56 protein-coding genes and 3 pseudogenes (1 of these 59 cut by a window edge) are annotated in these 55,589 nt (G+C 62.4%); 51 read left to right on the top strand and 8 right to left on the bottom strand.

The genetic code is table 11. The features are described 5' to 3' along the window. The 7 genes and pseudogenes from kdsB to KI241_RS19265 all read left to right on the top strand — a co-directional run. On the top strand, positions 1–470 hold the 3' portion of the coding sequence (gene kdsB / locus KI241_RS19295) for a 3-deoxy-manno-octulosonate cytidylyltransferase (RefSeq protein WP_212802888.1). The gene continues 295 nt to the left of window position 1, outside the view; only the last 470 of its 765 coding nucleotides appear in the window; its start codon lies off the left edge, out of view; the stop codon is at positions 468–470. Continuing rightward, positions 470–934 carry a low molecular weight protein-tyrosine-phosphatase gene (locus KI241_RS19290; protein ID WP_042728813.1) on the top strand — a complete coding sequence of 155 codons (465 nt, stop codon included), beginning with the start codon at positions 470–472 and terminating at the stop codon, positions 932–934. Before kdsB ends, KI241_RS19290 begins: the two co-directional genes overlap by 1 nt. Continuing rightward, positions 931–1,950 carry a UDP-N-acetylmuramate dehydrogenase gene (gene murB, locus KI241_RS19285; protein ID WP_047736431.1) on the top strand — a complete coding sequence of 340 codons (1,020 nt, stop codon included), beginning with the start codon at positions 931–933 and terminating at the stop codon, positions 1,948–1,950. Before KI241_RS19290 ends, murB begins: the two co-directional genes overlap by 4 nt. A 265-nt stretch (positions 1,951–2,215) precedes the next feature. Continuing rightward, positions 2,216–2,686, top strand: a complete 471-nt coding sequence (locus KI241_RS19280) for a (2Fe-2S)-binding protein (RefSeq protein WP_042728815.1) — start codon at positions 2,216–2,218, stop codon at positions 2,684–2,686. Then, positions 2,683–4,998 (top strand): xanthine dehydrogenase family protein molybdopterin-binding subunit, encoded by a 2,316-nt coding sequence (locus KI241_RS19275; protein WP_212802887.1) that lies wholly within the window; start codon positions 2,683–2,685, stop codon positions 4,996–4,998. Before KI241_RS19280 ends, KI241_RS19275 begins: the two co-directional genes overlap by 4 nt. Continuing rightward, on the top strand, positions 4,998–5,969 hold the full coding sequence (locus tag KI241_RS19270; RefSeq protein ID WP_053146128.1) for an XdhC family protein: 972 nt from the start codon (positions 4,998–5,000) through the stop codon (positions 5,967–5,969). The genes KI241_RS19275 and KI241_RS19270 overlap by 1 nt, the downstream gene beginning before the upstream one ends. A gap of 20 nt (positions 5,970–5,989) precedes the next feature. Then, positions 5,990–6,579, top strand: a pseudogene (locus KI241_RS19265) (nucleotidyltransferase family protein). 228 nt (positions 6,580–6,807) lie between these two features. Here KI241_RS19265 and rne read toward each other — a convergent pair. Continuing rightward, on the bottom strand, positions 6,808–10,035 hold the full coding sequence (rne, locus tag KI241_RS19260; protein ID WP_212802886.1) for a ribonuclease E: 3,228 nt from the start codon (positions 10,033–10,035) through the stop codon (positions 6,808–6,810). A gap of 698 nt (positions 10,036–10,733) precedes the next feature. On the opposite strand from rne, the gene rluC reads away from it, so the two are divergent. From rluC to KI241_RS19245, 3 genes are read left to right on the top strand one after another with little or no spacing between them, the layout of a single operon-like run. Further along, positions 10,734–11,690: a 23S rRNA pseudouridine(955/2504/2580) synthase RluC gene (gene rluC / locus KI241_RS19255; RefSeq protein WP_042728826.1), complete on the top strand. Its 957-nt coding sequence runs from the start codon at positions 10,734–10,736 to the stop codon at positions 11,688–11,690. After that, a complete protein-coding gene (locus KI241_RS19250) occupies positions 11,680–12,342 on the top strand; it encodes an HAD-IIIA family hydrolase (RefSeq protein ID WP_123578337.1) in 663 nt (220 codons plus the stop codon). The genes rluC and KI241_RS19250 overlap by 11 nt, the downstream gene beginning before the upstream one ends. A gap of 20 nt (positions 12,343–12,362) precedes the next feature. Continuing rightward, complete coding sequence (locus KI241_RS19245) at positions 12,363–13,352, top strand: S49 family peptidase (protein WP_212802885.1); 990 nt, start codon at positions 12,363–12,365, stop codon at positions 13,350–13,352. A gap of 76 nt (positions 13,353–13,428) precedes the next feature. Here KI241_RS19245 and KI241_RS19240 read toward each other — a convergent pair whose 3' ends face one another. After that, a complete protein-coding gene (locus tag KI241_RS19240; RefSeq protein WP_212802884.1) occupies positions 13,429–14,007 on the bottom strand; it encodes a nucleoside triphosphate pyrophosphatase in 579 nt (192 codons plus the stop codon). A gap of 105 nt (positions 14,008–14,112) precedes the next feature. Here KI241_RS19240 and KI241_RS19235 point away from each other — a divergent pair, with 105 nt between their 5' ends. The 23 genes from KI241_RS19235 (at position 14,113) to araH (ending at position 34,333) form a co-directional block, all read left to right on the top strand. After that, the gene (locus KI241_RS19235; protein ID WP_003204262.1) at positions 14,113–14,640 is read left to right on the top strand and encodes a YceD family protein; all 528 of its coding nucleotides are present in this window, start codon (positions 14,113–14,115) and stop codon (positions 14,638–14,640) included. Positions 14,641–14,653: 13 nt separating this feature from the next. Further along, on the top strand, positions 14,654–14,836 hold the full coding sequence (gene rpmF, locus KI241_RS19230; RefSeq protein ID WP_003179396.1) for a 50S ribosomal protein L32: 183 nt from the start codon (positions 14,654–14,656) through the stop codon (positions 14,834–14,836). Positions 14,837–14,839: 3 nt separating this feature from the next. Next, entirely contained in the window at positions 14,840–15,850 is a 1,011-nt protein-coding gene (plsX, locus tag KI241_RS19225; RefSeq protein WP_080922030.1) for a phosphate acyltransferase PlsX, read from the top strand. 123 nt (positions 15,851–15,973) lie between these two features. Continuing rightward, positions 15,974–16,912: an ACP S-malonyltransferase gene (gene fabD / locus KI241_RS19220; protein WP_042728824.1), complete on the top strand. Its 939-nt coding sequence runs from the start codon at positions 15,974–15,976 to the stop codon at positions 16,910–16,912. A 15-nt stretch (positions 16,913–16,927) separates the two neighbouring features. Next, a complete protein-coding gene (fabG, locus tag KI241_RS19215; RefSeq protein ID WP_042728825.1) occupies positions 16,928–17,671 on the top strand; it encodes a 3-oxoacyl-ACP reductase FabG in 744 nt (247 codons plus the stop codon). Positions 17,672–17,862: 191 nt separating this feature from the next. Then, on the top strand, positions 17,863–18,099 hold the full coding sequence (gene acpP, locus KI241_RS19210) for an acyl carrier protein (RefSeq protein ID WP_003175607.1): 237 nt from the start codon (positions 17,863–17,865) through the stop codon (positions 18,097–18,099). Positions 18,100–18,207: 108 nt separating this feature from the next. Then, complete coding sequence (gene fabF / locus KI241_RS19205; protein ID WP_047736424.1) at positions 18,208–19,452, top strand: beta-ketoacyl-ACP synthase II; 1,245 nt, start codon at positions 18,208–18,210, stop codon at positions 19,450–19,452. After that, positions 19,452–20,267: an aminodeoxychorismate lyase gene (pabC, locus tag KI241_RS19200; protein WP_212802883.1), complete on the top strand. Its 816-nt coding sequence runs from the start codon at positions 19,452–19,454 to the stop codon at positions 20,265–20,267. The genes fabF and pabC overlap by 1 nt, the downstream gene beginning before the upstream one ends. A 3-nt stretch (positions 20,268–20,270) precedes the next feature. Continuing rightward, positions 20,271–21,431: an endolytic transglycosylase MltG gene (gene mltG, locus KI241_RS19195; RefSeq protein ID WP_080922082.1), complete on the top strand. Its 1,161-nt coding sequence runs from the start codon at positions 20,271–20,273 to the stop codon at positions 21,429–21,431. Between the two features lie 19 nt (positions 21,432–21,450). Further along, a complete protein-coding gene (tmk, locus tag KI241_RS19190; RefSeq protein ID WP_042730327.1) occupies positions 21,451–22,083 on the top strand; it encodes a dTMP kinase in 633 nt (210 codons plus the stop codon). Further along, positions 22,076–23,062, top strand: coding sequence for a DNA polymerase III subunit delta' (locus tag KI241_RS19185; RefSeq protein ID WP_042730326.1), 987 nt, complete (start codon positions 22,076–22,078; stop codon positions 23,060–23,062). Before tmk ends, KI241_RS19185 begins: the two co-directional genes overlap by 8 nt. A gap of 42 nt (positions 23,063–23,104) precedes the next feature. After that, positions 23,105–23,461 carry a PilZ domain-containing protein gene (locus tag KI241_RS19180; protein ID WP_042730325.1) on the top strand — a complete coding sequence of 119 codons (357 nt, stop codon included), beginning with the start codon at positions 23,105–23,107 and terminating at the stop codon, positions 23,459–23,461. A gap of 11 nt (positions 23,462–23,472) precedes the next feature. Beyond that, entirely contained in the window at positions 23,473–24,267 is a 795-nt protein-coding gene (locus KI241_RS19175; protein ID WP_123578333.1) for a TatD family hydrolase, read from the top strand. A gap of 385 nt (positions 24,268–24,652) precedes the next feature. Further along, on the top strand, positions 24,653–25,291 hold the full coding sequence (locus tag KI241_RS19170) for a TetR/AcrR family transcriptional regulator (protein WP_042730323.1): 639 nt from the start codon (positions 24,653–24,655) through the stop codon (positions 25,289–25,291). A 136-nt stretch (positions 25,292–25,427) separates the two neighbouring features. Beyond that, a complete protein-coding gene (locus KI241_RS19165) occupies positions 25,428–26,396 on the top strand; it encodes a radical SAM protein (RefSeq protein ID WP_042730322.1) in 969 nt (322 codons plus the stop codon). Positions 26,397–26,533: 137 nt separating this feature from the next. Further along, positions 26,534–27,139, top strand: coding sequence for a DUF4823 domain-containing protein (locus KI241_RS19160; RefSeq protein ID WP_212802882.1), 606 nt, complete (start codon positions 26,534–26,536; stop codon positions 27,137–27,139). A gap of 15 nt (positions 27,140–27,154) precedes the next feature. Further along, a complete protein-coding gene (locus KI241_RS19155) occupies positions 27,155–27,715 on the top strand; it encodes a DUF1285 domain-containing protein (protein WP_042730320.1) in 561 nt (186 codons plus the stop codon). A gap of 175 nt (positions 27,716–27,890) precedes the next feature. Continuing rightward, the gene (locus KI241_RS19150) at positions 27,891–28,637 is read left to right on the top strand and encodes a FadR/GntR family transcriptional regulator (protein ID WP_042730319.1); all 747 of its coding nucleotides are present in this window, start codon (positions 27,891–27,893) and stop codon (positions 28,635–28,637) included. Next, a complete protein-coding gene (locus tag KI241_RS19145; protein WP_042730318.1) occupies positions 28,634–29,509 on the top strand; it encodes an SMP-30/gluconolactonase/LRE family protein in 876 nt (291 codons plus the stop codon). The genes KI241_RS19150 and KI241_RS19145 overlap by 4 nt, the downstream gene beginning before the upstream one ends. A gap of 236 nt (positions 29,510–29,745) precedes the next feature. Further along, a complete protein-coding gene (locus tag KI241_RS19140) occupies positions 29,746–30,564 on the top strand; it encodes an SDR family oxidoreductase (protein ID WP_212802881.1) in 819 nt (272 codons plus the stop codon). A 175-nt stretch (positions 30,565–30,739) separates the two neighbouring features. Beyond that, positions 30,740–31,744: a substrate-binding domain-containing protein gene (locus KI241_RS19135; RefSeq protein ID WP_042730316.1), complete on the top strand. Its 1,005-nt coding sequence runs from the start codon at positions 30,740–30,742 to the stop codon at positions 31,742–31,744. 66 nt (positions 31,745–31,810) lie between these two features. Further along, complete coding sequence (gene araG / locus KI241_RS19130; protein ID WP_042730315.1) at positions 31,811–33,355, top strand: L-arabinose ABC transporter ATP-binding protein AraG; 1,545 nt, start codon at positions 31,811–31,813, stop codon at positions 33,353–33,355. A 9-nt stretch (positions 33,356–33,364) separates the two neighbouring features. Continuing rightward, on the top strand, positions 33,365–34,333 hold the full coding sequence (araH, locus tag KI241_RS19125; protein ID WP_042730314.1) for an L-arabinose ABC transporter permease AraH: 969 nt from the start codon (positions 33,365–33,367) through the stop codon (positions 34,331–34,333). Positions 34,334–34,489: 156 nt separating this feature from the next. Here the strand turns inward: araH and KI241_RS19120 are convergent, their stop codons facing one another. After that, the gene (locus tag KI241_RS19120) at positions 34,490–34,870 is read right to left on the bottom strand and encodes a Rho termination factor N-terminal domain-containing protein (RefSeq protein ID WP_042730313.1); all 381 of its coding nucleotides are present in this window, start codon (positions 34,868–34,870) and stop codon (positions 34,490–34,492) included. Between the two features lie 32 nt (positions 34,871–34,902). Then, a complete protein-coding gene (locus KI241_RS19115; protein ID WP_042730312.1) occupies positions 34,903–35,250 on the bottom strand; it encodes a hypothetical protein in 348 nt (115 codons plus the stop codon). Between the two features lie 188 nt (positions 35,251–35,438). Here KI241_RS19115 and KI241_RS19110 point away from each other — a divergent pair. After that, positions 35,439–35,920, top strand: a pseudogene (locus tag KI241_RS19110) (GNAT family N-acetyltransferase). Between the two features lie 5 nt (positions 35,921–35,925). Here the strand turns inward: KI241_RS19110 and KI241_RS19105 are convergent. Next, complete coding sequence (locus KI241_RS19105; protein WP_123578329.1) at positions 35,926–36,558, bottom strand: glutathione S-transferase family protein; 633 nt, start codon at positions 36,556–36,558, stop codon at positions 35,926–35,928. Between the two features lie 188 nt (positions 36,559–36,746). On the opposite strand from KI241_RS19105, the gene KI241_RS19100 reads away from it, so the two are divergent. The 5 genes from KI241_RS19100 (at position 36,747) to KI241_RS19080 (ending at position 41,929) form a co-directional block, all read left to right on the top strand. Beyond that, positions 36,747–37,730: a 2-dehydro-3-deoxygalactonokinase gene (locus KI241_RS19100; protein WP_123578328.1), complete on the top strand. Its 984-nt coding sequence runs from the start codon at positions 36,747–36,749 to the stop codon at positions 37,728–37,730. Between the two features lie 19 nt (positions 37,731–37,749). Next, positions 37,750–38,370, top strand: coding sequence for a 2-dehydro-3-deoxy-6-phosphogalactonate aldolase (locus KI241_RS19095; RefSeq protein ID WP_123578327.1), 621 nt, complete (start codon positions 37,750–37,752; stop codon positions 38,368–38,370). Positions 38,371–38,419: 49 nt separating this feature from the next. After that, positions 38,420–39,568, top strand: a complete 1,149-nt coding sequence (gene dgoD, locus KI241_RS19090; RefSeq protein WP_042732129.1) for a galactonate dehydratase — start codon at positions 38,420–38,422, stop codon at positions 39,566–39,568. Between the two features lie 187 nt (positions 39,569–39,755). Next, positions 39,756–41,066, top strand: a complete 1,311-nt coding sequence (locus KI241_RS19085; RefSeq protein WP_042732128.1) for an MFS transporter — start codon at positions 39,756–39,758, stop codon at positions 41,064–41,066. A 59-nt stretch (positions 41,067–41,125) separates the two neighbouring features. Then, positions 41,126–41,929 (top strand): IclR family transcriptional regulator, encoded by an 804-nt coding sequence (locus KI241_RS19080; RefSeq protein WP_042732127.1) that lies wholly within the window; start codon positions 41,126–41,128, stop codon positions 41,927–41,929. A gap of 55 nt (positions 41,930–41,984) precedes the next feature. Here KI241_RS19080 and KI241_RS19075 read toward each other — a convergent pair whose 3' ends face one another. Continuing rightward, complete coding sequence (locus KI241_RS19075; protein ID WP_047736413.1) at positions 41,985–43,037, bottom strand: NAD(P)-dependent alcohol dehydrogenase; 1,053 nt, start codon at positions 43,035–43,037, stop codon at positions 41,985–41,987. Between the two features lie 179 nt (positions 43,038–43,216). Between KI241_RS19075 and KI241_RS19070 the strand changes: the two genes are divergently transcribed. Then, positions 43,217–44,107: an AraC family transcriptional regulator gene (locus KI241_RS19070; protein WP_212802880.1), complete on the top strand. Its 891-nt coding sequence runs from the start codon at positions 43,217–43,219 to the stop codon at positions 44,105–44,107. Between the two features lie 185 nt (positions 44,108–44,292). Here KI241_RS19070 and KI241_RS19065 read toward each other — a convergent pair whose 3' ends face one another. After that, positions 44,293–45,957, bottom strand: a complete 1,665-nt coding sequence (locus KI241_RS19065; RefSeq protein ID WP_212802879.1) for an electron transfer flavoprotein-ubiquinone oxidoreductase — start codon at positions 45,955–45,957, stop codon at positions 44,293–44,295. Between the two features lie 543 nt (positions 45,958–46,500). On the opposite strand from KI241_RS19065, the gene KI241_RS19060 reads away from it, so the two are divergent. The 11 genes and pseudogenes from KI241_RS19060 (at position 46,501) to KI241_RS19010 (ending at position 54,533) form a co-directional block, all read left to right on the top strand. Further along, on the top strand, positions 46,501–47,250 hold the full coding sequence (locus tag KI241_RS19060; RefSeq protein ID WP_028620627.1) for an electron transfer flavoprotein subunit beta/FixA family protein: 750 nt from the start codon (positions 46,501–46,503) through the stop codon (positions 47,248–47,250). 2 nt (positions 47,251–47,252) lie between these two features. Further along, positions 47,253–48,182: an FAD-binding protein gene (locus KI241_RS19055; RefSeq protein WP_047736411.1), complete on the top strand. Its 930-nt coding sequence runs from the start codon at positions 47,253–47,255 to the stop codon at positions 48,180–48,182. 178 nt (positions 48,183–48,360) lie between these two features. Further along, positions 48,361–49,185 (top strand): transporter substrate-binding domain-containing protein, encoded by an 825-nt coding sequence (locus KI241_RS19050; protein WP_042732090.1) that lies wholly within the window; start codon positions 48,361–48,363, stop codon positions 49,183–49,185. Between the two features lie 9 nt (positions 49,186–49,194). Continuing rightward, positions 49,195–49,554, top strand: a complete 360-nt coding sequence (locus KI241_RS19045; RefSeq protein WP_042732091.1) for a DUF4398 domain-containing protein — start codon at positions 49,195–49,197, stop codon at positions 49,552–49,554. Beyond that, positions 49,551–50,360 carry an OmpA family protein gene (locus KI241_RS19040; RefSeq protein WP_042732092.1) on the top strand — a complete coding sequence of 270 codons (810 nt, stop codon included), beginning with the start codon at positions 49,551–49,553 and terminating at the stop codon, positions 50,358–50,360. Before KI241_RS19045 ends, KI241_RS19040 begins: the two co-directional genes overlap by 4 nt. A gap of 197 nt (positions 50,361–50,557) precedes the next feature. Continuing rightward, positions 50,558–52,000: a PLP-dependent aminotransferase family protein gene (locus KI241_RS19035; protein ID WP_014339472.1), complete on the top strand. Its 1,443-nt coding sequence runs from the start codon at positions 50,558–50,560 to the stop codon at positions 51,998–52,000. A gap of 86 nt (positions 52,001–52,086) precedes the next feature. Then, a pseudogene (locus tag KI241_RS19030) lies at positions 52,087–52,559 on the top strand (translation initiation factor 2). Positions 52,560–52,704: 145 nt separating this feature from the next. Further along, positions 52,705–52,959, top strand: a complete 255-nt coding sequence (locus KI241_RS19025; protein ID WP_042732239.1) for a YkgJ family cysteine cluster protein — start codon at positions 52,705–52,707, stop codon at positions 52,957–52,959. Positions 52,960–53,007: 48 nt separating this feature from the next. Continuing rightward, a complete protein-coding gene (locus tag KI241_RS19020) occupies positions 53,008–53,616 on the top strand; it encodes an START domain-containing protein (RefSeq protein ID WP_042732240.1) in 609 nt (202 codons plus the stop codon). A 138-nt stretch (positions 53,617–53,754) separates the two neighbouring features. Beyond that, positions 53,755–53,991 carry a hypothetical protein gene (locus KI241_RS19015; protein WP_042732241.1) on the top strand — a complete coding sequence of 79 codons (237 nt, stop codon included), beginning with the start codon at positions 53,755–53,757 and terminating at the stop codon, positions 53,989–53,991. A 200-nt stretch (positions 53,992–54,191) separates the two neighbouring features. Further along, complete coding sequence (locus tag KI241_RS19010; RefSeq protein WP_042732242.1) at positions 54,192–54,533, top strand: ribonuclease E inhibitor RraB; 342 nt, start codon at positions 54,192–54,194, stop codon at positions 54,531–54,533. A gap of 110 nt (positions 54,534–54,643) precedes the next feature. On the opposite strand, the gene KI241_RS19005 is transcribed toward KI241_RS19010, so the two are convergent. Beyond that, entirely contained in the window at positions 54,644–55,450 is an 807-nt protein-coding gene (locus tag KI241_RS19005) for a cytochrome c (RefSeq protein WP_212802878.1), read from the bottom strand. Positions 55,451–55,589: the final 139 nt, after the last annotated feature.

Below are 55,589 nucleotides of genomic sequence, written 5' to 3'. Positions count from 1 at the left end.
TGCAGGGTGACGAGCCTTTGATCCCGCCCAGCGTGATCGATCAGGTCGCCGCCAACCTCGCGGCCCACACCGAGGCGCGCATGGCGACCCTGGCCGAGCCGATTGAGGATGTGCAAGCCCTGTTCAACCCCAACGTGGTCAAGGTGGTCAGCGACCTCAACGGCCTGGCCCTGACCTTCAGCCGCGCGACATTGCCATGGGCCCGCGATGCATTCGCCCAGAGCCGCGATGTGATGCCCGAAGGCGTCCCGTACCGTCGCCACATCGGCATCTATGCCTACCGCGCCGGCTTCCTCCAGGACTTCGTCGCCTGGGGCCCATGCTGGCTGGAAAATACCGAGGCGCTGGAGCAATTGCGTGCCTTGTGGCATGGCGTGCGGATCCATGTCGCCGATGCGCTGATCGCCCCGCCGACCGGTGTCGACACCCCGCAAGACCTCGAACGCGTTCGTCGCCTGCTGGAGGTCTGATGCGGGTCCTGTTCGTCTGTCTCGGCAATATCTGTCGTTCGCCCACCGCCGAAGGCATCCTGCGGCACAAGTTGCGCGAGGCCGGGCTGGCCGGCCAGGTCGAAGTCGCCTCTGCCGGTACCGGCGACTGGCATGTCGGCAAGGCCCCGGACAAACGCAGCCAGGCCGCTGCCTTGCGCCGGGGTTACGACTTGTCGGCCCAGCGGGCCCAGCAGGTGACTCGCGCCGACTTCGCCGCCTATGACCTGATCCTGGCCATGGACAACAGCAACCTGCGCAACCTCAAGGCCCTGCAACCGGCCAACGGCAGGGCCGAGCTGGACCTGTTCCTGCGCCGCTACGAAGCGGAACTGGACGAGGTGCCGGACCCGTACTACGACGGCGAACAGGGCTTCGAGCAGGTGCTGGACTTGATCGAGCAGGCCACCGATCGCCTGGTGATCGAATTGAAGGGACGGTTATGACCTTGCAGATACAGGCCGGCGTCAGCCTCAAACCGTTCAACAGTTTCGGCGTCGATGTGACGGCGCGCCTGTTCGCCGAGGCCCACGACGATGGCGATGTCCGCGAGGCCCTGGCCTATGCCCGTGAGCACGAGGTGCCGCTGCTGGTGATTGGCGGCGGCAGCAACCTGCTGCTGACCGGTGACATTGACGCCCTGGTGCTGCGCATGGCCAGCCAGGGGGTTCGCTTGCTCAGCGATGACGGCGAGCGGGTGGTGGTCGAAGCCGAAGCCGGGGAGCCCTGGCATCCCTTCGTCCAGTACACGCTGGCGCAGGGCTGGTCGGGCCTGGAAAACCTCAGCCTGATCCCCGGCACCGTTGGCGCGGCCCCGATGCAGAACATCGGCGCCTATGGCGTGGAGATCAAGGACGTGTTTGCCGGCCTCACGGCGCTCGACCGCCATACCGGCCAGCAACGCGAGTTCAGCCTCGAAGAGTGTCGTTTCGCCTACCGCGACAGCCTGTTCAAGCAACAGGCCGGGCGCTGGTTGATCCTGCGGGTGCGTTTTGCCCTCAGTCGCGCCGCCCACCTGCACCTGGAATACGGTCCGGTCCGCCAGCGGTTGACCGAGCAAGGCATCGACCAGGCAACGCCCATGGATGTGAGCCGGGCGATTTGCAGTATCCGCAGCGAAAAACTCCCGGACCCGGCGGTGCTGGGGAACGCCGGCAGTTTCTTCAAGAACCCGCTGGTGCCGGCCGAGCACGTTGCGCAACTCAAGGTGCAGTACCCGGACCTGGTGGCTTATCCACAGCCCGAAGGGCAGATGAAAATCGCCGCCGGGTGGCTGATCGAGCGGGCCGGCTGGAAAGGTTTTCGCGAGGGCGACGCCGGAGTGCATGCGTTGCAGGCGCTGGTGCTGGTCAACTATGGCGCCGCCACGGGGCCGCAACTGCTGGACTTGGCCCTGCGTATCCAGAAGGACATCGCCGAGCGGTTCCAGGTCGAGCTGGAAATGGAACCCAACCGGTACTGAACCTGTCATTTGTAATCATCTGAAAACGCCCTGTCCCATCGCGCACATGGATCATTTGTGCAGGATTGTGCAGGGCGTTTTGCGTGATCCTGGGTTAATTTAGCCTCCAACCGATGCGACCATTGCATCTGCAAGGCCCCGTGCAGACGCCTGTGTGCGTGTGCATAAGAGAGCCCAATAGCCTGAGCCAGTCTGCGGTACCCGAACCGTTCCCCACGCGGCAGATTGCTCGACCCCATAACCCGACCACTATGCGGGCGTGCCCATGATTACCCTGAAACTCAATGGAAAAGACCATCAACTGGATGTGACCGAGGACATGCCGCTGCTCTGGGCGATCCGCGATGTCGCTGGCTACAACGGCACCAAGTTCGGCTGCGGCATGGGCCTGTGCGGCGCGTGCACCATCCACATCGACGGCGCCCCGGCGCGCAGTTGCATCACCCCCATCGGCTCGGTGCAGGGGCAGGCCATCAGCACCATCGATGCGCTGCACGCCGACCCGGTCGGGCAGGTCGTCCAGCAGGCCTGGCTCGATACCGCCGTGGCCCAGTGTGGTTACTGCCAGGGTGGGCAGATCATGTCCGCGACGGCCTTGCTCAAGAGCAACCCCAACCCCAGCGATGAGCAGATCGAGGAGGCTATGGTCGGCAACATCTGCCGGTGCGGCACCTACAACCGGATCAAGACCGCCATTCGCCAAGCCTCCACCCACCTGAAGGAGGCCAAGGCATGAGCCGCTTGCCCAAGGATTTTGTGCTGAGCAATCTCAGCCGTCGCGGTTTCCTCAAGGGCGCGAGCGCCACTGGTGTACTTGTGCTGGCCGCCAGTTGGGGCTTGCCGGATGCCTTTGCCGAGGACAAGAAGTTCGGTGCCGAAGGCATGCCCCATGGCGTGATCGACGACCCGAAGGTGTACGTGAGCATTGCCGCCGACGGCAGCGTGACGGTGATCTGCAATCGTTCGGAAATGGGCCAGGGTGTGCGCACCAGCCTCAGCATGGTGGTGGCCGATGAACTGGACGCCGACTGGGCCTTGGTGAAGGTGCAACAGGCGCCGGCCGATGAAGCGCGTTTCGGCAACCAGGACACCGATGGCTCGCGCAGCATGCGGCATTGGTACGAGCCGATGCGTCGCTGCGGAGCCGCCGCGCGAACCATGCTGGAGCAGGCCGCTGCCGCGCAGTGGGGCGTTGCGGTGACTGAATGCCGGGCGCAACTGCATAAAGTGTTGCACCAGCCGTCCGGTCGGGAGTTGGGTTATGGCGCGCTGGCCGCTGCCGCCAGCGCCTTGCCGGTGCCGGCCCGGGACAGCTTGCGCCTCAAGCAGGCGTCGGAGTTTCGCTACATCGGCAAACAAGCGAGCCGGGCTATCGATGGTGCGGACATCGTCAATGGTCGCGCGGTGTTCGGTGCCGATGTGCATTTTGAGGGCATGCTCTACGCCGTCGTGGCCCGTCCGCCGGTCTATGGCGGCAAGGTCAGGACCGTGGACAGCAGCGCGGCGCTGAAAGTACCCGGCGTGGTCAAGGTGGTGGCCATCGAAGGGCGCCCGTTGCCCTCGGAATTCCAGCCCCTGGGCGGCGTGGCGGTGGTGGCGAAGAACACTTGGGCGGCGATCAAGGGCCGTGAAGCGCTGAAAATCGAGTGGGACGATGGGCCGAACGCCGGCTATGACTCCATTGCCTATCGCAAGGAGCTGGAAGCGGCGGCGCTCAAGCCCGGCAAGGTCGTGCGCAGCAGCGGCAACCTCGACGACGCGCTGGCCAAGGCCGACTCGACCCTGGAAGCGGCGTATTACCTGCCGCACCTGTCCCAGTCACCGATGGAGCCGATGGTCGCGGTCGCTCGCTTCAAGGACGGCCAGTGCGAAGCCTGGGCGCCGAGCCAGGCCCCGCAGGTGACGCGCGAGCGCATCGCCGAGCGCCTGGGCATTGGGTTCGACAAGGTCACGGTGAACATCACGTTGCTGGGCGGCGGTTTCGGCCGCAAGTCCAAGCCGGATTTCGTCGTTGAGGCCGCGGTGCTGGCCAAGGAGTTTCCCGGCCAGGCGATCCGGGTGCAATGGACCCGCGAGGACGACATCCATCATTCGTATTTCCACACCGTATCGGCCGAGTACCTCAAGGCCGGCCTGAACCAGGACGGCCTGCCGTCCGGCTGGCTGCACCGCACCGTGGCGCCGAGCATCACCGCGTTGTTCGCGCCGGGAATGACCCACGAAGCACCGTTCGAGATAGGCATGGGCGTGACCAACATGGCCTACGCCGTGCCGAACATGCGCATGGAAAATCCCGAGGCGACGGCCTACGCCCGGGTGGGCTGGTACCGCTCGGTGTCGAACATCCCCCACGGGTTCGCGATCCAGAGTTTCATCGACGAGCTGGCCCACAAGGCGGGCCAGGATCCGCTGAAGTACCAGCTCAAGCTGCTCGGCCCGGACCGCAAGATCGACCCGCGCACCGTGAGTGATGAGTGGAACTACGGCGAATCGCCCGACCGTTATCCCATCGACACGGCGCGGATCCGCACCGTGCTGGAAACCGCGGCGAAGGCCGCCGGTTGGGGCCGCAAACTGCCCAAGGGTCGGGGTCTTGGCCTGGCGGTGCACTACAGCTTTGTCACCTATGTCGCCGCGGTGATCGAGGTAGAGGTCAAGGACGACGGTACGGTGATCGTGCACAAGGCGGATATCGCGGTGGACTGCGGCCCGCAGATCAACCCCGAGCGGATTCGTTCGCAGTTCGAAGGGGCCTGCGTCATGGGCCTGGGGAACGCGATGGTGGGGGAGATCAGCTTCAAGGACGGCAAGGTCCAGCAGGACAACTTCCACATGTACGAGGTGGCGCGCATGTCCCTGGCGCCCAAGGAGGTGGCAGTGCACCTGGTGACACCGCCAGGCGAGGTGCCGCTGGGTGGCGTCGGTGAACCGGGTGTGCCGCCGATTGCGCCGGCGCTGTGCAATGCGCTCTTTGCTGCTACCGGCAAGCGCATTCGCAGCTTGCCCGTGCGTTATCAGTTGCAGGGTTGGCAGCAGGCCAGTGCCTGATGGACAGCGTTGATCTGAATGTCCTGCGCAGCGTGCTCCAATGGCGCCGCGCCGGGCAGCGAGTGGTGTTGTTCACGGTGGTCCAGACCTGGGGCACCGCGCCGAGGCCGCCGGGGGCGATGCTGGCCCTGCGCGAAGATGGCGTGGTGATCGGCTCGGTGTCGGGCGGTTGTGTCGAAGATGACTTGATCGCTCGGCTGCACGACGGTCGCATACCGGCGGACGGTCCGCCGGTGCAGATGATCACGTATGGCGTCACGCGTGAAGAAGCGGCGCGCTTTGGCCTGCCGTGCGGAGGCACCCTGCGCTTGACCGAGGAACGGGTCGGCGACCCTGAATGGGTCGCCGAATTGCTGCGACGTTGCGATGCCCACGAAATTGTCGCCCGCCAGTTGAATATCGCCGACGGCCAGGTGACGTTGACGCCGGCCGATAAGACTGACGCGCTGGTTTTCGACGGCCAGGTGCTGCGGGCCATTTATGGTCCGCGCTGGCGTCTGCTGTTGATCGGTGCCGGACAACTGTCGCGCTACGTGGCGGAAATGGCCCGCTTGCTGGATTTTGAAGTGCTGATCTGCGACCCGCGCAAGGAATTCGTCTACGGTTGGGAAGAGCAGCATGGACGCTTCGTCCCGGGGATGCCCGACGAAGCCGTGTTGAATATCCGGACCGACGAGCGCACGGCCATTGTCGCCCTGACTCATGACCCGCGCCTGGACGACATGGCTTTGCTCACGGCACTGGATTCCAGGGCGTTTTATGTCGGTGCCCTGGGGTCGCGCGTCAACAGTCAGAAGCGCCGGGATAACCTGGCTCAGCTAGGCTTGTCTGAGGAGGCCATCGAGCGGCTGCATGGGCCGATCGGCTTACACATCGGCAGCCACACCCCGGCGGAAATCGCCGTGTCGCTGTTGGCTGAAATCGTGGCGATCAAGAATGGCGTCGAACTGCGTCAGAAAAAATCGCTGTAGGTCGCAGGCAAGGAGGGCGTATGCAGGAGTCCATTGGGGTGATCATTCTCGCCGCCGGGGCGGGCAGTCGGTTCCGCCAGGTGGCGGGCCCGGACAAGGACAAGCTGCTGGCTGACTGTACAGGGCGGGACGGCGGCATGCGCTCGGTGATCGAGCAGGTGCTGGTGAATCTGCCGGCCCATCTGGACACGCGCGTGCTGGTGACCCGCGAAGACCGTCACCAGACCGTGCGCATGGCCCAGGCCTACGGGTGCGATTGCGTGGAACTGGATTCCCCGGCCTCGGTGACAGCATTGCCGCCGGTGTCCAGGCCTGCCCGGACCTTGGCGGGTGGCTGATGGTGCTGGGGGACATGCCGTTCATCCTGCCAGCGAGTATCGAACAGGTGGCGGCCGGGATCCGCGAGGATGGCATCAGCGTGCCGGTTTTTGCAGGAGGGTATGGACACCCGGTAGGGTTCGGCCGGGCGTTCGCTTCAAAGCTGATGGCATTGACCGGAGACCGTGGCGCCAAGGCCTTGTTTGCCGGGGCGCGAGTGGTTGAAGTGCCGGTGGATGATCCGGGCGTGACCTGGGATATCGACGTACCCGAAGCGCTGGTTTTCAAGTAACAGTCGACATACATCAATCCACAAGGGCCTTTGTGCCGAACGCAGATTTTATGCTTCCTAAGATCCAAGGTAGGAGCGAGCTTGCTCGCGAAGGCGGCGTTACAGCCAACCACCCTGCACGCTGACCCATCGGCTGTTCAAATCCGGCAGCGTCTGATTGGGGCGCGACAAGGCATAAAAAAGCCCCGCCGGGCATGACCGGGCGGGGCTTTTTACTGGGCGCTGGAATCAAGCGTGAGGTTTAGGCTCGTGCTCTTTTTCCAGGGCTTCAGTGTGACGCGGGGCGACTTCTTCAGCGCTGTGAGGCGCTTCGTCGATCACTGGAGTCGATTCAGCCGGGGCCGATTCAGCGACGGTTTCAGCGGCCGGGGCTGGTGCCTCGACGGCTTCCACGACCGGCGCAGGCTCGGCGGCAGGCGCTTGAGCAGCGGCAGCGGCAGCTTGTTCGGCTTCCTTCTGCAGACGCTCGGCTTCACGCTTGCGGCGACGCACTTCACGTGGATCGTTCGGTGCACGGCCGTTTTCAGTCAAGGCGCTGGCAGGTGCCGGCTCTTGCACGGGGGCGGGCGCCGGGGCGACCACGGGTGCTTCGACCACTGGCGCTGCCTCGACCACGGCAGGCTCGATCGCCTTCACTGGCTCTGGCGTCGGTTCTGGCTCGACCACCGGCGCCGGTGCGGCTGGCTCGGCGTTCCAGTTGAAGGCGGTTTGCTCTTCGCGCACCGGCTCCGCTGCTTGTTCGACAGCGGGGGCTTCAACGACCGGTTCAGCGGCAACCGCAGGCTGCTCGACGACCGGTGCAGGCTCGGCGGCGACTGGCGTTTCTGGTTGGGATTCAACCGCCGGGGCGACTTCCACTTCCGGTGCAGCGACTGCTTCTACCGGCGTGGTGGCTTCAACCACGGGCGCTTCAGCAACCGAGGCGCTTTCCACGGCAGCGGTGGCGCGTTCGGCCTGCTGGTGAGCCTCGGCTTCGGCGTTGGCACTGATGGCGCTGCTGGCAACGGCCGCGGTCACGGCCAGGCCGGCAGCCAGGTCGGCAGCGCTTGGGGCCGGGGCGTTCTCGGTGGATTCGGACTCTTCCGAACCTTCGATCACGTTGCCGTTGGCGTCGCGCTGACGCTCACGACGGTTGCTGCGACGACGCTGGCCACGGGAACGGCGGCGTGGACGATCGCCTTCGGCGGTGTCCTGGCCATCTTCCTGCAGTTGCTCTTCGGCGTTCAGCACTTCTTCTTCGCTGGCCGCGGCGGCGGCCTGCTCGGCACGTGGCTGACGCTCTTCGCGTGGAGGACGCGGTGCGCGCTCTTCGCGAGGCTGGCGGGCCGGACGCTCTTCAGTCGGGGTAGCGGCAGCCGGGGCGGCATCCAGGGGCTCACGCAGCTCGCGCACGCGTTCTTCACGCTCGCCACGTGGCTTGCGGTCTTCACGAGGTGCGCGCGGCTGGCGCTCTTCACGCGGCGGACGCGGTGCGCGTTCTTCGCGGGCTACGGCGGGTGCGTCCTCACGCAGTTCGCGCGGCTGGCGCTCTTCACGTGGGGCGCGCTCCTCACGCGGTGCACGCTCTTCGCGTGGGGCGCGTTCCTCACGAGGGGCACGTTCTTCACGCGGCTTGCGCTCTTCGTCGCGACGACCGTTGCGGTTGCGGGTCTGCTGGCGACCGTTGCGGCGTTCCTCGTTGCGGGCAGGGCGCTCAGGTGCGGCGGGCTTGGCAACGACGGCCGGTGCGGCGGGCTCTTCCTTGGTGGCGAACAGGCTGACCAGCGACTTCACCAGGCCTTTGAACAGGCTTGGCTCCGGCGCGGCGGCCGGTGCGGCAACCGGGGCAACCACTTCGGTCGGCACCGGAGCGTTGGCGCGAGCCGGTGCAGTCTTGACCGCGGCTTCCTGGCGAACCAGGGTGCGGGTGGCGGCGGCCGGCTGGACGTCTTCCACTTCGGCAGCGGCAGCGGCGATTTCGTAGCTGGACTGGTTGGTGTGGGCTTCCGGGCTGTCATCGCGCAGGCGCTGCACTTCGAAGTGCGGCGTCTCGAGGTGATCGTTCGGCAGGATGACGATACGGGCGCGGGTGCGCAGTTCGATCTTGGTGATCGAGTTGCGTTTTTCGTTGAGCAGGAACGCGGCCACCGGGATCGGCACCTGGGCACGCACTTCGGCGGTGCGGTCCTTCAGGGCTTCTTCTTCGATCAGGCGCAGGATTGCCAGGGACAGCGACTCGACGTCACGGATGATGCCGGTGCCATTGCAGCGTGGGCAGACGATGCCGCTGCTTTCGCCCAGGGATGGACGCAGGCGCTGACGAGACATTTCCAGCAGGCCGAAGCGCGAGATGCGACCGACCTGGACGCGGGCGCGGTCGGCTTCCAGGCACTCACGGACTTTTTCTTCCACGGCGCGTTGGTTCTTGGCCGGGGTCATGTCGATGAAGTCGATGACGATCAGGCCGCCGATGTCGCGCAGGCGCAATTGACGGGCGATTTCCTCGGCCGCTTCAAGGTTGGTCTGCAGGGCGGTTTCTTCGATGTCGCTGCCCTTGGTGGCGCGGGCCGAGTTGATGTCGATGGACACCAGGGCTTCGGTCGGGTCGATGACGATGGAGCCGCCGGACGGCAGTTCGACGACGCGCTGGAAGGCGGTCTCGATCTGGCTTTCGATCTGGAAACGGTTGAACAGCGGTACGCTGTCTTCGTAGAGCTTGATCTTGCTGGCGTACTGCGGCATCACCTGGCGAATGAAGGTCAGGGCTTCGTCCTGGGCTTCGACGCTGTCGATCAGCACTTCGCCGATGTCCTGGCGCAGGTAATCGCGGATGGCGCGGATGATCACGTTGCTTTCCTGGTAGATCAGGAACGGCGCGGAGCGATCCAGCGAGGCTTCTTTGATGGCGGTCCACAGTTGCAGCAGGTAGTCGAGGTCCCACTGCATCTCTTCGCTGCTGCGGCCCAGGCCGGCAGTGCGCACGATCAGGCCCATGTCGGCGGGGGCGACCAGGCCGTTGAGGGCTTCACGCAGTTCGTTGCGCTCTTCGCCTTCGATGCGACGCGAGATGCCGCCGGCGCGCGGGTTGTTCGGCATCAGGACCAGGTAACGGCCGGCCAGGCTGATGAAGGTGGTCAGGGCGGCGCCCTTGTTGCCACGCTCTTCTTTCTCGACCTGGACGATGACTTCCTGGCCTTCGCTCAGGACGTCCTTGATGTTGACGCGGCCTTCAGGGGCCTTCTTGAAGTATTCGCGGGAGATTTCTTTGAGGGGCAGGAAGCCGTGGCGCTCGGAGCCGAAATCGACAAAGGCAGCCTCAAGGCTTGGTTCGATGCGAGTGATCCGGCCTTTATAGATGTTGGCCTTCTTCTGCTCGCGTGCACCGGATTCGATATCCAGGTCGTAGAGGCGCTGGCCGTCTACCAGTGCAACACGCAACTCTTCGGGTTGAGTTGCGTTAATCAGCATTCTTTTCATGTAGTACCGTCGGTTTCCGGGCTGCCGGAAACGGCGTTCGGCACACACGACTTCTCACGGTCGGTGTCAGGTGCGTCCTGGAAGTGGCAGTGCCACCCCAGTGTCCAGCGAGTTCGACCCAATGATGGCGAAGTCGCGACGGACGCGTCCTGCTTGCTGGTACTCAAGCACTCAGTCAGGAGGAGGAATCAACCGACGCCTGTGGACGAGATGAAGCGTCTAAATATAAGCCTAGTGCTACACAGTCCGACGGTTGTACATCTCCACCCTACACGTATCCCTGATAATTCGGGTGCTGCCGCGCGCAGAATCCGCAGCGGGTTGGCATTTACCGTGAGCTCCGAAAGGGGAGGTCACGCATCATGGCTAATTTAGGCGTTGTTTCCGAAGCTCTCGCTCGGGGTCGTTCGTAGCTGACTGCACTTTGTGAACTGGCCGTGAATGTGGCGCGCAAGGCGAGTCAGAACTCTGCTTTGCGGCGTATTTCAGGCCTCATGTCACCTGCGCTCGTTACACCTGCAAACTCTACCGTTCGTAGCGAAAGCCCCGTAGGACGGCCTCTCGTCCTCGTGAATTGCGTTGGTCAGGGCCGGTTTTTGACCGTTAGTCCGCTGTCCAGCCACTTTTGGCGGCGTTCGCGACTATAGCAGCAATGATTAAGTGCTTCAATTCCATAAAAAATTGTTATGATCGCCGCCATGACAACGACTGCCCCCTCGACCCCTGGCGTTCAACTGCTTGAGGTCTCGCCGGAATATGCCGGCCAACGAATCGATAATTTCCTGCTGGCCCGGCTCAAAGGCGTGCCCAAGACCTTGATCTACCGCATTTTGCGTAAAGGCGAAGTGCGGGTGAACAAGGGACGGATCAAGCCCGAATACAAGCTCCAGGCCGGTGATGTCGTGCGCGTGCCGCCCGTCCGGGTGCCCGAGCGCGATGAGCCGGTGCCCCTGGCCCAAGGCCTCTTGCAGCGCCTCGAAGCCTCGATTGTCCATGAAGACAAGGCCCTGATCGTGATCAACAAGCCCGCGGGCATTGCGGTTCACGGTGGCAGTGGGCTGAACTTCGGTGTGATCGAAGCCTTTCGTCAGTTGCGTCCGGATGCCAAGGAGTTGGAGCTGGTCCATCGCCTCGACCGCGACACCTCCGGTCTGCTGATGATCGCCAAGAAACGCAGCATGTTGCGGCATTTGCACGAGCAACTGCGCGGCGATGGCGTCGATAAACGCTACATGGCCCTGGTGCGCGGGCGTTGGGAGACGTCCGTCAAGCAAGTGCGTGCACCGTTGCTCAAGAGCAACCTGCGGTCCGGCGAACGCATGGTCGAGGTCAATGAAGAGGGTAAGGAGGCCTTGACCGTGTTCAAGGTGCTGCGCCGCTTCGGTGACTTCGCCACGATGGTCGAGGCCAAGCCAGTGACCGGTCGCACCCACCAGATTCGTGTCCACACCCTCCATGCCGGGCATAGCATCGCCGGTGACAGCAAGTACGGAGATGAGGATTTCACCAAGGAAATCCGCGAACTGGGCGGCAAGCGCCTGTTCCTTCACGCCTACATGCTCACTGTGCCGTTGCCCGATGGCAGTGAGCTGAAATTGCAGGCCCCTGTGGATGAGATGTGGGCCAAAACCGTGGAGCGGTTGAGTGCATCCTGATTACAAGCTACTGATCTTCGATTGGGATGGCACGCTGGCGAACTCCATCGATCGGATCGTGGAGGCGATGCATGCCGCCTCGGATCGCATGGGGTTCGTGCGGTGCGACGACAGTGCCGTCAAGGGCATCATCGGTCTGGGATTGCCGGAAGCCATCCGCAGCCTTTATCCGGAGATCGACGACGCTGCGTTGCCGGTTTTTCGTCAGCACTATGCCGACCACTATATAGCGCTGGAGGCCGAGCCTTCGCCGTTGTTCGATGGCGTGGCGGATACCCTGCATGCCCTGCGCGCCGAAGGTTATCGCCTGGCCGTGGCGACCGGCAAGGCTCGTCGCGGGCTGGACCGGGTGCTCAAGTCCCATGGCTGGGACGATTATTTCGATATCACCCGCGCCGCCGATGAAACTGCCAGCAAGCCGCACCCTCTGATGCTTGAGCAGATCCTGGCGCATTGCAACATGCGCCCGGAGCAAGCGCTGATGGTGGGCGACTCGTCGTTCGACCTGCAAATGGCGCGCAATGCCGGCATGGGCTCGGTGGCGGTCAGCTACGGGGCTCAGTCGATCGAGGCGCTGAGGGCATTCGAACCACGGTTGGCCATTGATCATTTTCCTGAGTTGCACGCCTGGCTGAGCCGGCGGGCCCATTAAAGTTTGCTGGGGATCCACGCATGACCGATGAATGGAAGGCACCTGCCAAGACGAGCGTCGAGGGCGGGGATGACAAAAGCTGGAAGCTGTTGGAAAAGACCCTGTTGGCCAGCGTGCAGGAACAGCGTCGCTCCCGTCGCTGGGGCATTTTCTTCAAGTTACTGACGTTTACCTATCTCTTTGTGGCATTGGCGCTGTTCACGCCGCTGATGGACATGGAGAAAAGCGCTGTCAGCGGCTCGGCCTATACCGCGCTGATCGACATCGAAGGCATGATCGCCGACAAGGAGCCCGCCAGCGCGGACAATATCGTCGGCAGTCTGCGAGCCGCGTTCGAGGATCCGAAGGTCAAGGGCGTGGTGCTGCGCATCAACAGCCCTGGCGGCAGCCCGGTGCAGTCGGGCTACGTTTATGACGAGATCGTGCGGTTGCGCGGGTTGCACCCGGATATCAAGGTGTACGCGGTCATTTCCGATCTCGGGGCATCCGGCGCCTACTACATCGCCAGTGCGGCGGACCAGATCTACGCCGACAAGGCCAGTCTGGTGGGCTCCATTGGTGTGACGGCGGCCGGCTATGGCTTTGTCGGGACCATGGAAAAGCTGGGCGTGGAGCGTCGGGTGTACACCTCCGGCGAGCATAAATCGTTCCTTGACCCGTTTCAGCCGCAAAAGCCGGAAGAAACCGCTTTCTGGCAGGGCGTGCTCGACACCACTCACAAGCAATTCATCGCCAGCGTCAAGAAAGGCCGGGGCGAGCGCCTGAAGGACAAGGAGCATCCCGAACTGTTCTCCGGGCTGGTCTGGTCGGGGGAGCAAGCGCTGCCACTGGGCCTGATCGATGGCCTGGGCAGTGCCAGCTCGGTAGCACGTGATGTCATCGGTCAGAAAGACCTGGTGGACTTCACTGTCGAAGAGTCGCCGTTCGACCGCTTCTCGAAAAAGCTGGGGGCCAGCGTCGCCGAGCACTTGGCGATGTGGATGGGCTTTCAAGGGCCGACGCTGCGCTGATTGGCGTGCGCTGTCTCATGGGGTGAGGGGATAAACCCCCTCGCCACAGGTTCAGTGTCTGCCGGGGGCTGATGAATCAGGGGATTTGCACACCCTCGGCCAGCAGCATGTCCACCAGGCGAATCAGCGGCAGGCCGACCAGGCTGGTGGCATCAGGGCCTTCGGTGCTCTGGAACAGGCTGACGCCAAGCCCTTCCGCCTTGAAGCTGCCGGCGCAATCATAAGGTTGTTCGATCCGCAGGTAGCGTTCGACGCGCGCCGCGTCCAGCGTGCGCATATTGACGGTGAACGGAACACAATCGGCTTGGCAGGCTCCGGTCTGGCTGTTGAGCAGCGCTAGTCCCGTCAGGAAGGTGACCCGGGTGCCGCTGGCGGCGAGCAGTTGTTCGCGGGCGTTTTCGAAGGTGTGCGGTTTGCCGAGAATGCGTTCGCCGAGCACTGCCACCTGGTCTGAGCCGATGATCAGGTGCGCCGGATAGCTGCCGGCCAGTGCCAGGGCTTTTTCCCTGGCCAGGCGCTTGACCAGCTCCTCGGCGGGCTCGCCAGGGCGGTGGCTTTCGTCGATGTCTGGCGAGCTGCAGACGAATGGCAGTCCGAGGCGGGCCAGCAATTCCCTGCGATAGACTGAGCTGGAGGCAAGTAATAAAGGCAGCATGGGCATCTCCAAGAGGCAGGGGGGCATTCTAGCGAGGCGTGCAAGTGGCGGACAGGGCTGAATTTCCTTTGACATGGCAGGGTGTATCCCTATAATGCTGCGCCTATGTTGAATGACCCGATTCCACCTCACGTTGACCCGCGCAAATTGGCTGACCGTGGCACCACCCTCCAGGGTGAACTGCTGCTGGCCGATTTGAAGAGACTCTGCGACCCGCTTTCCGACGACGTCGGGACGGTCCAGGCTAAATTCGTTTTTGAACGAGATGAACGTAAATCTGTGGTGATCCACAGCTTTATCGACACTGAAGTCAAAATGGTTTGCCAGCGTTGTCTTGAGCTGGTCACCCTGCCGATCCACAGCGAATGCAGTTACGCCGTGGTGAAGGAGGGTGCGAATACCCAGTCGTTGCCGAAAGGTTATGACGTGCTGGAACTGGGCGAAGATCCATTGGATCTGCAGTCACTGATCGAGGAGGAGCTTCTGCTCGCCTTGCCCATTGTGCCTGCTCATCATCCGGAAGAATGCCAGCAGCCGGCGGGAGCAGATGAGCCCGAACCGAGCGAGGACGAGGTAACGCGGTCCAACCCGTTCAGTGTATTGGCGCAGTTAAAGCGTGACCCAAACGTTTAGGAGTTAATCAATTATGGCTGTTCAGCAGAACAAAAAATCCCGCTCTGCCCGTGACATGCGCCGTTCGCACGACGCTCTCGAGGCTAGCACCCTGTCTGTAGAAAAAACCACCGGTGAAGTTCACCTGCGTCACCACGTATCGCCAGAAGGCGTATACCGTGGTCGTAAAGTGATCGACAAGGGCGCTGACGAGTAATCCTTGTCCGCTCAAGTCATCGCGATTGACGCAATGGGCGGGGACTTCGGTCCCCGCAGCATTGTTCAGGCCAGCCTTGCTTGTCTGAATGCTACGCCCTCGCTGCACCTGACCCTCGTCGGTCAACCCTCCCTCCTGGAAGACATGCTCAACGGCCAATCGGCTGTCGATCGCGCGCGCCTGACGATTACCCCGGCGTCCGAAGTCATCACCATGGACGAAAAGCCGGCGCAAGCCTTGCGCGGCAAGCCCGACGCCTCGATGCGGGTGGCCCTTGAGCTGCTGCGCGATGGCAAGGTTCAGGCCTGTGTCAGTGCAGGAAATACCGGTGCACTGATGGCGCTGTCACGTTATGTGCTCAAGACCCTTCCTGGTATCGACCGGCCGGCGATGGTGGCGGCGATCCCGACCCAGCGCGGTTTCTGTCAACTGCTCGACTTGGGTGCCAACGTCGATTGCAGTGCCGAGCATCTGCTGCAGTTTGCCGTGATGGGCTCGGTCGCGGCGCAGACCCTGGGCATCGCGCGCCCACGGGTGGCGCTGCTGAACATTGGCACCGAAGACATCAAGGGCAACCAGCAGGTCAAGCTGGCGGCCACCCTGCTGCAAAACGCCCGGGGCATCAACTACATCGGTTTCGTCGAAGGCGATGGCGTGTACCGCGGCGAGGCGGACGTGGTGGTTTGTGACGGCTTTGTCGGCAACATCCTGCTTAAATCCAGCGAAGGCCTGGCAACGATGATCAGCGAGCGCATCGAAGCACTGTTCAGGCAAAGCCTGGCCTCGCGCGTGGTGGGCGCCCTGGCGTTGCCCCTGATGCGCCGGTTGCAGGCCGACCTGGCGCCGGCTCGGCATAACGGCGCCAGCTTTCTCGGATTGCAGGGCATTGTGATCAAGAGCCACGGCTCGGCGGGCGTGCAGGGGTTTCAGAGTGCGATCAATCGCGCGGTGATCGAGATCCAGGAGAACCTTCCCGAGCGCCTGCATGGTCGCCTCGAAGATTTGTTAACTTAGGCGTTTTCTTCCGACAATGCTTAAATGTGACCGGCTGGTTCAACCGGCCATCCAACTGTCAGTTTCCTAGCGCCTCCAGGGGCGTCACTTTCTGACGACAAGATCATTAGGGGCTTTGTTTTCATGTCTGCTTCCCTCGCATTCGTCTTTCCAGGACAAGGTTCGCAGTCCCTCGGCATGCTGGCCGAGTTGGGCGCGCAATACCCGCTGATCCTTGAAACATTCAAAGAAGCTTCCGATTCCCTTGGCTATGACCTGTGGGCGCTGACCCAGCAGGGACCGGAAGAACAGCTCAATCAAACCGATAAGACCCAGCCGGCCATCCTTACCGCCTCGATCGCGCTTTGGCGCCTGTGGCTGGCTGAAGGCGGTGCGCGCCCGGCATTCGTCGCGGGTCACAGCCTGGGCGAATACAGCGCCTTGGTAGCCGCCGGCAGCCTGAGCCTTGGCGAGGCCGTCAAGCTGGTGGAGCGTCGTGGTCAACTGATGCAGGAGGCCGTTCCGGCCGGACAGGGCGGCATGGCCGCGATCCTGGGCCTGGAAGATGCCGATGTGCTGGCTGCCTGTGCCGAAGCGGCGCAAGGTGATGTGGTCAGCGCGGTGAACTTCAACTCGCCGGGCCAGGTGGTGATCGCCGGTGCAAAGGCGGCAGTCGAGCGCGCCATCGAAGGTTGCAAGGCCCGTGGTGCCAAGCGCGCCATGCCGTTGCCGGTCAGCGTGCCATCGCATTGCGAGCTGATGCGTCCGGCCGCCGAGCGCTTTGCCGAGTCTATCGCGGCCATCGATTGGCAGGCGCCGCAGATTCCCGTGGTGCAGAACGTCAGCGCCGGCGTGGCGGCGGACCTCGAGACGCTCAAGCGTGACCTGCTGGAACAGCTCTACAAGCCGGTTCGCTGGGTCGAGTCGGTACAGACCCTGGCCGCCAAGGGCGCCACTGAACTGGTTGAATGCGGCCCTGGCAAAGTGCTTGCTGGCCTGAATAAACGCTGCGCCGAAGGCGTGTCGACTTCCAACCTCAACACCCCAGACGCTTTCGCTGCCGCCCGCGCAGCGCAGGCCTGAACAGGAGAAGCTTGCATGAGTCTGCAAGGTAAAGTTGCACTGGTGACCGGTGCAAGCCGTGGCATCGGCCAGGCCATCGCCCTGGAACTGGGTCGCCAAGGCGCCATCGTCGTGGGCACCGCGACCTCCGCCGCGGGCGCCGAGCGCATCGCCGCGACCCTGAAGGAACATGACATCCAAGGTACCGGCCTTGAGCTGAACGTCACCAGTGACGAATCCGTTGCGGCCGTGCTGGCCAGCATTCAGGAGCAGTTCGGTGCACCGGCGATCCTGGTCAATAATGCCGGCATCACCCGCGATAACCTGATGATGCGCATGAAAGATGACGAATGGTTCGACGTTGTCGATACCAACCTGAACAGTCTGTACCGGCTGTCCAAGGGCGTGTTGCGTGGCATGACCAAGGCTCGTTGGGGCCGAATTATCAGTATCGGTTCGGTTGTGGGTGCCATGGGCAACGCAGGCCAAGTAAACTATGCTGCGGCGAAAGCCGGCCTGGAAGGCTTCAGCCGTGCACTGGCGCGTGAAGTGGGTTCGCGGTCGATTACGGTAAACTCGGTGACTCCGGGTTTCATCGACACCGACATGACCCGCGAACTGCCGCAAGCGCAACGTGAAGCCCTGCAGACGCAGATTCCGCTGGGTCGTCTGGGGCAAGCTCAAGAAATCGCGTCCGTGGTCGCTTTTCTTGCGTCGGACGGTGCGGCATACGTGACCGGGGCTACAATCCCGGTGAACGGCGGGATGTACATGAGTTAAATGTGACGGATTGCTTCAAAAAAATGTCATACGAGCTGTCTAAAATCCGTTATAAAGCTGCAATCAATTTATAGACAGCGGGCCACAGGGTTTGAGGAGTGAAGCTTTCGGTTGAAAAACCGAAAAGTTCTTCTATACACTTACCCACTGGCCAGCTGCCTGAATTTGTCCATTAGGAGTGAAAACAAGGTATGAGCACCATCGAAGAGCGCGTCAAGAAAATCGTTGCCGAGCAACTGGGCGTTAAAGAAGAAGAAGTTGTGAACACCGCTTCCTTCGTTGAAGACCTGGGTGCCGACTCCCTTGACACCGTTGAGCTGGTGATGGCTCTGGAAGAGGAATTCGAGACCGAGATTCCTGACGAAGAAGCTGAGAAGATCACTACTGTACAAGCTGCTATCGACTACGTTACCAGCCACCAGGCGTAATCGTTTTTAGTCGTTGCTCGCTGTCATGGAAAAACCGCACTGCCATAACGGCGTGCGGTTTTTTCTTTAGGCCTGATGCAAAGTCGTCATTAGAAAAAGGAGAGTGCTGTGTCGCGTAGACGCGTCGTAGTCACCGGTATGGGTATGTTGTCCCCACTGGGCACGGATGTGCCGGGCAGTTGGCAGGGCATTCTGGCTGGCCGCAGTGGCATTGGTCTGATCGAACACACCGACCTTTCTGCCTATTCCACCCGTTTTGGCGGCTCGGTAAAGGGTTTCAATGTCGAGGAATACCTGTCGGTCAAGGAAGCTCGCAAGCTTGACCTGTTCATTCAATACGGCCTGGCAGCCGGTTTCCAGGCAGTGCGCAACGCCGGCCTGGAGGTCACCGACGCCAACCGTGAACGCATCGGCGTGGCCATGGGCTCGGGTATTGGCGGCTTGACCAATATCGAAGAAACCAGCCGCACGCTGCACGATTCGGGGCCGCGACGGATTTCTCCGTTCTTCGTGCCGGGCTCGATCATCAATATGATTTCCGGTTTCCTGTCGATCCACCTCGGCGCACAGGGACCCAACTACGCCATCGCCACGGCGTGCACCACCGGTACTCACTGCATCGGCATGGCCGCGCGCAACATCATGTACGACGAAGCCGATGTGATGATTGCCGGCGGCGCCGAGATGGCGGCCTGTGGCCTGGGCATGGGCGGCTTCGGCGCATCCCGTGCCTTGTCGACCCGCAACGACGAGCCGACCCGCGCGAGCCGGCCATGGGACAAGGGCCGCGATGGTTTCGTGTTGTCCGACGGTGCTGGAGCACTGGTGCTTGAGGAACTGGAGCACGCCAAGGCGCGCGGCGCGACCATCTATGCCGAATTGATCGGCTTTGGCACCAGCGGCGACGCCTACCACATGACCTCGCCACCCGCCGATGGCGCCGGTGCGGCCCGCTGCATCGCCAACGCCCTGCGTGACGCTAAGATCAATGGCGACCAGGTGCAGTACATCAACGCCCACGGCACCTCGACCCCGGCCGGCGACCTGGCCGAGGCGCAGGCGATCAAGACGGTGTTCGGCGATCACGCCTACAAGCTGGCGGTCAGTTCGACCAAGTCCATGACCGGTCACCTGCTGGGTGCGGCAGGGGCGGTTGAAGCGATCTTCAGCGTGCTGGCGATCAACAGCCAGGTGGCGCCGCCGACCATCAACCTGGACGAGCCGGACGAAGGCTGCGACCTGGACTTCGTGCCGCACACGGCCCGCGGCATGGACATCGACGTGGTGTTGTCCAACTCCTTCGGCTTCGGTGGGACCAACGGCTCGCTGGTGTTCCGCCGGTTCGCCGGTTGATGGAGAGCTGGGTCGACGGTCTGCCGGCCGACGTCCTGTCGCTGAAAGATCGCGGCCTGGCTTATGGCGATGGGGTGTTTGAAACCATCGCCGTGCGCGGCGGCCGACCGCTGCTGCTGGCGCGCCACCTGCAACGCCTGGAAAATGGCTGCCGGCGGCTGGTGCTGAAGGTTGACCCGGTGGCGCTGAGCATCGAGCTGGAGGCCTACGCCCTAAGGCTGGGTGACGGCGTGCTGAAGTTGATCGTGACCCGCGGCGACAGCCTGCGCGGTTATGCGACGGACCCATCCGCCCCGGTACGACGCATCCTGCAGGGTAACCCGCCGCCGGCTTATCCTGCCGCCCATGCCGAACAAGGCGTGCATCTGTTTCCCTGTACCGTACGCTTGTCCGAGCAGCCCTTGCTCGCAGGCCTCAAGCACCTCAATCGCCTGGAGCAGGTGCTGGCCCGGGCCGAATGGACCGATGCACAGTACACCGAAGGCCTCATGCTGGATGCGTCCGGGCGAGTGATCGAAGGGGTGTTCAGCAACCTGTTCCTGGTGCGCGATGGCGCATTGATCACCGCGGACCTGAGCCGCTGCGGCGTGGCCGGGGTGATGCGCGCGGAATTATTGTTTCAAGCCGAGTCCCTGGGTATCGCCACCGACATCACCGATATTCCCCTCGAACAACTGCACCAGGCCGATGAAGTCTTCGTCTGCAACAGCGTCTATGGCGTGTGGCCCGTGCGCGCATGTGGTTCGGCACGCTGGTCGGTTGGGCCGCTCACCCGTAAACTGCAGACCCTTGCCCGCGCGTTATTGGATGCCTGATTCGTGAGACGTAAATTCTTGCTGCTGCTGGAGACCGGACTGGTTCTGGCAGGGCTGCTGATGGGCGTTTCTGCCTGGAAGATTCATTCGGCGCTGCAACAGCCGCTGAACATCACCCAGGAAGAAATGCTGGACGTACCCAACGGGACCACCCCGACCGGGACCCTCAAGCGCCTGGAGGCCGACGGCCTGATCAGGGACGCTTTCTGGCTGCGCATCTACTGGCGCTTCAATCTGGCCGACCAGCCGTTGCACTCCGGTGAGTACCGGATGGTGCCGGGCATGACCATGGAAGGCCTGATCAGTGTCTGGAAGCGCGGCGAAGTGGTGCAGTACGGCGTGACCTTCGTGGAAGGCTGGAATTTCCGCCAGGTGCGTGCAGCGCTGGCCAAGACCGACAAGCTGCAGCAGACCCTTGCCGGTCTGAGCGACAGCCAGGTCATGGAGCGTCTCGGGCATCCCGGGGTGTTCCCCGAGGGGCGGTTCTTCCCCGACACCTATCGCTTCGTGCGCGGCACATCGGATGTCGAGCTGTTGGCAAAAGCCTATGACCGCTTGGAAGACGTACTGGCCAAGGAATGGGCCCAGCGCGCCGCCGATGTGCCTTACACCCAGCCCTATCAGGCGCTGATCATGGCGTCGCTGGTGGAGAAGGAAACCGGGGTGCCCCAGGAGCGCGGCCAGATCGCCGGCGTATTCGTACGGCGCATGCGCCTGGGCATGTTGCTGCAAACCGATCCCACGGTCATCTACGGCTTGGGCGAGCGCTACACCGGCAAGCTCACCCGTGCCCACCTCAAGGAAGAAAACCCGTACAACACCTATCTGATTCCGGGCTTGCCGCCCACGCCGATTGCGATGGTGGGCCGCGAAGCGATTCATGCAGCGTTGAACCCGACACCGGGCGACAGCCTCTACTTCGTCGCCCGAGGCGACGGCAGCCATGTGTTCTCCGACGACCTGGAGTCGCATAACAACGCTGTGCGCGAGTTCCAGCTCAAGCGCCGTGCCGATTACCGTTCCAGCCCGGCCCCGACCGCGCCGGACGGGCAGGCCCCGATTCCGGCGGCCTCGCCCGACACGCAACCCGAAGCCGTGCCCCAGGTACCGGCGCAGCAACCGGCCCCCGAGCCGGACGCCAGCGAGCCGCCGAGCCCGCAATGACTCTGATTAAGGACTGCCCGTGACTGGCTTGTTTATTACGCTGGAAGGCCCGGAAGGCGCCGGCAAGAGTACCAACCGCGACTACCTGGCCGAGCGCCTGCGGGCCGCCGGCATCGAAGTGGTGTTGACCCGTGAGCCGGGCGGCACGCCTTTGGCCGAGCGGATTCGCGAGGTGCTGTTGGCGCCGATCGAAGAAGTCATGAACCCGGACACCGAGCTGTTGCTGGTGTTTGCCGCACGCGCGCAACACCTGGCCGAAGTGATACGCCCGGCGCTGGCCCGTGGCGCGGTGGTGCTGTGCGACCGCTTCACCGATTCGACCTATGCCTACCAGGGCGGCGGCCGGGGGCTGTCCCTGGAGCGTATTGGTGCACTGGAAACCTTCGTCCAGGGCGACCTGCGGCCGGACCTGACCCTGGTGTTCGACCTGCCGGTGGAAATTGGCCTGGCCCGCGCCAGCGCCCGTGGCCGACTGGATCGCTTCGAGCTGGAAGGCCAGGCCTTCTTCAATGCGGTGCGCAACGCCTTCCTGGGCCGTGCCAAGGCCGATCCGGCGCGCTACCTGTTGATCGACGCCGCTCAGCCGCTGGCCCAGGTCCAGCAGTCCCTGGACGCGTTGTTGCCAGGTTTGCTGGAGCGCGCCCGTGGCTGAAGCCTATCCCTGGCAAGACGGGCTCTGGCAGCAATTGGCCGGTCGTGCCCAGCATGCCCACGCCTATCTGTTGCACGGCCCGGTCGGGATCGGCAAGCGGGCATTGGCCGAGCGCCTGATGGCGAGCTTGCTGTGCCAGCGCCCGACGGCCTCGAACGCGTGTGGCGAGTGCAAATCCTGCCTGTTGCTCAAGGCCGGCAGCCATCCGGACAATTACGTGCTGGAGCCGGAAGAGGCGGACAAGGCGATCAAGGTCGACCAGGTTCGCGATCTGGTCAGCTTCGTGGTCCAGACCTCGCAGATGGGCGGGCGCAAGGTGGTGTTGATCGAGCCGGTGGAGGCGATGAACATCAATGCCGCCAACGCCTTGCTCAAGAGCCTTGAAGAGCCTTCCGGGGACACCGTGCTGTTGCTGGTCAGCCACCAGCCGAGCCGCCTGTTGCCCACCATCAAGAGCCGTTGTGTGCAGCAGGCCTGCCCGTTGCCGAGCGAGGCGATGAGCCTGCAATGGCTGGCCCAGGCCCTGCCCGACAACACCGACGAGGAGCGTGCCGAGTTGCTGACCCTCGCGGCCGGCTCGCCCCTGGCGGCGGCCAGCCTCCAGGCCCAGGGCGTGCGCGAGCAGCGAGCGCTGGTGGTGGACGGGGTCAAGAAACTGCTCAAGCAACAGCAATCGCCCACGCAGTTGGCCGAAGGCTGGAACGCCATACCGTTGCTCCTGCTGTTCGACTGGTTCTGCGACTGGTCGAGCCTGGTCCTGCGCTACCAGCTCACCGAAGACGAGGCCGGCCTTGGGCTGGCGGACATGCGCAAGGTGATCCAGTACCTGGCGCAAAAAAGCAGCCAGGACAAAATCTTGAACATTCAGGACTGGATACTTGCCCAACGTCAGAAGGTGCTGAGCAAAGCGAACCTCAATCGGGTACTGTTGCTCGAAGCGCTGTTGGTGCAGTGGGCGAGTTTGCCTGGTCGCAACTGACAGACACCGCCTAGACTGAGCTCAATCGCAGCGGAGATCAGCATGAACGAACCTGTCAGTCCCGGCCCACGCAATGGCATCCTGTCCCTCACCATCAAGGACAAGTCGGTGCTCTACGCTGCCTACATGCCCTTCATCAAGAACGGCGGCCTGTTCATTCCCACGAACAAGCATTATCGCTTGGGCGACGAGGTGTTCATGCTGCTGAGCCTGATGGATGAAGCGGAAAAAATCCCGGTCGCCGGCAAGGTGATCTGGATGACGCCCAAGGGCGCCCAGGGCAACCGCGCCGCCGGTGTTGGCGTGCAGTTCAGCGATGGCGACAATAGCGCCCGCAACCAGATCGAAACCCACTTGGCCGGCTCCCTGAAGTCCGACCGTCCTACCCATACGATGTAGCCCAGCCCTTTATGCTTGTAGATTCCCATTGTCACCTCGACCGCCTCGACCTCGCCGCCCATGATGGCTCCCTGGATGCCGCCCTGGACGCCGCCCGCCAGCGAGGTGTCGGCCATTTCCTGTGCATCGGCGTCAGCGCCGACAACGCCGCCGACGTTAAGGCGCTGGCCGAGCGTTATGCCGATGTCGATTGTTCGGTCGGTGTCCACCCGCTGGATGTCCAACCTGACGCCGCCCCTGCGCTCGACTGGCTGCTGCGTGAGCTCGATCATCCACGGGTGGTGGCCATTGGCGAGACCGGCCTGGACTACCACTACGAGCCCGAAGCCGCCGACGTCCAGCAGGCATCGTTCCGCCTGCACCTGGAAGCGGCTCGGCAGACCGGCAAGCCGGTGATCATTCACACCCGAGGTGCCCGGGCCGATACCCTGGCCTTGCTGCGCGAGGCTGCGCTGCCTCAGGCCGGAGTGCTGCACTGTTTCACCGAAGACTGGGACATGGCCAAGGCTGCGCTGGACATGGGTTATTACATCTCCTTGTCCGGGATCGTCACGTTTCGCAATGCCGATGCCCTGCGAGACGTGGCCAGCAAGGTGCCGGCCGACCGCCTGCTGGTGGAAACCGATGCGCCTTACTTGGCGCCGATTCCCTATCGCGGCAAGCCCAACCTGCCGCAATACGTGCGGGAAGTGGCGGAGTTCCTGGCGATGCTGCGCGGCGAGTCGTACGAGCGTTTCGCCGAGCAGACCACGGAGAATTTTAAGAAATTGTTTCCACTGGCCCACGTCCGCGCGGCGCAGGCCTGAATTTCATGCAAAAAAAACCCGGGTTCTGGGGGGTGAATCCGGGTTAAGACCATTAGGAGTAAAACAAAGGCACGCGGTCCTTTGGTACCTTTATCAGCGCGTCACTTGGGGGAGATGTCGCGCCGACAGTTGAAGTATTGATCACTATGCCGACGCGTCCAGTCGGGCCCGGACGGTTTTTAAACAAATTTGGAATACGGTCGCTTCGGATAGGTTCTCACTGTGGCTGCGGCCAGGGAGGTAGAGCGTATCGAGGTGAATCCTGGGAAGCCTGGCATGCACGGTTTTCTGAAGAACTGCGGTCGAGAACGGATGATCCGTGCATTTTTGCGTAAGTTAGGCATAATACCCGGCTTCGAATTTTGACCCTTCAGACCTTTTTCTTATGCACAAAGAACCCCGTAAGGTCCGTGAGTTTCGCCGCCGCGAGCAGGAAATTCTCGACACCGCGCTCAAGTTGTTCCTCGACCAGGGTGAAGACAGTGTCACCGTCGAGATGATTGCGGATGCCGTGGGTATCGGCAAAGGCACGATCTATAAACATTTCAAATCCAAGGCGGAGATCTACCTGCGCCTGATGCTCGACTACGAGCGCGATTTGAACGAGCTGCTGCATTCGGCCGATGTGGACAAGGACAAGGAGGCGCTGTCGCGGGCCTACTTCGAGTTCCGCATGCGCGACCCGCAGCGCTACCGCCTGTTTGATCGCCTGGAAGAGAAGGTGGTCAAGGGCAACCAGGTGCCGGAAATGGTCGAGGAGCTGCACAAGATCCGTGCCTCGAACTTCGAGCGCCTGACGTTGTTGATCAAGGGTCGGATCACTGAAGGCAAGCTCGAAGACGTGCCGCCTTATTTCCACTACTGCGCGGCCTGGGCGCTGGTGCATGGCGCGGTGGCGTTGTATCACTCGCCGTTCTGGAGCAACGTGCTGGAAGATCAGGAAGGCTTCTTCCAGTTCCTGATGGACATCGGCGTGCGCATGGGCAACAAGCGCAAGCGCGATACGGACGTGCCGAGCAACTGACATTCAGCTGCCTGATTGCGCCATGTCCGCTTACATGGCGCAGTGCCCCAGGAATATACTCAGGCATGGGCCTTGCGCAGACTTGATTTCTAGGTCAAGTTTTATCAGCCCCATTATCCTTTCGCCGGAGTGATCCATGATCGTTGACCGTCAAGGCAGGCGTTTCCGCAATTTGCGGATCAGCCTGACTTCAGCCTGCAATTACGCCTGTACCTACTGCGTGCCCGACGGCAAGCGGCTGGTGGCTGCGCAGGATGAACTGTCGGCCGACGCGATGGCGCGGGGCGTGGCCTACCTGATCGAGGCGGCCGGCATCGAGCGGCTGCGCATTACCGGTGGCGAGCCGTTGGTCAGTCCGAAGCTTGAGCGATTCATGGCCGCGGTGGGGCAGATGGGCCTGGAAGACATCAGCCTGACCACCAATGGCCAGTTGCTGGCGAAAAAGCTGCCCTTACTGGTTGACGCCGGGATTCGCCGCATCAACGTTTCCCTCGATACCCTGGATCCCGCGGCGTTTCGCAGTATCGCCCGGGGCGGTGACCTGGCGACCGTGCTCGATGGCATGGAGCAGGCCCGGGCCGCCGGGATGAAGATCAAAGTCAACATGGTGCCGTTGCGCGGGCAGAACCTGGACCAGGTGATGCCGTTGCTCGAATACTGCCTGGCGCGCGGCTATGAACTGCGGTTCATCGAGCTGATGCGCATGGGGCACCTGGCCAGCGACTCGAATGCATTCTTGCAGCAGTTCGTCAGCCTCCAGCAACTGCTCAGCCTGATCGGCGACCAATACGAATACCTGCAGGCCAACGCGCCCGTGGACGCCACGGCGGTGCGCTACGAGATCCCGGGGCTGGGGTATTTCGGCGTGATTGCCAACGAAAGCGTGCCGTTTTGCCGGACCTGTTCGCGGCTGCGGTTGTCGTCCACGGGTTGGCTGCACGGCTGCCTGTCGTCGAGCAATCGGCACTTTGTCGGCGACCTGCTCGACAAACCCCGTCACCAGGCGTTGCCTGCCCTTCAACGATTGTTGGTCAAGGCGCTGGGGGATAAGCAGGAAGTCGCGTTTTCCGGCGGTGCAACCATCATGAAAATCATCGGCGGCTGACGGCCGTTGTGGCGAGGGCGCTTGCTCCCTCGCCACGGATATCCGAGGCTGAAATTCCGACAAGTTCCTGAGCTGGCGCAAAAGCTGCATCCCACGGCCATTCGCCGGTTTTCCGACACCGGTTCTTGGAGGGTAGGATGCGTAGCCTGGTTTTGCTGCTGGCCGTTTTGGCGCTTGGCGGCTGCATGAATGTCAGCGACATGGGAGAGGGCGTTCGTTACCACATGAGTGATGCCGGCCTGCTGGACCACAGCGACAGCCGTCGGGTGAACAACCTGCGTATTCAGCCGGACTCGTTCATCTTCATCGCCCAGGGAGCCTTCGCCCCGCCAGGTGGCGCTTATCCGCGGCCCAACGTGGTGGCCGAGGAGGCCTTCAACGGCTTCATCGAATACTTCCCCATGGTTCGTCGCGCCCGCGCCCCCGAAGGCCTCGATCAGGCCATGGGCGAAGCCCGCGCCGCCGGCGCTCATTACCTGCTGTACACCCGTTTCGCCAAGGCGGATAACCGCATCGGCAACACCGACGAATGGGCGGACGAGGAAGCGGTGGATCGCCTGGGGGTCGACACCAGTGTGATTCAGATCATGTTGATCGAGACCAGCACCCAGTATTTGATTGATACTGCACGCATCAAGAGTCGTGGCGGTTTACTGACGTTGCACGACAAACACCCCCAAGACCTCATCGCCACGCCGTTGCGTGAGTATGCCCGCAGCCTGCTGGGGATGAGCGACGAGTAACCACGAGGAGTCACCATGAGCGGACCGCAAAAAGCCAATGACTTGCTGGGGCAGATCCCCAAGACCAAAGGCCTGCCGCCGGTCCACTTGTGGAACCCCGACTTCTGCGGCGACATCGATATGCGCATCGCCCGGGACGGCACCTGGTACTACCTGGGCACGCCCATCGGGCGTAAGCCGATGGTCAAGCTGTTCTCTACCATCATCCGCCGCGACGGCGATGATTATTTCCTGATCACCCCTGTGGAAAAAGTCGGCATTCAGGTCGACGACGCGCCGTTCGTGGCCGTGACTCTGGACGTCGAAGGCGAGGGGGAGGGGCAGCTCCTGCGTTTTACCACCAATGTCGAGGAAACCACCGAAGCCGGCCCCGAGCACCCGATGCGGGTGGTGATCGATCCTCAAACCCAGGAACCTGCGCCCTACGTCCATGTGCGCAGTAATCTCGAAGCGCTGATCCACCGCAATGTGTTTTACCAACTGGTGGAATTGGCGGTCAGTCGTGAGATGGATGGGCAGCGCTGGCTGGGTGTGTGGAGTGGTGGCGAGTTCTACCCGATAGGCCTGGAGCCTTAGATCCTGTGGGAGCGGGCTTGCTCGCGAAGGCGATAAGTCAGTCAAATCAATGTTTGCCGATCTACCGCCTTCGCGGGCAAGCCCGCTCCCACATTGTTTTGTGCAAGATTCGGATTGACACCCAATCGTATGATGATTAGCGTGGGCCACCACAAGAACAGCCCACGGGGTCTCCATGTCCAGCAGTTTTCATGCATCGACCGTCGATTGGTTGGGTGGCTGGATAGCCGCCGGCCAGGTCAAGCCTGGGCAAACCATCAAGGTCGAAGCGGACCTGGGCGAACAGCTGGGCGTCAGCCGCACGGTGATTCGCGAGGCGATCAAGACCCTGGTGGCCAAAGGCATGCTGGAGGTCGGGCCGAAAGTCGGCACCCGGGTATTGCCCGTGCGTCGTTGGAATCTGTTCGACCCGCAGGTGGTCGGCTGGTTGTCGCGCAGCGGCCTGCCGGAGAACTTTGTCGATGACTTGCTGGACCTGCGTCGTACCATCGAGCCAATGGCGGTCCGCTGGGCCTGCGAGCGTGCCACGGCCGACCAGGTGACGGCGATTCGCCTGGCCTACCATGCCTTGGAACGGGCGGTGGACAGCGGCACCGATTACAACCGTGCCGACCAGTTCTTCCACGAGTGCATCCTCGCCGCCAGCCATAATCAGTTCATCGAACAGATGGTCCCGGCCCTCGGGGCGTTGCTGGCCGTGTCGTTCGAGGTGTCGGCCGCCGACCCGGATGAACTGCGGCGCACATTACCCATCCATAAGGACATCGCCGAAGCCATCGCTGCCCGTGACGCGGCGCGAGGCGTGTGGGCCTGCATGACCCTGATCGATAACGCCGACCTGGCGATCAAACGCTTTTACCCCAATGTCATGGCCGGTCGCACGGAGACCGCCGGACCCATCGGGAACAGGAGATTTCAATGAAGTACAAGGCTGTGACGGAACACCGTGCGCAATTGGGCGAAGGGCCCTTCTGGGATGAACCGACCCAGGCGTTGTACTGGGTCGACATCGCCGGCAAGCAGGCGCTGCGGTTGATCGGCGCCAATGTGCAGATCTGGCAGATGCCCGAGCATGTCTCGGCCTTTATCCCAACCCAGAATGGCGACGCGCTGGTGACCCTGAGCAGCGGTGTCTATCGGCTGGACCTCGACTCGCCTGGGCTGCAACCGCGCCTGACGCTGCTGTGCATGGCCGATCCCCAGCCCGGCAACCGCCCCAACGAGGCCCGCTGCGATGCCCAGGGCCAGCTCTGGCTCGGCACCATGCAGAACAACATCGGCGATGCCGGCGAAGACTTGCCCATCGAACGACGTTCCGGCGGGTTGTTTCGCGTCGGTAGCGACGGCCGGGTGATGCCGCTGTTACGTGGGCTGGGCATTCCCAATACGTTGCTGTGGAGCCCCGACGGCACCACGGTGTACTTCGGCGACAGCCTCGACGGCACGCTGTATCGGCACTTTATCTACCCCGAAGGCCACTTGGCGCCGCCCGAGGTCTGGTTCGGCCCCCACCCGCGCGGCGGGCCCGATGGTTCGGCAATGGACGCCCGTGGCTACATCTGGAACGCGCGCTGGGATGGCAGTTGCCTGCTGCGCTTGCACCCGGACGGCCATGTCGACCAAGTGATCGAGTTGCCTGTCAGCCGCCCGACCAGCTGTGTGTTTGGCGGCGAAGACCTCAAGACGCTGTACATCACCAGCGCGGCGAGCCCGCTGGGCCACCCGCTGGACGGTGCCGTGCTGTCGATGCGGGTCGATGTGCCAGGGATAGCGTGTACGAGGTTTGCTGGTTAAATCCCAGAATATGGGATGTAAATATATATATTGAGATTGTTGGCCGGCCGGGTTTATAGTCGGCTCCATCAGCAAGACGCACTCACACTAAAAAAACAAGACAGGTGAAGTGATGCAACGATCCTCCCCCGTGTGCCCCGGTGGCGTACGCGAGCCAGTGTTTTTCCAAGTGCCTCTGGACCGGTCATCCGTGGATGCCCGGTTTTCGTCATGCCTGGAAACAGGAGATTTGATCCATGGCTGATGCGCTTCGCCTGCCGCCCGTGCCGGAGCCGCCCAAGGGCGAGCGCCTGAAGGGCAAGGTCGTGTTGCTCACCGGGGCGGCCCAGGGGATTGGCGAGGCGATCGTCGCCGCGTTCGCGTCGCAGGCGGCGCGATTGGTGATCAGCGACATCCAGGCGCAGAAGGTCGAGCAAGTGGCCGCGCTCTGGCGTGAGCGCGGGGCGGACGTCCACGCCATGCGGGCTGACGTGTCGAACCCGCAGGACCTGGACGCCATGGCCCGCCGGGCTGTCGAATTGCATGGTCGCATCGACGTGCTGGTGAACTGCGCCGGCGTCAACGTCTTCCGCGACCCGTTGGAAATGACCGAGCAAGACTGGCGGCGCTGTTTCGCCATCGACCTGGATGGTGCCTGGTACGGTTGCAAGGCGGTGTTGCCGCAGATGATCGAGCAGGGCGTTGGCAGCATCATCAACATCGCCTCGACCCATTCGTCCCACATTATTCCCGGCTGTTTCCCATACCCGGTGGCCAAGCACGGCCTGTTGGGCCTGACCCGCGCCCTGGGCATCGAATACGCACCCAAGGGGGTTCGTGTGAACGCCATCGCCCCGGGGTATATCGAAACCCAGCTGAACGTCGACTACTGGAACGGCTTTGCCGATCCCCATGCCGAACGCCAGCGAGCATTGGACCTGCACCCGCCGCGGCGTATCGGTCAACCGATCGAAGTGGCCATGACGGCGGTGTTCCTGGCCAGCGATGAAGCACCTTTTATCAATGCCTCATGCATCACCATCGATGGTGGGCGTTCGGTCATGTACCACGACTGAACGAACCTGGATGGCCAGGTGAAACTTCGCCTGTCATCCAATCATCATACGATATGACTATTTAGGCCTATGCTGTGTAGCAACGTGCTGTAACCGCCCAGCCTGCGTTTTTTCACCGACGGTGGAGCAGGGCCCTGGACGTCTGGCTTTCAATAAAAAAAACAAGGAGTCAACTATGAAGCATCGTCGTGGGATCCGTTCCCTGTGCCGCGCCGCCCTGGCGGTTACCGCGGTCAGCCTCAGCAGCAGCTTGCTGGCGGCTGATCCCGTGAAAATCGGTTTCCTGGTCAAGCAGGCCGAGGAGCCTTGGTTCCAGACCGAATGGGCGTTCGCCGAGAAGGCGAGCAAGGATAAAGGCTTCGAACTGATCAAGATCGCCGTGCCCGATGGCGAGAAAACCCTTTCGGCCATCGACAGCCTGGCCGCCAACGGCGCCAAGGGTTTCGTGATCTGCCCGCCGGACGTGTCCCTCGGCCCGGCCATCATGGCCAAGGCCAAGCTCAACGACCTCAAGGTCATTGCCGTCGACGACCGTTTCGTCGACGCCAGCGGCAAGTTCATGGAAGACGTCCCGTACCTGGGCATGGCCGCGTTCGAAGTAGGCCAGAAGCAGGGCGCCGCCATGGCTGCCGAAGCGAAAAAACGTAACTGGGACTGGAAGGACACCTACGCGGTGATCAACACCTTCAACGAGCTGGACACCGGTAAGAAGCGCACCGACGGTTCGGTCGATGCGTTGAAGAAGGCCGGGATGCCGCAAGACCATATCCTCTTTTCGGCGCTCAAGACCCTCGACGTACCAGGCAGCATGGACTCCACCAACTCCGCCCTGGTGAAACTGCCCAGCGGCGCGAAGAACCTGATCATCGGCGGCATGAACGACAACACCGTGCTGGGCGGCGTGCGCGCCACCGAAAGCGCCGGCTTCAAGGCGGCGAACGTGATCGGGATCGGTATCAACGGCACCGACGCCATTGGCGAGCTGAAGAAACCCGACAGCGGCTTCTTTGGGTCGATGCTGCCAAGCCCGCACATCGAAGGCTACAAGACCGCCGAGATGATGTACGAGTGGATCACCACCGGCAAGGAACCGCCGAAGTACACCGCAATGGACGAGGTGACGCTGATCACCCGCGAGAACTTCAAGCAGGAGCTGGAAAAAATCGGCCTGTGGAACTGACGGTCGGTTGATTCAAGAGTGGCCCTGGTAACGGGGCCGCTTGATCTCTGTGAGTTCGAGGTGGTTATGCAAGCGCAAACAGCGACACAACAACACAACATCGGCGGCAGCTTGCGGTTCAACGGGATCGGCAAATCCTTTCCCGGCGTGCAGGCGCTGGCCAACATCAGTTTCGTCGCGCATCCGGGTCAGGTCCATGCCTTGATGGGCGAGAACGGCGCGGGCAAGTCCACGTTGCTGAAGATCCTCGGCGGCGCCTACATCCCGAGCAGCGGCGAGCTGCAGATCGGCGAGCAGACGATGGCCTTCAAATCCACCGCCGACAGCATCGCCAGCGGCGTGGCGGTGATTCACCAGGAGTTGCACCTGGTGCCGGAAATGACCGTCGCCGAGAACCTGTTCCTCGGCCATCTGCCGGCTCGCTTCGGCCTGGTCAACCGTGGGTTGTTGCGCCAGCAGGCGCTGAACCTGCTCAAGGGCCTGGCCGACGAAATCGACCCGCACGAAAAGGTCGGCCGCCTGTCCCTCGGCCAGCGCCAATTGGTGGAAATCGCCAAGGCGCTGTCCCGTGGCGCCCATGTCATCGCCTTCGACGAACCCACCAGCAGCCTGTCGGCGCGGGAGATCGACCGGTTGATGGCGATCATCGCGCGCCTGCGGGATGAGGGCAAAGTGGTGCTGTATGTCAGCCACCGCATGGAAGAGGTGTTCCGTATCTGCAACGCGGTGACGGTGTTCAAGGACGGTCGCTACGTGCGCACCTTCGAGAACATGGGCGAGCTGACCCATGACCAGTTGGTCACCTGCATGGTCGGCCGCGATATCCAGGACATCTACGATTACCGTGCGCGCGAGCGCGGCGAAGTGGCGTTGCAGGTCGAGCGCCTGCTCGGGCCGGGGCTGCGCGAGCCGGTGAGTTTCCAGGTGCACAAGGGTGAAATCCTCGGCCTGTTCGGGTTGGTGGGGGCCGGTCGCACCGAGCTCCTGCGCTTGCTGAGCGGTCTGGAGCGCCAGACCGAAGGGCGCCTGGTCCTGCATGGCCAGGAACTGACACTGCGTTCGCCCCGGGACGCCATCGGTGCCGGCGTGCTGCTTTGCCCGGAAGACCGCAAGAAGGAAGGCATCATGCCCCTGGCGAGCGTGGGCGAGAACATCAACATCAGCGCCCGTAGCGCCCATTCCACCCTGGGGTGCCTGTTGCGCGGCGATTGGGAGCGGGGCAACGCCGACAAACAGATCAAGGCGTTGAAAGTGAAGACCCCGACGGCGGGGCAGAAAATCATGTACCTGTCCGGCGGCAACCAGCAGAAGGCGATTCTCGGTCGCTGGCTGTCGATGCCGATGAAGGTGTTGTTGCTGGACGAGCCGACCCGCGGCATCGACATCGGCGCCAAGGCCGAGATCTACCAGATTATCCACAACCTGGCGGCCGACGGCATCGCGGTGATCGTGGTGTCCAGCGACCTGATGGAAGTGATGGGTATTTCCGACCGGATCCTGGTGCTCTGCGAAGGGGCCATGCGTGGCGAGCTGCCGCGCGACCAGGCCAATGAATCCAACCTGCTGCAACTGGCGCTGCCACGCCAACGCGTTGCCGACGCGGCGAACTGAGAGGTAATCATGACCATTCAAAACAATGCACTGCCAACGGCGCGCAAACCCCTGGATATGCGACGTTTCCTCGACGATTGGGCCATGTTGCTGGCGGCCATCGGGGTCTTCGTGCTCTGCACGCTGTTGATCGACAACTTCCTGTCGCCCTTGAACATGCGCGGCCTGGGCCTGGCGATTTCAACCACCGGCATCGCCGCTTGCACCATGTTGTATTGCCTGGCCTCCGGGCACTTCGACCTGTCGGTCGGCTCGGTGATCGCCTGTGCCGGCGTGGTCGCGGCCGTGGTGATGCGCGACACCGACAGCGTGTTGCTGGGCGTCGGCGCGGCGCTGGTGATGGGGCTGATCGTCGGCCTGATCAACGGCATCGTCATCGCCAAGCTGCGGGTCAATGCGTTGATCACCACGCTGGCGACGATGCAGATCGTCCGCGGCCTGGCCTACATCTTCGCCAACGGTAAAGCGGTGGGCGTGTCCCAGGAAGCGTTCTTCGTGTACGGCAACGGCCAGTTGTTCGGCGTGCCGGTGCCGATCCTGATCACCATTGCCTGTTTCCTGTTTTTTGGCTGGCTGCTGAACTACACCACCTATGGGCGCAACACCATGGCCATCGGCGGCAACCAGGAAGCGGCGTTGCTGGCGGGGGTGAACGTTGATCGCACCAAGATCATCATTTTCGCCGTGCACGGTGTGATCGGCGCCCTGGCCGGGGTGATCCTGGCCTCGCGCATGACCTCGGGGCAACCGATGATCGGCCAGGGCTTCGAGCTGACCGTGATTTCGGCCTGCGTCCTGGGTGGAGTGTCGCTCAGCGGTGGTATCGGCATGATCCGCCACGTGATTGCCGGCGTGCTGATCCTGGCGATCATCGAAAACGCGATGAACCTGAAGAACATCGACACCTTCTACCAATACGTCATCCGCGGCTCGATCCTGTTGCTGGCGGTGGTGATCGACCGCCTGAAACAGCGCTGAACCCTGCGGCGGCCGGGCGGGCCCCTTCGCGGGCAAGCCCGGCTCCCACAGTGGCTGCGGTGGTGGGTGATTTTGTGGTGGGTGCGAATCTTGTGCCGGCCTGGGCTTTGTGGGAGCGAGCTTGCTCGCGAAGGCGTCATCCCTGACGCTCAACCATCACCCAGCCTTGCGCAACGCCTCGACCAGTTCCTGCTTGCGCATCTTCGAACGCCCGGGGATGTTTTTCGCCCGGGCTTCCTTCATCAGGCTGTCCACCGTTTGCGTCTGGTGGGAGGCCTTGCTGCTGCGCGGATGGCCTTCGCGGGTCTTGGCGGCGCGGCGGGCGGACGCCTTGCGATCGGTTTTCTTCTGCGCCACCGGCTTGTCCTTCCCCGAGCCGCCGGCGCGCTCACCTCCGCCCGATTGCTTGTTCACCGTCGCCCAGGCCCGGGCCTCGGCCTTCTCTTCGGACAAGCCTTTCTTCTCGTAGCTTTCCTCGATGTGCTCGGCCTTGCGCTTTTGCTCGGCGGTGTACTTGTCTTTGCTTCCACGAGGCATGGGACCTTCCTCCTCCGGTGTGTGAGCCGCGCTTACTGGCTGGCGCCGCCGCCTTCGGAACCCGAACCCCCGGTGGTGGTTTTTGAGCCCACGCCGGTCCCGGCGTTGTCGGGGGCGGTGGCGTCCGGGGTATTCATCCCGCCCTGACGCCCCATGTCATTGCCCTGCACGCGCGGGTCGGTGCCGGTGGCCGGAGGCTGACCATTGTTCAAGGTGCCGCCGCCGGTTCCGTCGGTGTTCAACTTGGGCAGCCCTTGGGTGGCCGGGGAGTTGGGCGCCTGCACGGGGTCGGTCGGCCCGGTGCCGGAAGTGGTCGCCGCGAACGCCGCCGAGGACAGCAGCGTGGCGAGGGTAAATGCAGTCAGCCTTGAAGTGATCATGGTGTCGCCTCCATTTTTTTGAATGCTTGCCTGATCTTGGGCCTTGGCGGTTCGAGGTTGGTGCCTGGAGGGCGACGAATGGCGCATTGGAAAACCGCCTGTCTATCTGCCAGAAGCTGGACGCTGCCCGTGACGAGCGCGACGTAGCGGCTTAGTATGGCGTTTTCAATTGGCTACAAGGCCTGTCCATGTCGATCGAGATCCGTCCCGCGCAACCCAGCGATGCGCCGCAAATCCTTGCCTTCATCACCGAATTGGCCGATTACGAAAAGGCTCGTCACGAAGTCATCGCCAGTGTGGCCGACATCGAGCGCAGCCTGTTCAGCGAAGGCGCGACCGCCCACGGTTTGATCTGTCTGCGCGATGGCGTGCCGATCGGTTTCGCAGTGTTTTTCTTCAGCTACTCCACCTGGCTGGGCAGCAATTGCCTGTACCTGGAGGACCTGTACATCACCCCGACCAGCGCGGCGGCGGGGCGGGCAAGACGCTGTTGCGGCATCTGGCGAAGATCGCCTGTGACAACGATTGCGGCCGTTTCGAATGGAGTGTCCTGGACTGGAACACGCCGGCCATCGAGTTCTACAAGTCCCTGGGTGCGCAGCCTCAGGAAGAATGGGTGCGCTACCGCATGGACGGCAAGGTGCTACGGGATTTCGCCCAGGGCCATTGAACGGCTCACGAGTGGTCGTTGGACGCCCACTGGGCAAATCCCGGTCGCTGCTCCAGGCGCTTGCAATACGCGGCAACGGCCGGGTAGTGCGGGCGCTCCATGGGCGCCTGGCGCCAGCGGTGCACGGATAGGCCGATGAGCACGTCGGCCAGGGAAAAATCGGCACCCGCCACGTACGCGCCGGTGCGGTTCAACTGCTGCTCCAACAGGCCCATCTTCTCATTCCAGCCCTTGATGCCTGCGGCAATGGCCGACGGGTCTTGCATCGCCGGGTTCTTGCGCACCAGCGCGTGAAACGCGTAGCCCCATGACGGGTTGAGCTCCGTCGCCTGCCAGTCCATCCACTGTTCGATCCGCGCCCGCGCAGCCGGTTCGACGGGCAGCAGATCGCTGCGTCCATGCTTGCCCACCAGGTAGCGGCAGACGGTGTTCGATTCCCAGAGCACACCATTCTCGTCAATGATCACCGGCACCTGGGCGTTGGGGTTCAGCGCCAGGAATTCCGGGTTCTGGGTCGAATTGAAGCCGATGCCCCAGTCTTCCCGGTCGTAGTCGATGGCCAGTTCCTGGCAGGTCCACAGCACCTTCCTGACGTTGATCGAAGAGGTCCGACCGAGAATTTTCAACAGTTGTCCCATTACGTTTTCCCTGAGAGTAGAGGCATCCGACGCAGAACGTAGCAGGGTCGCGGGCGGATGGCGATGGGTTTGGCGGAGGGTGGTTTTAATCCCAATATATGGGAGTGTTATTTATATATTGAGATTTTTCTGTGCTCAGGTTTATAGTCCGCCTCACTCACTGCCAAAAAACAGAACAGGTGAAGCGGATGCAGGCGCAATTGATCGCGCTCGATTGGGGGACCACCTCATTACGGGCTTACAAACTCGCTGCCGGCGGCGAGGTGCTGGAACAGCGCGCGCTGTCGTCGGGGATCATGCAATTGCCCGCCGGGCCGCGCACCGTGGCCGGTCGGCTATGCAGCGATGGTTTCGAGCTGGCGTTCGACGAGGCCTGTGGCGACTGGCTCGATGCACAGCCAGGCTTGCCAGTGATTGCCTGCGGCATGGTGGGCAGCGCCCAAGGCTGGCGCGAAGCGCCTTACTGCGACACGCCGGCCAACGTGGCCAATCTCGGACATTCCCTACAAACCGTTCGCAGTCTTCGCGGTGTCGACGTGCACATCGTGCCCGGCGTGATCCAACGTTCCCGCTTGCCCAATGTGATGCGGGGTGAAGAGACCCAGGTACTTGGTGCCCTGCACAGCCTGCCGGACGAAGCCGTGTTGATCGGCCTGCCCGGCAGCCACTCGAAATGGGTAGAAGTGGCTGCCGGCTGCATCGTGCATTTCGATACCTTCATGACCGGTGAGATCTTCGCCGTGCTCAGTGATCACAGCATTCTCGGTCGGACCCAGCAGCGGGGCGCGATGTTCGACGGCGAGGCCTTCGATCGCGGCGTGCAGGTGGCGTTGTCCACGGACGGTCAGATCGGCCCGCTGTCGACGGTGTTCAGCGCCCGTAGCCTCGGCCTGACCGGTGCACTCGGCGCCGCAGCCCAAGCGGACTACCTTTCCGGCCTGTTGATCGGCCACGAATTGACGGCGCTGGCCGCCGTGCAACGCCAGCGGCGCAACAGCGTCCACCTGCCAACGGTGGTGCTGATCGGCAATTCCCAACTCTGCGCCCGTTATCAACGAGCGCTCGACGCCTGCGGTTTTACCCGGGTGACCCTGGCCGAACAGGCCACCGAACGTGGTTTGTGGCAACTGGCCGTGGCGGCCGGGCTGCTCGATTCCACCGCATCGCGTTAACCCTGACTGGAGGTCTGACATGCTCACTCAAGCACTGGCGCACAACGGGCTGATCGCGATCCTGCGTGGTCTGCGTCCCGAAGAGGCGGCAGCCATCGGCGAAGTCCTGTACAGCGCCGGATTTCGCGTCATCGAGGTACCGCTCAATTCCCCCGAGCCGTACGAAAGTATCCGCATTCTGCGCAGTACCTTGCCCGCCGATTGCCTGATCGGGGCCGGCACCGTGCTTACGCCGGAGCAAGTGGAACAGGTCAAGGCAGCCGGCGGCCAGGTGATCGTCATGCCCCACAGCGACCCGAAAGTCTTGCGTGCGGCGAAAGTAGCAGGGTTGTACCTGTCGCCGGGGGTCGCCACGCCCACCGAAGCCTTCGCCGCACTGGCCGAAGGCGCCCATGTCCTGAAGTTGTTTCCCGCCGAGCAAATGGGCCCGGCAGTGGTCAAGGCCTGGCTTGCGGTGCTGCCGGCCGGGACCGTGCTGGTGCCGGTGGGCGGGATCACGCCGGACAACATGGCGGTGTTCGTCGAGGCCGGCGTCAAGGGCTTCGGCCTCGGTTCCGGGCTGTTCAAGCCGGGCCTGACGGCCGAGGAGGTCGCGGTGCGCGCCAAGGCCTATGTGGCCGCGTGGAATGCCCTGAACTGAAGATTTTTCCGGCGCTGCAGGCGCTGCATCCGATAAGAGAGACAACAAGATGAAAATCACCAAACTGACCACCTTCATCGTTCCGCCGCGCTGGTGCTTCCTCAAGGTCGAGACCGACGAGGGTGTCACCGGTTGGGGCGAGCCCGTGGTCGAGGGCCGTGCCCACACTGTGGCGGCAGCCGTTGAAGAATTGTCCGACTACCTGATCGGCAAAGACCCACGCAACATCGAAGACATCTGGACCGTGCTCTATCGCGGCGGCTTCTACCGCGGCGGCGCCGTGCATATGAGCGCCTTGGCCGGCATCGACCAGGCGTTGTGGGACATCAAGGGCAAGGCCCTGGGCGTGTCGGTCAGCGATTTGCTCGGAGGCCAGGTGCGCGACAAGATCCGCGTGTATTCGTGGATCGGCGGTGACCGGCCGGCGGACACCGCCCGCGCCGCCAAAGAGGCCGTGGGCCGTGGCTTCACGGCGGTGAAGATGAATGGCACCGAAGAGCTGCAATTCCTCGACACCTTCGAGAAGGTCGACCTGGCCTTGGCCAACGTCGCCGCCGTGCGCGATGCGGTCGGGCCGAACGTCGGCATCGGCGTGGATTTCCATGGTCGGGTGCACAAGCCGATGGCCAAGGTGCTGATGAAGGAACTTGACCCGTACAAGCTGATGTTCATCGAAGAGCCGGTGCTCAGTGAAAACTACGAAGCGCTCAAGGAACTGGCGCCGCTGACCAGCACGCCGATTGCCCTGGGCGAGCGGCTGTTTTCCCGTTGGGACTTCAAGCGGGTGCTCAGCGAAGGCTACGTCGACATCATCCAACCGGACGCCTCCCACGCCGGCGGCATCACCGAAACCCGCAAGATCGCCAACATGGCCGAGGCCTACGACGTGGCGCTGGCGCTGCACTGCCCGCTGGGGCCGATCGCCCTGGCGGCGTGCCTGCAACTGGACGCCGCGTGCTACAACGCGTTCATCCAGGAGCAGAGCCTGGGCATCCACTACAACGAGAGCAACGACCTGCTGGACTACATCAAGGACCCGCAGGTGTTCGACTATGACCAGGGTTTTGTGAAGATCCCCAATGGCCCGGGCCTGGGCATCGAGATCAACGAGGAGTACGTCATCGAGCGCGCGGCCATCGGCCACCGTTGGCGCAATCCGATCTGGCGGCATGCCGATGGGAGTTTTGCTGAGTGGTAACTGCCTGACACTCCGCCAATCCCTGTGGGAGCGGGCTTGCTCGCGAAGGCGGTGTGTCAGCCGCACATTCGTCAGCTGACACTCCCTCTTCGCGAGCAAGCCCGCTCCCACAGTTTGATCTCCGTAGGTCAGGAGATCGCTCATCAAGCGTCCGCCCCCTCAATAACCATAAGAAGAGGCACCTCACATGCAAGCGCACACCCTGAGCGCGCAGGCGTCGTTGGTGACGCCCAGCCGCAAGCGTTTTTTCATCATGGTCCTGCTGTTCATCACCGTGGTGATCAACTACCTGGACCGCAGCAACCTGTCGATCGCCGCTCCCGCACTGACCAGTGAACTGGGCATCGACCCGATTCATGTCGGGCTGATTTTCTCGGCATTCGGCTGGACCTACGCCGCCATGCAGATTCCTGGCGGTTGGCTGGTGGACCGCGTGCCGCCGCGCATCCTGTACAGCGTGGCGCTGTTGTTATGGTCGGCGGCCACGGTGATGCTCGGTTTCGCCGCCAGCTTCATCGCGCTGTTCGTGTTGCGCATGGCGGTCGGTGCCCTGGAAGCGCCGGCGTATCCGATCAACAGCCGCGTGGTGACCACCTGGTTTCCCGAGCGCGAGCGGGCCACGGCCATCGGTTTCTACACCTCCGGGCAGTTCGTCGGGCTGGCCTTCCTGACGCCGGTGCTGGCGTGGCTGCAACACGCTTTCGGCTGGCACATGGTGTTCGTGGTGACCGGTGCCGTGGGCATTATCTGGGCGGCGATCTGGTACGCGGTGTATCGCGAGCCACGGGACTTCAAAGGCGCCAACGCCGCCGAAATCGAGTTGATCCGCGAGGGCGGCGGGCTGGTGGACATCCAGGCCGAAACCACCCGGGCCAAGGCGAAGTTCAGTTGGGCCGACCTCGGCATCGTCCTGACCCAGCGCAAGCTGTGGGGCATCTACCTGGGGCAGTTCTGCCTGAACTCCACGTTGTGGTTCTTCCTGACCTGGTTCCCGACCTACCTGGTGAAATACCGCGGGATGGACTTCATCAAGTCTGGCTTGTTGGCGTCGTTGCCGTTCCTGGCGGCGTTTGTTGGCGTGTTGTGCTCGGGGTTTTTCTCCGACTGGCTGATCCGGCGCGGTGCCACCGTGGGGTTCGCGCGCAAGCTGCCGATCATTGGCGGGTTGCTGATCTCCACCGCGATCATCGGGGCCAACTTCGTCGAGTCGACACCGCTGGTCATCGCCTTCCTGGCCCTGGCGTTCTTCGGCAATGGCCTGGCGTCGATCACCTGGTCGTTGGTTTCCACCCTGGCGCCGGCACGCCTGCTCGGGCTGACGGGTGGGGTGTTCAACTTCATCGGCAACCTGGCGGCCATCGCCACGCCCATCGTCATCGGCTTCCTGGCCAGTGGCGATTCGTTCGCCCCGGCCATTACCTACATCGCCGTTCTGGCACTGGTTGGCGCGCTGTCCTACATTCTGCTGGTCGGGAAGGTCGAGCGCATCGAGTTGTAGTCCGACGGGGCGGGCGACCATAATGCCGCCCGTTCCCCGCTCACTGTTGAAGGCCGGTTATGCAGCAAGACGAACCAAAAACCACCAAGGACGCAGCGCCTACGGGCACCCAGACATTGCTGCGCGGCCTGGGGGTGGTCCAGGCAGTCGCCAGCGGCGCCCGTGACCTGAAGGAAATCGCCCGGCTGATCGGCACTACCCGCAGCACCACCCATCGCCTCGCCAGTTGCCTGGTGGAGGAACGTTACCTGCGCGTGGTGCCACAAGTGGGTTACCTGCTGGGGCCGAAGTTGATCGAGCTGGGTTTCCAGGCCCGGGAAGAACTGCCGCTGGTGAACCTGGCGGGGCCGTACCTGGACGAATTGTCGGCGCTCACCGGGGACACCGTGCACCTGGCGATCCGCGAAGGCGACGAGGTTTTGTACCTGCTGAAGAACCCAGGGCGCAACGGCCCGGAAATGCGCTCACGAGTGGGCCATCGCATGCCCTTGGCGCGCACCGGGATCGGCAAGGCGTTGATGCTCGATGATTCTCCGCAGATGTGGCAGCGGTTGTATGAAATCAGCCTGCCGGCCGGCGGCAAGCATCAATTCTGGCCCCAGCATCAGGAGCAATCCTGGGAGCAGTTCCAGCAACGGATGCTGGAGTACGTGGCGGGGGGCTATGCGTTCGACCTGGAAGACAACGAACCGTCGATTCGCTGCGTGGCGGCGCCGATTCGTGACGCCGGCAAACGGATTGTCGCCGGTATCAGCATCGCCAGCACCGTGCCGTACATGCCGCTGGAAAAAATGGCCGAGCTGATTCCCCTGGTCAAAGGGGTCACAGCCCGGCTTTCGGCGGAGTTGGGCGCCAAGGTCTGATGAGTGGCCGGTGTGGCTAATTCGAGTATTCGAATTAACCGTACAGGCCACTGCGTCAGGCCTTGAGCGTGGCCATGTCGATGACGAAGCGATACTTCACGTCACCGGCGATCATGCGGCTGTAGGCCTCGTTGATCTGGCGGATGTCGAGCATCTCGATGTCGCAACTGATGTTGTGTTCGGCGCAGAAGTCCAGCACTTCCTGGGTTTCAGCGATGCCACCGATCAGCGAGCCGGCCAGGGCCCGGCGACCCATGATCAAGTTGGCCGCATGCACCGGCGGATCGATCGGCTCGACCAGGCCCACCAGGATGTGCACGCCGTCGAAGCGCAGGGTACTGAGGTAGGGGTTGAGGTCGTGCTGTACCGGAATGGTGTCCAGCAGGAAGTGGAAGCGTCCGGCTGCGGCGGCCATCTGCTCGGCGTCGGTGGACACGATCACATGATCGGCACCCTGGCGACGGGCTTCTTCGGCCTTGCTGGCCGAGCGGGTGAACAACGTGACTTCCGCACCCATGGCCTTGGCGAACTTGATGCCCATGTGGCCGAGGCCGCCCATGCCCAACACGCCGACCTTGTCGCCGGCTTTCACGCCGTGGTGTTTGAGCGGGGAGTAGGTCGTGATGCCTGCGCAGAGGATCGGTGCGGCGCTGGCCAGGTCCAGCCCAGCCGGGATGCGCAGCACGAAGTGCTCCTGGACCACGATGCTGTTGGAGTAGCCACCCATGGTATGGCCGCCACTCACGCGGTCCGGGCTGGCGTAGGTCTGGGTCATACCCTGATAGCAGTATTGCTCCAGGTCGGCATGACAGGCTTCGCACTCGCGGCAGGAGTCGACCATGCAGCCTACGCCCACCACGTCGCCGACCTTATGGCGGGTCACATTCGCACCGACGGCGGTAACCTTGCCGACGATCTCGTGGCCAGGCATCAGCGGGTAGACGGCGATGCCCCACTCGTTGCGCGCCTGGTGGATGTCGGAGTGGCAGACGCCGCAGTAGAGGATTTCGATCGCCACGTCGTCGGCCCGTGGGCTGCGGCGTTCGAACTTCATAGGGGCGAGGGGCGCGGTGGGTGATTGAGCGGCGTATCCGATGGCGGTGTACATGATGGACCTCGCTAAGCAGTGAACAGTGAGGTGATCTATTCTGGGAGCCGTGGCGGCCTGCGGCGATGGCGATTCCTACGGGTGTCATGCCTAATCCTCCGACCTTGGCCGTGGATTGCTCCTATGGGGCGCCAGACCTGCGATGATGTCCTCATCCCTTTTTCCGTGAAGTTTTCCCCATGTTGCTGACTCGTCATCTCGATGCCAACGCGGCGCTGGTTTCGCTGATCGAACCCTTGGCGACCCGTGACGGCTTTATCCCTACACGTCTTGCGGGCGTGCAAGTGCTGCGGTGCAGCCAGGACATTGCCCGTGGCCCGCAGCTCTACGAACCGAGCCTGGTGATCATCGCCCAAGGCAGCAAATTGGCTTATCTGGGCCCGCGCACGCTGGAGTACGGCGCCGGGCATTACCTGATCCAGGCACTGCCGGTGCCGTTCGAGTGCGAAACCTATGCCATGCCCGATGCTCCGTTGCTCGGGATATCCGTGGCGATCGATCGGGCGCTGTTGGGCGAGTTGGTGCTGGCCATGGGGTTGATGCCGGGGCGAAGCCTCGCGGCCCAGACGCCGGAGTCCATGACCAGTGCCGTGCTCGATGGCGCCATGCGCGGCTGCGTCGAACGTCTGCTGCAATGCTTGCATGATCCGCTGGAGTGCAAGGTCATGGGCCAGGCGCGACTGCGCGAATTACTCTTCGCCGCCTTGCGCGGGCCCCAGGCCGATGTGCTCAGGGCGCTGGTGGAACAGCACGGCCAGTTCGCCCGGATTGCCGCGGCCCTGAGCCATCTGCACGCGCACTTCACCGAGCCGCTGAACGTCGAGACCCTCGCCAACTGCGCCAACATGAGTGCTTCGACGTTTCATGAGCATTTCAAGCGCAGCACGCTGCTCTCGCCGGTGCAGTACCTCAAGCGCTTGCGTTTGCTCAAGGCCCAGCGGCTGTTGCTCATCGATGGCATGGGGGTGGCGCAGGTGGCGCATCAGGTGGGGTATCAGAGCTCGTCGCAGTTCAGCCGGGAGTACAAGCGTTATTTCGAGCGCAGTCCCGGGGAAGAACGCGCCGCCTGATCCTGTGATGTTCACCTGTGGGAGCGAGCTTGCTCGCGATAGCGGCGGTTCAGCTTGCATCAATGTTGAATGGGCTGCCGTCATCGCGAGCAAGCTCGCTCCCACACGTTGGTCTGCGATGTTCTTGGATGGGCACGCAACAAAAAGGCCCCCATTGCGGGAGCCTTGATGTTCAGCGGGTCGGCTTACATGTTCGGGTAGGTCGGTCCGCCAGCGCCTTCCGGGGTCACCCAGGTGATGTTCTGGGCCGGATCTTTAATGTCGCAAGTCTTGCAGTGCACGCAGTTCTGGGCGTTGATCTGGAAGCGTTTCTCGCCGTCTTCCTTGGTTACCACCTCATACACGCCGGCCGGGCAGTAGCGCTGGGCCGGTTCGTCGTACAGCGGCAGGTTCTTGGCCAGCGGGATGCTTGGATCGGTCAGCTTCAGGTGGCAGGGCTGTTCTTCTTCATGGTTGGTACCGGAGATGAACACCGAGCTGAGTTTGTCGAAGCTGATCTTGCCGTCCGGTTTCGGGTAGTCGATCTTCTTGCAGTCGGCCGCCAGCTTCAGGCAGGCGTAGTCAGGCTTGTTGTCGTGCAGGGTGAACGGCAGCTTGCCACCGAAGATGTTCTGGTCGAGCCAGTTGAAGCCGCCGCCGATGATCGCGCCGTACTTGTGGATCGCCGCGCCGAAGTTACGGCTGGCGAACAGTTCTTCATACAGCCAGCTGTTCTTGAAGCCGTCGACGTAAGCGGTCAGTTCATCACCGCCTTCGGACTCGGCGAACAGGCGATCGGCCACCGCCTCGGCGGCGAGCATGCCGGACTTCATGGCGGTGTGGCTGCCTTTGATCTTGGCGAAGTTCAACGTGCCGAGGTCGCAGCCGATCAGGGCGCCGCCCTTGAAGACCATTTTAGGCAGCGAGTTCAGGCCGCCCTTGCAGATGGCGCGGGCGCCGTAGCTGACGCGCTTGCCGCCTTCCAGGTACTGCTTGAGCACCGGGTGGTGCTTGAGGCGCTGGAACTCGTCGAAGGGCGACAGGTAGGTATTGCTGTAGGACAGGTCGACGATCAGGCCGACCACCACCTGGTTGTTTTCCAGGTGATAAAGGAACGAACCGCCGGTGTTCTCGGTGCCCATGATGTCCAGCGGCCAGCCGGCGGTGTGCACCACCAGGCCCGGTTGATGCTTGGCCGGGTCGATTTCCCAGATTTCCTTCAAGCCGATGCCGTAGTGCTGGGCGTCGGCGTCGCTGTCGAGGTTGAAGCGCTTGATCAGTTGCTTGCCGATATGGCCACGGCAGCCTTCGGCAAACAGCGTGTACTTGCCGCGCAGTTCCATGCCGGGGGTGTACAGGCCTTCTTTCGGGTGGCCTTCGCGGTCGACACCCAAATCGCCGGTGATGATCCCGCGGACCACGCCATTTTCGTCGAACAGCGCTTCCTGGGCGGCGAAGCCTGGGTAGATTTCCACGCCCAGGTTCTCGGCCTGCTGGGCCAGCCAGCGGCACAGGTTGCCCAGGGAAATAATATAGTTGCCTTCGTTGTGCATGGTCTTGGGCACGAAGAAGTCAGGGACTTTGCTCGCACTGTCGGCGTTCTTCAGGACATAAATGTCATCGCGCTTGACCGGGGTATTGAGCGGCGCGCCCAGTTCCTTCCAGTCGGGGAACAGTTCGTTCAGGGCACGGGGTTCGAACACCGCACCGGAGAGAACGTGCGCACCGACTTCGGAGCCTTTTTCGACCACGCAGACGCTGATTTCCTTACCGGCTTCGGCGGCCTTCTGTTTCAGTCGGCAAGCGGCAGACAGGCCAGCGGGGCCGGCACCGACGATGACCACGTCGAATTCCATGTATTCGCGTTCCACAGGCTATCTCCTACTCAAGGCTCACAGTTTTTTTCTAATTGGAGGTTGGGCGTTGCATCCGTTGTTGACTCGCAAAACTGACGAAAGTGACAACGGATCAGACGCGGGTCTCTCTGGGTGGCGCATTATATCTACACCACTCTCAGGGTCCAATACAAACGTTTGTTTGAAATTGCCGCAGCCCAGATAAATCACTGACGTACGGCTTATGACTGGCCATTTTGCCGTATTGACCGGAATAGGCGTTCCGGTCAAGATACGGGCGGTTTTGCGCTCGCCGTAGGCTGACTGTTGGTTTCAAGAGCACCTCTAAAGACAGGGCGAAGGCAGCACAAAGTGACGTATTGCGTGGCTCGGATGCGCAGTTTACACGCCGCGATATTGAATGACTCATCGGTCTCGCCGACCAATGGTCTTCACTCCCGTGAGCAGGGTCATGTGTGGTTCATGCCGGCGTTTTTAGAGGTGCCCTTGCGCCCATGAGCATCAACCGCCAGGTTCGCCTAGGCGACTTTCTTTTCACCGGAGAGTAACGAGGAATCCATGAAGGTTCTTGTAGCTGTCAAACGAGTGGTCGACTATAACGTCAAGGTTCGCGTCAAGGCGGACAACTCCGGCGTCGACCTCGCCAATGTCAAGATGTCGATGAACCCTTTCTGCGAAATCGCCGTAGAAGAAGCCGTACGCCTGAAAGAGAAGGGCGTGGCGACTGAGATCGTCGTTGTCTCCATCGGCCCGACCACCGCCCAGGAGCAACTGCGCACTGCGCTGGCGCTGGGTGCCGATCGCGCCATCCTCGTCGAATCCGCCGAAGACCTGACCTCCCTGGCCGTGGCCAAGCTGCTCAAGGCCGTTGTCGACAAGGAACAGCCACAGCTGGTGATCCTCGGCAAACAAGCCATCGACAGCGACAACAACCAGACCGGCCAGATGCTCGCTGCATTGAGCGGCTACGGTCAGGGCACGTTCGCGTCCAAGGTCGAAGTCAGCGGCGACAGCGTTGCCGTGACCCGTGAAATCGACGGCGGCGCGCAGACCGTTTCCTTGAAGCTGCCAGCCATCGTCACCACCGACCTGCGTTTGAACGAGCCGCGCTATGCGTCCCTGCCAAACATCATGAAGGCGAAGAAGAAGCCGCTTGAAGTGCTGACGCCTGACGCTTTGGGCGTTTCCACCGCCTCCACCAACAAGACCGTGAAAGTCGAAGCGCCGGCGGCACGCAGCGCGGGCATCAAGGTCAAGTCGGTGGCTGAACTGGTCGAGAAACTGAAAAACGAAGCGAAGGTAATCTAACTATGACTATCTTGGTAATCGCCGAACACGATAACAAGGCGCTGGCTCCGGCCACGCTGAACACCGTTGCTGCCGCGGCCAAAATCGGCGGCGACGTTCACGTACTGGTCGCCGGGCAGGGCGCTGGCGCCGTAGCCGAAGCCGCCGCGAAAATTGCCGGCGTGGCAAAAGTACTGTCGGCCGACAACGCCGCCTACGCAAACCAGCTGCCGGAAAACGTTGCGCCACTGGTCACCGAGCTGGGCAAGGGCTACAGCCACATCCTGGCTGCCGCCACGTCCAACGGCAAGAACATCCTGCCGCGCGTTGCCGCTGCCCTGGATGTCGACCAGATCTCCGAGATCATCTCGGTAGAAAGCGCCGACACCTTCAAGCGTCCGATCTACGCCGGTAACGCCATTGCCACCGTGCAATCGACTGCCGCGATCAAGGTCATCACCGTGCGCGCCACCGGTTTCGACCCGGTTGCCGCCGAAGGTGGCTCGGCTGCCGTCGAAGCCGTAGGCGCTGCCCACGACGCCGGCATTTCCAGCTTCGTCAACGAAGAACTGGCCAAGTCCGACCGTCCTGAGCTGACCGCTGCCAAGATCGTCGTTTCCGGCGGCCGCGGCATGCAGAACGGTGACAACTTCAAGCACCTGTACGCCCTGGCCGACAAGCTGGGCGCTGCCGTGGGGGCTTCCCGCGCCGCGGTCGACGCCGGTTTTGTTCCGAACGATATGCAGGTCGGTCAGACCGGCAAGATCGTTGCGCCACAGCTGTACATCGCCGTCGGTATCTCCGGCGCGATCCAGCACCTGGCCGGTATGAAAGACTCCAAAGTGATCGTTGCGATCAACAAGGACGAAGAAGCGCCGATCTTCCAGGTGGCCGATTACGGCCTGGTCGCTGACCTGTTCGAAGCAGTCCCCGAGTTGGAGAAGCTGGTCTAATCCGGCGTCTTCACTTATAAAGAGCCCGGCTTTGGCGGTAGCAGTGTTCATTTGAGGGTTGTCTGGATCATCGTGGCGAGGGAGCAAGCTTGCTCGCCACAGATCCATTGCCTTGATGACAACGCTACGGCCTGGCCGGGCTTTTTATCGTCTGCATTTTGAAGGGGAGCGTATCGCCATGGATCTTCGCCGTTTGGCCGGCTGGCCGTTGTTGGGCCTGTTGATGGTCGGGCCTGGGTTGGCGCTCGCTGCCGGCAAGTGTGAACGACTGATCGCCACCGGCAGCCCGGATGCGCCGCCTTATCTCTGGCAAGACCCCCAGGACCCCAAGCATCTGATTGGCGCCGGTGCCGACCTGCTGACGCAAGTGGCGGCGCAACTGGGCATCAAGATTGAGCTGCTCTATGCCGGCAAGCGTGCCCAGGCGCTGGACGAAGTGCGCAGCGGGCGCATGGACTTGCTCACCGATGCACCGCTGACCACGACCGGGCTCGAAGCCCTGGACTACGTGCATCCGCCGCTGCTGGAAAACGATTACCTGGTCTGGACCCGCAAGGACTCCACGCTGGTCATCAACCGCCCCGAAGACCTTCATGGACATACCGGCGCCTTGTCGGAAAAGTCACGTATGACTGCAGGATTCGGCGTTTTTGCAGAGCAGCAATTGTCCCTCACCCGTACGCCAAACCTGACCCAGGCCTTTCAGAAATTGCTGTTGGGGGAGGTGGAATATGTCCTGGCGGGACGCTACTCGGGCCTGGCCATGGCGCAGACACTGGGGATGGCGAATGACCTGCAGGCCGCGCCGCAACCGGTGGATAAGCCTGGCCTGTTCCTCGCGGTTTCCCATAACTCGGCCTGCAATGACCCATGGTTACGCGGACAGCTGGCGCAAAAGATGACAGAATTGTCCGCGTCCGGCCTGGCAGAGGCTGTGTTGCAACGCAATCTAGAGCGCTGGAACACACAGTTGCAGTCTCCTGTCGGTGCCCCAAAACAGTAGGGAACATTAGTGACTATTCGACCTCTTTTCGCTGCCCTGGCCGTTCTGGCTCTGGCGGGTTGCGCAGCCGATCCGGCGCCGAATGAACAGATCCGCCTGACCGAACAGGCCTTGGAGCAGGCCCGGGCCGTGGGCGCCAACGCCGACGAAGTGCCCGAGTTGAAACTGGCTGAAGAAAAGTTCGCCCGGGCCAAATCCAACATGGCCGACGAGTCCTACAAGAAGGCGCGCATGCGCGCCGAGCAGGCTGAACTGGATGCACGCCTGGCGGAAGCGAAGGTGTTGACCCTCAAGAGCCAGGAACAACTGAACGTGCTCGACACGCGTATCAAGCGCTTGCGCAAACAACTGAGGGAGGACGCCCAATGAAGTCGTCCCAAGTCCTCGGCGGCCTGGTTATTGCCGGCCTGGCGAGTCTGTATGGCTGTGCGGGCCAGCGTAGCGAAGCCGCGCTCGACCAGGCCAGTGCCGATTTCCAGAAGGTCAAGGAAGACGCCAATGTATTGCGCGCCGCGCCCCGGGATGTGATCCGCGCCGGCGAATCCCTGGCCCGTGCCGATCGCTTGTCCACCTACTGGGGCAGCGGGGAAGACGTGCAGCATTACGCTTACTTGAGCCAGCGCTACAGCGCGATCGCCCGTGAACACAGCAACCAGGTGCTCAACGAAGAGCGTGCGGCGAAGCTCGAACTGGAGCGCCAGCGCCTGCAACTGGCCTTGCGCGAATCCAAGCTGCTCAGCGTGCAACAGCAGGGCAAGTGGCTGGAGGAACAGATCATGGCCATGGCCACCACCCAGACCGATCGCGGCCTGGTGATGACCCTGGGCGATGTGCTGTTCGACACCGGCGAAGCGGAGTTGAAGAATTCGGCCAATCGGGTCGTGCTCAAGATCGTCCAGTTCCTGCAGCTCAACCCCAAGCGCGTGGTGCGCATCGAGGGGTACACCGACAGCACCGGCGGTCGCCAGGAAAACCTCAAGCTGTCCCGCGACCGCGCACAGGCGGTGGCGGATGTGCTGGTGGACCTGGGCATTGATGAGAAGCGCATCGAAGTCCAGGGCTACGGTGACGACTACCCGGTGGACGTCAACGCCACCGAGCGTGGCCGGGCCCAGAACCGCCGCGTCGAGATCGTGTTCTCCGACGAGAAAGGCCAGCTTGGCGCCGCCCGCTGAGGGCGGCGTCACTGGAAAGCCCGGCGCCTTTGAAGGTGCCGGGTTTTTTTTGCCAGTGAATCGGGGCCATGAGTACAGTTGGGGCTGTCACTGCACTGTACGGTCGAGTAATCTGGCAACTGTCCCAGTACACTTCTAAACTGTTCCGGTATCGTTTCCGACAAGAATAAAATGCCCGTGAAATCGAGTGCTGCGTCATGACCAACCTTCTGCTCTATCAACGTATTGCTCAACAGCTGGCTGAAGACATCCGGCGCGGTGTGTACCAGCCCGGGGAGCGCGTGCCGTCGGTGCGCAAGATGAGCTCGCAGCTCAATGTCAGCCATGCCACGGTATTGCAGGCCTACGCGAACCTTGAAGACCAGGGGTTGATTCGCGCGCGGCCGCAATCGGGTTACTACGTGCACCAGACGCCGGCCCTGACGGCGCCGACGCCGGACATCGCCCGAGTAGAGCGGCCGGGGCTGGTGACGCGCAGCAGCATCATCCAGCAGGTACTGGTCGAATCGCGCCGCGAGGGGGTGTTTCCCTTGGGAGCGGCGGTGCCGAGCGTCGACTACTTGCCGGTGCGGGCGTTGCATCAGCAATTGGCGAAGGTCACGCGTTTCCACAGCCCACGGGCCTTCAGCTACATGTTCAGTCCGGGCTTCGAGCCGTTGCGACGCCAGGTGGCGATTCGCATGCGCGATGCCGGCGTGGTGGTGGACCCCTCCGAAGTAGTGATCACCCACGGTTGCGTCGATGCCTTGCAGATGTCCTTGCGGGTACTGACCCGACCGGGGGACCTGATCGCCGCCGAGTCGCCGACCTACTACGGCCTGTTGCAACTGGCCGACCTGCTGGGCCTCAAGGTCATCGAGATCCCCAGCGACCCGGTCACCGGCATGAGCCTTGAAGCCCTGCAACTGGCGGCCAACCAATGGTCGATCAAGGCGCTGGTGCTTACCACGCGCCTGAGCAACCCGTTGGGCGGCACCATGCCCGAGGAGCGGCAGAAACAATTGTTGCGCCTGGCATCGGACTTCGACATTCAGATCGTCGAAGACGATATCTACGGCGAACTGATGTTCGAGCAGGGACGGACCAAGGCGCTCAAGGCCTACGACCGGCTGGACCGGGTCATCTATTGTTCGAGTTTTTCCAAGACGTTGTCGCCGGGCGTGCGCATCGGTTGGATGATCGCCGGCAAGTTCCAGCAGGAAATCCAGCGCTTGCAGACCTTCAGCACTCATTCGGCGTGCAGCGTCACGCAGATGGGGATCGCGGCGTACCTGGAAAATGGCGGCTATGACCGACACCTGCGCTATATCCGTCAGGAGTACCGAAAGAACCTCAGTGCTTTCCAGTTGGCGGTGCAGCAGTACTTCCCCGAAGGCACTCAGATGAGCCGTCCCACCGGCGGTTTCATCCTGTGGGTCAGCCTGCCGGGCCGGGTCAACACCCAGGAGCTGCACGTCCGGGCATTGCAGCAGGGCATCAGTATTGCGCCGGGGCTGATCTTCAGTAACACCGAGCAGTTCAACCATTGTATTCGCCTGAACTGTGGTACGCCGTGGAACCGCGAGGCAGAGCGGGCCTTGATGACACTGGGGCTATTGGCCACCCAACTGTGCCAAGAGACCGCCAACGGGTTTTTATAGGAATCAGCACCTTAGCCTGATGTGCTTGTCAGCGCCTCATTATCAGGCGAGCATGGTGGCCTCTGCCGTTATTGCCGTTGTGTGTTATGAAAGCCATTGCTCCTGCTGCCTGGGTTTTGATCGGCCTGCTCACCGCGTTTCAGGCGGGAGGTGTCATGGCGGCTTCGGCGCAGGATAAACCAGCCGCCAGCGCCACCCGCGATGCCTCGAAGAAACCCGCCGTGGCCAAGAAAGCCCCGGTGAAGAAATCCGCCGCGACGAAGAAAAAACGCGCGCCCATCGCGTCCAAGAGCAAATCCGCCCGTGAGGTCGCCAAGACCCCGTTGCCCCCGCGAAGCTGGACTTGAGCCTGCCCCACGACATGGTCGAGGCGTTGCAGCCGCCGGGCAAGGTGGTGACGCCCAAGCATGAGCCGCTGTTGCCGTCCATGTTCGGCCAGAAGCCCGGTCCCTTCCAACTCAATGGCCGTTTGCTGAGCAACGAGATGCAACTGCCCCTGCGCAACCCCGAGCGCAGTGAATTGGAGGGCGCGGCACTGGACTTCGAATTCAAGCAATAAACCGGTGCCATCATGCAGTTCGTCGCTGACCGATCGGTCATGCGTGCCGTGGTCAAAAAAACACGCAGCCAGTAATTTAAAACAGGTGTTTTAGCCGTTACTCTGTGTTTGTTACCAACCATTACCGCCGTGAGGATGTCGTCGCATGAAATGCCGTGAAGGCTGTGGCGCCTGCTGCATCGCCCCTTCCATCAGTTCACCCATCCCTGGCATGCCCGACGGCAAGCCGGCGGGAGAACGTTGCGTGCAGTTGTCGGTCGATAATCTGTGCCTGATTTTCGGTCAGCCGCAACGTCCGGCCGTGTGCTCGGGGTTCCAGGCAGACATCGAGGTGTGCGGCAGCAGCCGTGAAGAAGCCATCCGCCTGATCGACTGGTGGGAGCAAGTCACGGCGGCGTAATGGGGCACTGTGCGCAATTCAAATGAACGAACAATAAGGAAAAAAACCATGGGTTCGCTGCATCGTATGGCCATGTTGTGTGGGTTGACCGTGTTGATGGCAACCGCAACCGCTCAGGCGGAAGACTGGCAGGTCGCCAAGGAGCAGGACGGCATCAAGGTTTCGCTCAGCGAAGTGGCCGGCTCCAAGTACAAGGCCTATCGCGGCGTGACCGTGATGAAAACCACCATGGCCAAGCTGCGCGCCCTGCAGGAAGACGTGCCGGGTGCCTGTGCGTGGATTCATGAATGCAAGAGCCAGAAGCTGCTCAAGCACGAAGGCAATCAGAGCTGGACCTACACCCAGTTCAACACGCCATGGCCGGTGACCTCCCGGGACTCGGTGTTGGAAGTCACCACCGAAGAAGGCGCCGATGGCAGCCTGACCCGCAAGCTCAAGGGCGTGCCGACCTACCTGCCGGAAGAAAAGGGTTTCGTGCGCGTCACCCAGGTCGACGGCTATTGGAAGTTCGCGCCCAAGGGCGCCGACCAGATCGAGGTGACCTATCAGGTCCACACCGAACCAGGAGGCGATGTACCGTCCTGGCTGGCGAACAAGTTCGTGGTGGATGCGCCGTTCAACACCTTGAAAGCCCTGAGGGACCGCGCCGAAAAATAATCGCCGCATGAGCCTCGCGAGACCGCCCACGTGGCGGTCTTTTCATGTGTGCCGTCCACCGGCCTGGTGGAACGATTGTTCAGCCCTCAATGTCGAGATAAAGGTAATCCCGGCCCTGAATTGATCAAGGAGACACCGATGCAAAAGTGGGAAATCACTTTCGTGGATGATCATGGCGAAGCCATCGCCGAGCAGTTCGACTATGAACAGGAGCCCACGATGGAGCAGGCGGCGCAATTGATTCGCGAAAAGCTGCTGCCGGTGCCCGCAAAGCTGGACCTCAACGATCTGGAAGGGCGCACCGAGGACCCAACGGTCAAGAATCTCAAGTCCCAGCACAGTATTGAAATCATCAGCATTAAATCGATTTCATGAAATCGTTGGCTGGCCTCGCTTGGCAGTGGCCATCACTTGAAGCTACTCTGCAATTGAGATCAGCGAAAGGATCGCCAAGGTCCGGTCTTGTCAGCTACATGCTTGTGTCCCGACGGCAATTTGATGCCGTATCGCCTGCAACCTCCGGGTGGCACGCACGGGAAGACGGAAAGTCTATCCATCTGTTAGGAGGACGTTTCATGAGCACAGCCTATCAAGAAGACATCAGCACCCACGTGTTGCGCCGCATGAAAGAAGGCGGTTTCGATTTTTCCCGATTCCATCCCATCGAGTTCTACGCCATTTTCCCGGACGAGGAGCGGGCGCGCAGGGCGGCAGGTCAATTTCGGGGCGAGTCGTTGAACGCGCAGGTCAGTGCCCGGGACGACGGGGCATGGTCGTTGGAATTGAGCCGGGTGATGTACGCGACCTACGATGACATTGGAGACTTCGAGCAAGATTTCGAGGCCGTCGTCGAACCCTTGGGCGGCGTCATCGAGGGGTGGGGAGTCAAGCAGGAGATCCGACGCCTGCAGGGCTGATTGCCCACCTGCGTAACCCGAACAACGGCTGACCTTGGGGTCGGCCGTTTTCATGTGTGGCCCGGGCTGGCCCCGCAACCGCTGTCGAGCACGGCCCGCCCGCGCCAGGGTCATTGGGGTTGCTTGCGCCCCGCCATGTGCTTGAGGTAGCCCACCAGCAGGTCCAGTTCTGAATCTGGCAGCACCGCCGCCGAAAACCCCGGCATCTTGCCCTGGGGCCAGCGGCGCAGGCCTTGCGGGTCACGGATGTAGCGCTTGAGGAAATCGCCGGAGAAGTACTCGGTCGGATTGAAAGGGATGTTCAGGTCCGGCCCGAATTGCGCGTCGCCTGCGCCGTTGAGTCGATGGCACGCCAGGCAATGCTTCTGGAACAGTTCGAAACCTTTGTTGACCGGGTCGTCCTTGGCCAGGCTGGCGGCCGGCAGCAGGGCAGGGAAGCGTTCAGCCACCGCCGGCAAGCGCTTGATGGTGGCGACTGCGTAGGGCCATTGCTCGGGGCTGATGGGGCCCGCCTGGGGATCCGTCCAGACCAGGTAGAAAGGTCCGGCGCTGGACTTGCCTTCACTCAGCGGCGGCCATGGGCTGGCCGGGTCTTCGATCGCGAGCCAGGCTCGCGCACCGTGGCGTTCGAGCAGCGGCGCGGCGGGCATTTCTGCCGCGAAGCCATCCAGGGCAACGGCCTGCAGATGATCGCTTGGCTGCACCCCCGTCAACAGCGCCGCCAGCGGCACGGCGCGATATGTCATCGGCTTCTTGTAGGAAACGTCCTCAGCGATCTGGATCGTCCGGGCTTCGGGGTGCTTGAGCAAGGCCTCGGTTTGCCAGGTGCGCGCATTCGCGCCGAGGTCCAGCACCAACTGCGCGGCATACAAGGGCGTGCTGAGCAGCAGCGCCCCGATCATGAGGAGAGCTTTCAAGGGGGTCGCCTTCCGTGTCGAGGGGAGCGCAAAGATTGGCACAGCCACCCCGACCCGAACAACGAGCCCCGCTACTTTTTTGGTGATGCAGATGTCTGGATGCAGGCGGCGCGCGTACGACTCAGCCGATCACCTTGGT

This window comes from Pseudomonas sp. Cab53 (assembly GCF_018325965.1).
Lineage (GTDB): Bacteria > Pseudomonadota > Gammaproteobacteria > Pseudomonadales > Pseudomonadaceae > Aquipseudomonas > Aquipseudomonas chlororaphis_E.
This window is presented reverse-complemented; position numbering and strand designations above follow the sequence as displayed.

What these genes read in the sequence shown, in the direction of transcription:
- KI241_RS19290 (WP_042728813.1), top strand. Translation starts at nt 470, where the DNA reads ATGCGGGTCCTGTTCGTCTGTCTCGGCAATATCTGTCGTTCGCCCACC.
- murB (WP_047736431.1), top strand. Translation starts at nt 931, where the DNA reads ATGACCTTGCAGATACAGGCCGGCGTCAGCCTCAAACCGTTCAACAGT.
- KI241_RS19280 (WP_042728815.1), top strand. Translation starts at nt 2,216, where the DNA reads ATGATTACCCTGAAACTCAATGGAAAAGACCATCAACTGGATGTGACC.
- KI241_RS19275 (WP_212802887.1), top strand. Translation starts at nt 2,683, where the DNA reads ATGAGCCGCTTGCCCAAGGATTTTGTGCTGAGCAATCTCAGCCGTCGC.
- KI241_RS19270 (WP_053146128.1), top strand. Translation starts at nt 4,998, where the DNA reads ATGGACAGCGTTGATCTGAATGTCCTGCGCAGCGTGCTCCAATGGCGC.
- rne (WP_212802886.1), bottom strand. Translation starts at nt 10,035, where the DNA reads ATGAAAAGAATGCTGATTAACGCAACTCAACCCGAAGAGTTGCGTGTT.
- rluC (WP_042728826.1), top strand. Translation starts at nt 10,734, where the DNA reads ATGACAACGACTGCCCCCTCGACCCCTGGCGTTCAACTGCTTGAGGTC.
- KI241_RS19245 (WP_212802885.1), top strand. Translation starts at nt 12,363, where the DNA reads ATGACCGATGAATGGAAGGCACCTGCCAAGACGAGCGTCGAGGGCGGG.
- KI241_RS19240 (WP_212802884.1), bottom strand. Translation starts at nt 14,007, where the DNA reads ATGCTGCCTTTATTACTTGCCTCCAGCTCAGTCTATCGCAGGGAATTG.
- KI241_RS19235 (WP_003204262.1), top strand. Translation starts at nt 14,113, where the DNA reads ATGTTGAATGACCCGATTCCACCTCACGTTGACCCGCGCAAATTGGCT.
- rpmF (WP_003179396.1), top strand. Translation starts at nt 14,654, where the DNA reads ATGGCTGTTCAGCAGAACAAAAAATCCCGCTCTGCCCGTGACATGCGC.
- fabD (WP_042728824.1), top strand. Translation starts at nt 15,974, where the DNA reads ATGTCTGCTTCCCTCGCATTCGTCTTTCCAGGACAAGGTTCGCAGTCC.
- fabG (WP_042728825.1), top strand. Translation starts at nt 16,928, where the DNA reads ATGAGTCTGCAAGGTAAAGTTGCACTGGTGACCGGTGCAAGCCGTGGC.
- acpP (WP_003175607.1), top strand. Translation starts at nt 17,863, where the DNA reads ATGAGCACCATCGAAGAGCGCGTCAAGAAAATCGTTGCCGAGCAACTG.
- pabC (WP_212802883.1), top strand. Translation starts at nt 19,452, where the DNA reads ATGGAGAGCTGGGTCGACGGTCTGCCGGCCGACGTCCTGTCGCTGAAA.
- KI241_RS19180 (WP_042730325.1), top strand. Translation starts at nt 23,105, where the DNA reads ATGAACGAACCTGTCAGTCCCGGCCCACGCAATGGCATCCTGTCCCTC.
- KI241_RS19175 (WP_123578333.1), top strand. Translation starts at nt 23,473, where the DNA reads ATGCTTGTAGATTCCCATTGTCACCTCGACCGCCTCGACCTCGCCGCC.
- KI241_RS19170 (WP_042730323.1), top strand. Translation starts at nt 24,653, where the DNA reads ATGCACAAAGAACCCCGTAAGGTCCGTGAGTTTCGCCGCCGCGAGCAG.
- KI241_RS19165 (WP_042730322.1), top strand. Translation starts at nt 25,428, where the DNA reads ATGATCGTTGACCGTCAAGGCAGGCGTTTCCGCAATTTGCGGATCAGC.
- KI241_RS19160 (WP_212802882.1), top strand. Translation starts at nt 26,534, where the DNA reads ATGCGTAGCCTGGTTTTGCTGCTGGCCGTTTTGGCGCTTGGCGGCTGC.
- KI241_RS19155 (WP_042730320.1), top strand. Translation starts at nt 27,155, where the DNA reads ATGAGCGGACCGCAAAAAGCCAATGACTTGCTGGGGCAGATCCCCAAG.
- KI241_RS19150 (WP_042730319.1), top strand. Translation starts at nt 27,891, where the DNA reads ATGTCCAGCAGTTTTCATGCATCGACCGTCGATTGGTTGGGTGGCTGG.
- KI241_RS19145 (WP_042730318.1), top strand. Translation starts at nt 28,634, where the DNA reads ATGAAGTACAAGGCTGTGACGGAACACCGTGCGCAATTGGGCGAAGGG.
- KI241_RS19140 (WP_212802881.1), top strand. Translation starts at nt 29,746, where the DNA reads ATGGCTGATGCGCTTCGCCTGCCGCCCGTGCCGGAGCCGCCCAAGGGC.
- KI241_RS19135 (WP_042730316.1), top strand. Translation starts at nt 30,740, where the DNA reads ATGAAGCATCGTCGTGGGATCCGTTCCCTGTGCCGCGCCGCCCTGGCG.
- araG (WP_042730315.1), top strand. Translation starts at nt 31,811, where the DNA reads ATGCAAGCGCAAACAGCGACACAACAACACAACATCGGCGGCAGCTTG.
- araH (WP_042730314.1), top strand. Translation starts at nt 33,365, where the DNA reads ATGACCATTCAAAACAATGCACTGCCAACGGCGCGCAAACCCCTGGAT.
- KI241_RS19120 (WP_042730313.1), bottom strand. Translation starts at nt 34,870, where the DNA reads ATGCCTCGTGGAAGCAAAGACAAGTACACCGCCGAGCAAAAGCGCAAG.
- KI241_RS19115 (WP_042730312.1), bottom strand. Translation starts at nt 35,250, where the DNA reads ATGATCACTTCAAGGCTGACTGCATTTACCCTCGCCACGCTGCTGTCC.
- KI241_RS19105 (WP_123578329.1), bottom strand. Translation starts at nt 36,558, where the DNA reads ATGGGACAACTGTTGAAAATTCTCGGTCGGACCTCTTCGATCAACGTC.
- KI241_RS19100 (WP_123578328.1), top strand. Translation starts at nt 36,747, where the DNA reads ATGCAGGCGCAATTGATCGCGCTCGATTGGGGGACCACCTCATTACGG.
- KI241_RS19095 (WP_123578327.1), top strand. Translation starts at nt 37,750, where the DNA reads ATGCTCACTCAAGCACTGGCGCACAACGGGCTGATCGCGATCCTGCGT.
- dgoD (WP_042732129.1), top strand. Translation starts at nt 38,420, where the DNA reads ATGAAAATCACCAAACTGACCACCTTCATCGTTCCGCCGCGCTGGTGC.
- KI241_RS19085 (WP_042732128.1), top strand. Translation starts at nt 39,756, where the DNA reads ATGCAAGCGCACACCCTGAGCGCGCAGGCGTCGTTGGTGACGCCCAGC.
- KI241_RS19080 (WP_042732127.1), top strand. Translation starts at nt 41,126, where the DNA reads ATGCAGCAAGACGAACCAAAAACCACCAAGGACGCAGCGCCTACGGGC.
- KI241_RS19075 (WP_047736413.1), bottom strand. Translation starts at nt 43,037, where the DNA reads ATGTACACCGCCATCGGATACGCCGCTCAATCACCCACCGCGCCCCTC.
- KI241_RS19070 (WP_212802880.1), top strand. Translation starts at nt 43,217, where the DNA reads ATGTTGCTGACTCGTCATCTCGATGCCAACGCGGCGCTGGTTTCGCTG.
- KI241_RS19060 (WP_028620627.1), top strand. Translation starts at nt 46,501, where the DNA reads ATGAAGGTTCTTGTAGCTGTCAAACGAGTGGTCGACTATAACGTCAAG.
- KI241_RS19055 (WP_047736411.1), top strand. Translation starts at nt 47,253, where the DNA reads ATGACTATCTTGGTAATCGCCGAACACGATAACAAGGCGCTGGCTCCG.
- KI241_RS19050 (WP_042732090.1), top strand. Translation starts at nt 48,361, where the DNA reads ATGGATCTTCGCCGTTTGGCCGGCTGGCCGTTGTTGGGCCTGTTGATG.
- KI241_RS19040 (WP_042732092.1), top strand. Translation starts at nt 49,551, where the DNA reads ATGAAGTCGTCCCAAGTCCTCGGCGGCCTGGTTATTGCCGGCCTGGCG.
- KI241_RS19035 (WP_014339472.1), top strand. Translation starts at nt 50,558, where the DNA reads ATGACCAACCTTCTGCTCTATCAACGTATTGCTCAACAGCTGGCTGAA.
- KI241_RS19025 (WP_042732239.1), top strand. Translation starts at nt 52,705, where the DNA reads ATGAAATGCCGTGAAGGCTGTGGCGCCTGCTGCATCGCCCCTTCCATC.
- KI241_RS19020 (WP_042732240.1), top strand. Translation starts at nt 53,008, where the DNA reads ATGGGTTCGCTGCATCGTATGGCCATGTTGTGTGGGTTGACCGTGTTG.
- KI241_RS19015 (WP_042732241.1), top strand. Translation starts at nt 53,755, where the DNA reads ATGCAAAAGTGGGAAATCACTTTCGTGGATGATCATGGCGAAGCCATC.
- KI241_RS19010 (WP_042732242.1), top strand. Translation starts at nt 54,192, where the DNA reads ATGAGCACAGCCTATCAAGAAGACATCAGCACCCACGTGTTGCGCCGC.